The 54,694-nt window shown below is 68.7% G+C and carries 55 protein-coding genes and 2 pseudogenes (1 of these 57 cut by a window edge); 23 read left to right on the top strand and 34 right to left on the bottom strand.

Annotated features, from left to right (window positions below):
• The 3 genes from phnE to phnC form a co-directional block, all read right to left on the bottom strand.
• A protein-coding gene (phnE, locus tag B7D75_RS08085) for a phosphonate ABC transporter, permease protein PhnE (RefSeq protein WP_003153337.1) crosses the window boundary here: on the bottom strand, positions 1–356 show its 5' portion. The gene continues 439 nt to the left of window position 1, outside the view; only the first 356 of its 795 coding nucleotides appear in the window; its start codon is at positions 354–356; the stop codon falls past the left edge of the window.
• 67 nt (positions 357–423) lie between these two features.
• Positions 424–1,428 carry a phosphonate ABC transporter substrate-binding protein gene (gene phnD, locus B7D75_RS08080; protein WP_034081842.1) on the bottom strand — a complete coding sequence of 335 codons (1,005 nt, stop codon included), beginning with the start codon at positions 1,426–1,428 and terminating at the stop codon, positions 424–426.
• A 52-nt stretch (positions 1,429–1,480) separates the two neighbouring features.
• Positions 1,481–2,317, bottom strand: a complete 837-nt coding sequence (phnC, locus tag B7D75_RS08075) for a phosphonate ABC transporter ATP-binding protein (RefSeq protein WP_003153332.1) — start codon at positions 2,315–2,317, stop codon at positions 1,481–1,483.
• Positions 2,318–2,680: 363 nt separating this feature from the next.
• On the opposite strand from phnC, the gene amrZ reads away from it, so the two are divergent.
• The 3 genes and pseudogenes from amrZ to tsaA all read left to right on the top strand — a co-directional run bounded on the left by amrZ (position 2,681) and on the right by tsaA (position 4,285).
• Entirely contained in the window at positions 2,681–3,007 is a 327-nt protein-coding gene (gene amrZ / locus B7D75_RS08070) for a transcriptional regulator AmrZ (protein ID WP_003091802.1), read from the top strand.
• A gap of 180 nt (positions 3,008–3,187) precedes the next feature.
• Positions 3,188–3,556, top strand: a complete 369-nt coding sequence (locus B7D75_RS08065; protein WP_012074866.1) for a DUF2784 domain-containing protein — start codon at positions 3,188–3,190, stop codon at positions 3,554–3,556.
• 34 nt (positions 3,557–3,590) lie between these two features.
• Positions 3,591–4,285, top strand: a pseudogene (gene tsaA, locus B7D75_RS08060) (tRNA (N6-threonylcarbamoyladenosine(37)-N6)-methyltransferase TrmO).
• A 6-nt stretch (positions 4,286–4,291) separates the two neighbouring features.
• Here the strand turns inward: tsaA and B7D75_RS08055 are convergent.
• Entirely contained in the window at positions 4,292–4,594 is a 303-nt protein-coding gene (locus B7D75_RS08055) for a putative quinol monooxygenase (protein ID WP_003091811.1), read from the bottom strand.
• 60 nt (positions 4,595–4,654) lie between these two features.
• Between B7D75_RS08055 and B7D75_RS08050 the strand changes: the two genes are divergently transcribed.
• From B7D75_RS08050 to B7D75_RS08020, 7 genes are all read left to right on the top strand, one after another.
• Positions 4,655–5,068 (top strand): VOC family protein, encoded by a 414-nt coding sequence (locus B7D75_RS08050; RefSeq protein ID WP_003098688.1) that lies wholly within the window; start codon positions 4,655–4,657, stop codon positions 5,066–5,068.
• Between the two features lie 219 nt (positions 5,069–5,287).
• Positions 5,288–7,435: a transcriptional regulator NosR gene (gene nosR / locus B7D75_RS08045; RefSeq protein WP_107113906.1), complete on the top strand. Its 2,148-nt coding sequence runs from the start codon at positions 5,288–5,290 to the stop codon at positions 7,433–7,435.
• 44 nt (positions 7,436–7,479) lie between these two features.
• Positions 7,480–9,390, top strand: a complete 1,911-nt coding sequence (gene nosZ / locus B7D75_RS08040) for a TAT-dependent nitrous-oxide reductase (protein WP_107113905.1) — start codon at positions 7,480–7,482, stop codon at positions 9,388–9,390.
• The gene (locus tag B7D75_RS08035) at positions 9,387–10,673 is read left to right on the top strand and encodes a nitrous oxide reductase family maturation protein NosD (protein WP_107113904.1); all 1,287 of its coding nucleotides are present in this window, start codon (positions 9,387–9,389) and stop codon (positions 10,671–10,673) included. The genes nosZ and B7D75_RS08035 overlap by 4 nt, the downstream gene beginning before the upstream one ends.
• Positions 10,670–11,584, top strand: coding sequence for an ABC transporter ATP-binding protein (locus B7D75_RS08030; protein ID WP_043103881.1), 915 nt, complete (start codon positions 10,670–10,672; stop codon positions 11,582–11,584). The genes B7D75_RS08035 and B7D75_RS08030 overlap by 4 nt, the downstream gene beginning before the upstream one ends.
• Positions 11,575–12,402, top strand: a complete 828-nt coding sequence (locus B7D75_RS08025) for an ABC transporter permease (RefSeq protein WP_034081848.1) — start codon at positions 11,575–11,577, stop codon at positions 12,400–12,402. The genes B7D75_RS08030 and B7D75_RS08025 overlap by 10 nt, the downstream gene beginning before the upstream one ends.
• A gap of 16 nt (positions 12,403–12,418) precedes the next feature.
• Positions 12,419–12,955: a nitrous oxide reductase accessory protein NosL gene (locus B7D75_RS08020; RefSeq protein ID WP_003091829.1), complete on the top strand. Its 537-nt coding sequence runs from the start codon at positions 12,419–12,421 to the stop codon at positions 12,953–12,955.
• An 82-nt stretch (positions 12,956–13,037) separates the two neighbouring features.
• Here B7D75_RS08020 and fpr read toward each other — a convergent pair whose 3' ends face one another.
• The gene (fpr, locus tag B7D75_RS08015) at positions 13,038–13,814 is read right to left on the bottom strand and encodes a ferredoxin-NADP reductase (protein ID WP_003157318.1); all 777 of its coding nucleotides are present in this window, start codon (positions 13,812–13,814) and stop codon (positions 13,038–13,040) included.
• Between the two features lie 273 nt (positions 13,815–14,087).
• On the opposite strand from fpr, the gene B7D75_RS08010 reads away from it, so the two are divergent.
• Positions 14,088–15,014, top strand: coding sequence for a LysR family transcriptional regulator (locus tag B7D75_RS08010; RefSeq protein WP_033996607.1), 927 nt, complete (start codon positions 14,088–14,090; stop codon positions 15,012–15,014).
• A gap of 1 nt (position 15,015) precedes the next feature.
• Here B7D75_RS08010 and B7D75_RS08005 read toward each other — a convergent pair whose 3' ends face one another.
• The 5 genes from B7D75_RS08005 to B7D75_RS07985 all read right to left on the bottom strand — a co-directional run bounded on the left by B7D75_RS08005 (position 15,016) and on the right by B7D75_RS07985 (position 19,302).
• A complete protein-coding gene (locus B7D75_RS08005) occupies positions 15,016–15,357 on the bottom strand; it encodes a YceK/YidQ family lipoprotein (protein ID WP_058175098.1) in 342 nt (113 codons plus the stop codon).
• 53 nt (positions 15,358–15,410) lie between these two features.
• Complete coding sequence (locus B7D75_RS08000) at positions 15,411–16,544, bottom strand: ABC transporter permease (RefSeq protein WP_034081851.1); 1,134 nt, start codon at positions 16,542–16,544, stop codon at positions 15,411–15,413.
• On the bottom strand, positions 16,541–17,713 hold the full coding sequence (locus B7D75_RS07995; RefSeq protein ID WP_043103872.1) for an ABC transporter permease: 1,173 nt from the start codon (positions 17,711–17,713) through the stop codon (positions 16,541–16,543). The genes B7D75_RS08000 and B7D75_RS07995 overlap by 4 nt, the downstream gene beginning before the upstream one ends.
• A gap of 3 nt (positions 17,714–17,716) precedes the next feature.
• Complete coding sequence (locus B7D75_RS07990) at positions 17,717–18,688, bottom strand: HlyD family secretion protein (protein WP_003157321.1); 972 nt, start codon at positions 18,686–18,688, stop codon at positions 17,717–17,719.
• 128 nt (positions 18,689–18,816) lie between these two features.
• On the bottom strand, positions 18,817–19,302 hold the full coding sequence (locus B7D75_RS07985; protein WP_003157323.1) for a phosphate-starvation-inducible protein PsiE: 486 nt from the start codon (positions 19,300–19,302) through the stop codon (positions 18,817–18,819).
• 174 nt (positions 19,303–19,476) lie between these two features.
• Between B7D75_RS07985 and B7D75_RS07980 the strand changes: the two genes are divergently transcribed.
• Positions 19,477–19,764 (top strand): DUF3509 domain-containing protein, encoded by a 288-nt coding sequence (locus B7D75_RS07980; RefSeq protein WP_003157324.1) that lies wholly within the window; start codon positions 19,477–19,479, stop codon positions 19,762–19,764.
• Here the strand turns inward: B7D75_RS07980 and B7D75_RS07975 are convergent.
• The 9 genes and pseudogenes from B7D75_RS07975 to B7D75_RS07935 form a co-directional block, all read right to left on the bottom strand.
• Positions 19,757–21,112 (bottom strand): TolC family outer membrane protein, encoded by a 1,356-nt coding sequence (locus tag B7D75_RS07975; RefSeq protein ID WP_034081854.1) that lies wholly within the window; start codon positions 21,110–21,112, stop codon positions 19,757–19,759. The two genes, B7D75_RS07980 and B7D75_RS07975, sit on opposite strands and share 8 nt — an antisense overlap.
• A gap of 1 nt (position 21,113) precedes the next feature.
• Positions 21,114–22,439: pseudogene (locus tag B7D75_RS07970) on the bottom strand (HlyD family type I secretion periplasmic adaptor subunit); the annotation flags it as partial.
• The gene (locus tag B7D75_RS07965; protein ID WP_107113903.1) at positions 22,436–24,223 is read right to left on the bottom strand and encodes a type I secretion system permease/ATPase; all 1,788 of its coding nucleotides are present in this window, start codon (positions 24,221–24,223) and stop codon (positions 22,436–22,438) included. The pseudogene B7D75_RS07970 and the gene B7D75_RS07965, both read right to left, overlap by 4 nt.
• Positions 24,224–24,439: 216 nt before the next feature.
• Positions 24,440–25,057 carry a heme acquisition protein HasA gene (hasA, locus tag B7D75_RS07960; protein WP_107113902.1) on the bottom strand — a complete coding sequence of 206 codons (618 nt, stop codon included), beginning with the start codon at positions 25,055–25,057 and terminating at the stop codon, positions 24,440–24,442.
• Positions 25,058–25,141: 84 nt separating this feature from the next.
• On the bottom strand, positions 25,142–27,823 hold the full coding sequence (hasR, locus tag B7D75_RS07955; protein ID WP_107113901.1) for a heme uptake receptor HasR: 2,682 nt from the start codon (positions 27,821–27,823) through the stop codon (positions 25,142–25,144).
• 209 nt (positions 27,824–28,032) lie between these two features.
• The gene (locus B7D75_RS07950) at positions 28,033–29,022 is read right to left on the bottom strand and encodes a FecR family protein (protein WP_034081860.1); all 990 of its coding nucleotides are present in this window, start codon (positions 29,020–29,022) and stop codon (positions 28,033–28,035) included.
• 64 nt (positions 29,023–29,086) lie between these two features.
• Positions 29,087–29,602, bottom strand: coding sequence for an RNA polymerase sigma factor (locus tag B7D75_RS07945; RefSeq protein WP_079383577.1), 516 nt, complete (start codon positions 29,600–29,602; stop codon positions 29,087–29,089).
• Between the two features lie 75 nt (positions 29,603–29,677).
• Positions 29,678–29,896 (bottom strand): hypothetical protein, encoded by a 219-nt coding sequence (locus B7D75_RS07940; protein ID WP_003158094.1) that lies wholly within the window; start codon positions 29,894–29,896, stop codon positions 29,678–29,680.
• Between the two features lie 119 nt (positions 29,897–30,015).
• Positions 30,016–30,285: a DUF2790 domain-containing protein gene (locus B7D75_RS07935; RefSeq protein ID WP_003158093.1), complete on the bottom strand. Its 270-nt coding sequence runs from the start codon at positions 30,283–30,285 to the stop codon at positions 30,016–30,018.
• Between the two features lie 209 nt (positions 30,286–30,494).
• Here B7D75_RS07935 and B7D75_RS07930 point away from each other — a divergent pair, with 209 nt between their 5' ends.
• The 3 genes from B7D75_RS07930 to B7D75_RS07920 all read left to right on the top strand — a co-directional run bounded on the left by B7D75_RS07930 (position 30,495) and on the right by B7D75_RS07920 (position 31,953).
• Positions 30,495–30,761: a YebG family protein gene (locus B7D75_RS07930; protein WP_003091854.1), complete on the top strand. Its 267-nt coding sequence runs from the start codon at positions 30,495–30,497 to the stop codon at positions 30,759–30,761.
• Between the two features lie 35 nt (positions 30,762–30,796).
• On the top strand, positions 30,797–31,381 hold the full coding sequence (locus tag B7D75_RS07925; protein ID WP_107113900.1) for a hypothetical protein: 585 nt from the start codon (positions 30,797–30,799) through the stop codon (positions 31,379–31,381).
• A 173-nt stretch (positions 31,382–31,554) separates the two neighbouring features.
• The gene (locus B7D75_RS07920; protein ID WP_058136364.1) at positions 31,555–31,953 is read left to right on the top strand and encodes a ribosomal maturation YjgA family protein; all 399 of its coding nucleotides are present in this window, start codon (positions 31,555–31,557) and stop codon (positions 31,951–31,953) included.
• On the opposite strand, the gene B7D75_RS07915 is transcribed toward B7D75_RS07920, so the two are convergent.
• The 4 genes from B7D75_RS07915 to B7D75_RS07900 form a co-directional block, all read right to left on the bottom strand.
• A complete protein-coding gene (locus B7D75_RS07915; RefSeq protein ID WP_107113899.1) occupies positions 31,954–33,066 on the bottom strand; it encodes a dihydrolipoamide acetyltransferase family protein in 1,113 nt (370 codons plus the stop codon).
• A gap of 17 nt (positions 33,067–33,083) precedes the next feature.
• Entirely contained in the window at positions 33,084–34,085 is a 1,002-nt protein-coding gene (locus B7D75_RS07910; RefSeq protein WP_043101416.1) for an alpha-ketoacid dehydrogenase subunit beta, read from the bottom strand.
• The gene (gene pdhA / locus B7D75_RS07905) at positions 34,078–35,175 is read right to left on the bottom strand and encodes a pyruvate dehydrogenase (acetyl-transferring) E1 component subunit alpha (protein WP_107113898.1); all 1,098 of its coding nucleotides are present in this window, start codon (positions 35,173–35,175) and stop codon (positions 34,078–34,080) included. Before pdhA ends, B7D75_RS07910 begins: the two co-directional genes overlap by 8 nt.
• Positions 35,176–35,316: 141 nt before the next feature.
• Positions 35,317–36,342: a Leu/Phe/Val dehydrogenase gene (locus B7D75_RS07900; protein WP_012074843.1), complete on the bottom strand. Its 1,026-nt coding sequence runs from the start codon at positions 36,340–36,342 to the stop codon at positions 35,317–35,319.
• Positions 36,343–36,563: 221 nt separating this feature from the next.
• Between B7D75_RS07900 and B7D75_RS07895 the strand changes: the two genes are divergently transcribed.
• Entirely contained in the window at positions 36,564–37,376 is an 813-nt protein-coding gene (locus tag B7D75_RS07895; protein ID WP_012074842.1) for a SirB1 family protein, read from the top strand.
• Between the two features lie 6 nt (positions 37,377–37,382).
• Here the strand turns inward: B7D75_RS07895 and B7D75_RS07890 are convergent, their stop codons facing one another.
• From B7D75_RS07890 to B7D75_RS07880, 3 genes are all read right to left on the bottom strand, one after another.
• Entirely contained in the window at positions 37,383–39,866 is a 2,484-nt protein-coding gene (locus B7D75_RS07890) for a LuxR C-terminal-related transcriptional regulator (protein WP_107113897.1), read from the bottom strand.
• A 149-nt stretch (positions 39,867–40,015) separates the two neighbouring features.
• The gene (locus B7D75_RS07885) at positions 40,016–41,386 is read right to left on the bottom strand and encodes a DUF1329 domain-containing protein (RefSeq protein ID WP_012074840.1); all 1,371 of its coding nucleotides are present in this window, start codon (positions 41,384–41,386) and stop codon (positions 40,016–40,018) included.
• A 56-nt stretch (positions 41,387–41,442) separates the two neighbouring features.
• Positions 41,443–43,200, bottom strand: a complete 1,758-nt coding sequence (locus tag B7D75_RS07880; RefSeq protein WP_012074839.1) for a DUF1302 domain-containing protein — start codon at positions 43,198–43,200, stop codon at positions 41,443–41,445.
• 284 nt (positions 43,201–43,484) lie between these two features.
• On the opposite strand from B7D75_RS07880, the gene B7D75_RS07875 reads away from it, so the two are divergent.
• The 3 genes from B7D75_RS07875 (at position 43,485) to B7D75_RS07865 (ending at position 46,101) form a co-directional block, all read left to right on the top strand.
• The gene (locus B7D75_RS07875) at positions 43,485–44,228 is read left to right on the top strand and encodes an AraC family transcriptional regulator (protein WP_074197349.1); all 744 of its coding nucleotides are present in this window, start codon (positions 43,485–43,487) and stop codon (positions 44,226–44,228) included.
• Positions 44,229–44,317: 89 nt separating this feature from the next.
• Positions 44,318–45,724, top strand: a complete 1,407-nt coding sequence (locus B7D75_RS07870) for an NAD(P)/FAD-dependent oxidoreductase (protein ID WP_058146114.1) — start codon at positions 44,318–44,320, stop codon at positions 45,722–45,724.
• A gap of 32 nt (positions 45,725–45,756) precedes the next feature.
• On the top strand, positions 45,757–46,101 hold the full coding sequence (locus B7D75_RS07865; protein ID WP_003150308.1) for a cupin domain-containing protein: 345 nt from the start codon (positions 45,757–45,759) through the stop codon (positions 46,099–46,101).
• 19 nt (positions 46,102–46,120) lie between these two features.
• Here B7D75_RS07865 and B7D75_RS07860 read toward each other — a convergent pair whose 3' ends face one another.
• The 7 genes from B7D75_RS07860 to B7D75_RS07830 form a co-directional block, all read right to left on the bottom strand.
• Positions 46,121–46,891 (bottom strand): crotonase/enoyl-CoA hydratase family protein, encoded by a 771-nt coding sequence (locus B7D75_RS07860; RefSeq protein WP_003091874.1) that lies wholly within the window; start codon positions 46,889–46,891, stop codon positions 46,121–46,123.
• A gap of 116 nt (positions 46,892–47,007) precedes the next feature.
• Positions 47,008–47,919 carry an SDR family oxidoreductase gene (locus tag B7D75_RS07855; RefSeq protein ID WP_034081880.1) on the bottom strand — a complete coding sequence of 304 codons (912 nt, stop codon included), beginning with the start codon at positions 47,917–47,919 and terminating at the stop codon, positions 47,008–47,010.
• Positions 47,920–48,034: 115 nt separating this feature from the next.
• Positions 48,035–48,328 carry a hypothetical protein gene (locus tag B7D75_RS07850; RefSeq protein WP_033996625.1) on the bottom strand — a complete coding sequence of 98 codons (294 nt, stop codon included), beginning with the start codon at positions 48,326–48,328 and terminating at the stop codon, positions 48,035–48,037.
• Between the two features lie 99 nt (positions 48,329–48,427).
• On the bottom strand, positions 48,428–49,324 hold the full coding sequence (locus B7D75_RS07845; protein ID WP_043101429.1) for an alpha/beta fold hydrolase: 897 nt from the start codon (positions 49,322–49,324) through the stop codon (positions 48,428–48,430).
• A complete protein-coding gene (locus B7D75_RS07840; RefSeq protein WP_034081882.1) occupies positions 49,321–50,100 on the bottom strand; it encodes a class II aldolase/adducin family protein in 780 nt (259 codons plus the stop codon). The genes B7D75_RS07845 and B7D75_RS07840 overlap by 4 nt, the downstream gene beginning before the upstream one ends.
• 128 nt (positions 50,101–50,228) lie before the next feature.
• The gene (locus tag B7D75_RS07835) at positions 50,229–50,915 is read right to left on the bottom strand and encodes an LrgB family protein (RefSeq protein ID WP_003150315.1); all 687 of its coding nucleotides are present in this window, start codon (positions 50,913–50,915) and stop codon (positions 50,229–50,231) included.
• The gene (locus tag B7D75_RS07830) at positions 50,902–51,291 is read right to left on the bottom strand and encodes a CidA/LrgA family protein (protein ID WP_003150317.1); all 390 of its coding nucleotides are present in this window, start codon (positions 51,289–51,291) and stop codon (positions 50,902–50,904) included. The genes B7D75_RS07835 and B7D75_RS07830 overlap by 14 nt, the downstream gene beginning before the upstream one ends.
• A gap of 95 nt (positions 51,292–51,386) precedes the next feature.
• Between B7D75_RS07830 and B7D75_RS07825 the strand changes: the two genes are divergently transcribed.
• The gene (locus B7D75_RS07825) at positions 51,387–52,289 is read left to right on the top strand and encodes a LysR family transcriptional regulator (protein ID WP_003150319.1); all 903 of its coding nucleotides are present in this window, start codon (positions 51,387–51,389) and stop codon (positions 52,287–52,289) included.
• Between the two features lie 52 nt (positions 52,290–52,341).
• Here B7D75_RS07825 and B7D75_RS07820 read toward each other — a convergent pair whose 3' ends face one another.
• Positions 52,342–52,794 carry a flavodoxin gene (locus B7D75_RS07820; RefSeq protein WP_012074830.1) on the bottom strand — a complete coding sequence of 151 codons (453 nt, stop codon included), beginning with the start codon at positions 52,792–52,794 and terminating at the stop codon, positions 52,342–52,344.
• Between the two features lie 196 nt (positions 52,795–52,990).
• Here B7D75_RS07820 and folM point away from each other — a divergent pair, with 196 nt between their 5' ends.
• Genes folM through folX form a run of 3 tightly spaced genes read left to right on the top strand, consistent with a single transcriptional unit; the run spans position 52,991 to position 54,646 of the window.
• Positions 52,991–53,695 (top strand): dihydromonapterin reductase, encoded by a 705-nt coding sequence (gene folM, locus B7D75_RS07815; protein ID WP_107113896.1) that lies wholly within the window; start codon positions 52,991–52,993, stop codon positions 53,693–53,695.
• A gap of 17 nt (positions 53,696–53,712) precedes the next feature.
• A complete protein-coding gene (gene folE / locus B7D75_RS07810; RefSeq protein ID WP_034081885.1) occupies positions 53,713–54,273 on the top strand; it encodes a GTP cyclohydrolase I FolE in 561 nt (186 codons plus the stop codon).
• 1 nt (position 54,274) lies between these two features.
• Entirely contained in the window at positions 54,275–54,646 is a 372-nt protein-coding gene (folX, locus tag B7D75_RS07805; RefSeq protein WP_003150326.1) for a dihydroneopterin triphosphate 2'-epimerase, read from the top strand.
• Positions 54,647–54,694 lie beyond the last annotated feature (48 nt).

The raw sequence follows: 54,694 nt of genomic DNA, 5'->3' as shown, positions 1-54,694 counted from the left end.
CAGGCATCCATCACCCGCCGCACCGGCTGGTAGACCCACCAGGGCACGATGTTCTCGGATGCCAGGATCGACAGCGGGATGGCGCAGACGATGGCCAGCACCGTGCCCCACAAGGCGATCTGCACGGTGACCAGCATCTCGCTGAGGTAGAGCTTCCAGTTGCCGAAGTCCGGCGGGAAGAAGTCGGCGGCGAAGGTCGCCATGTTGCCGGCGTCGCGGAACAGCACGGCCGGGTTCATTTCAGCGCCCTTCCAGGACCAGGCGAGGATGGCGAGGAACAGGCCCCAGCCGAACAGGCGCCCCCAGGATGGCTTGCCGGTGGCGGCCGCAGCGGCGGCGGTGCTCAGAGTGCTCATATCGGGAATCTCGACAGCGGTATTGGCGAATCGGGTGGGGCGCGGCGCCGGCCGCGCCCGGGGTGGCTCAGCCGGCGTTGGCGGCGGTCTTCTGCTCGCGCTCGGCCATGCGTTTCTCCAGCTTGGCCAGCTCCTCGTCGAGGGCCTTCAGCTTGGCGGCCTTCTCCTCGGCGCCGAGGTTGGCGTTGTTCGCCACGTCGGTGCGCTGCTTGAACAGCTCGAGCTGACGAATCGGCAGCAGCTGGTCGTCGTCGGAGGCCTGGAACTTCGACCACTGCAGGTCGGCGAGGACCTTCTTCTGCTCGGCGTTGGCGCCGTACTTGAAGAAGAAGTCGCGCAGCTTGTTCTTCTGCTCGTCGGAGAGGTTGTTGCGCCATACCAGCGGGTCGCCCGGGATCAGCGGCGACTTCCAGATCACCTTGAGCTGCTTCGCCTTCTCCGGCTGGGTCAGCTCCAGGCGCTCCATGCCCTCGGTGTTGAAGGTGGCGACGTCGATCTGCTTGTTGGCCACCGCCAGGGCGTTGACCTCATGACTGGAATTGAGGGTGCGCTTGAAGGCCTTGACCGGATCGACGTTGTTCTTGGCGAACACGTAGTAGCCGGGCACCAGGTAGCCGGACGTGGAGTTCGGATCGCCGTTGCCGAAGGTCAGGCTCTTGGCGTTCGCCAGCATGTCCTCGACGTTGTCGATCTTGCTGTCCTTGTTGACGATCAGCAGGCTCCAGTAGCCCGGCGCGCCGCTGGCGGCGACGGTCTGGGCGAAGATCTCGCCGTGGGCGCGATCCACCGCTTCCATGGCGGCCTTGTTGCCGTACCAGGCGATGTCGACCTTGTCGAAACGCATGCCCTGGATGATCCCGGCGTAGTCGGGGGCGAAGAAGGCCTTCACCTGGTAGCCGGTCTGCTGGCTCATGTCCTTGAGGAAGGGTTCCCAGATGCTCTTGAGGTTCTGCGAGGACTCGGTGGAGATGATCCCGAAATTGATCACCGGCTGGTCGGCGTGCGCCATCCCGGCGAGGGAGCCGGCGAGCAGGGCGGAAGCCGCGAGCACACGACTGAAGCGTTTCAACATGGAGAGAACTCCTGGGCAGGGTTTGGCGGGTTTCTATGCGTTCCGAATGACGTCAGGCGTGCGCGAGGCTCAGCTCCGCCTGGCTCGCCGCGCCGCGCCGGGCGCGGTCGGAAAACAGCAGCGGGGTGTCGCCTTCGGCGCCGTAGAGTTCGTTTAGGAAGCTTTCCGAGAGCTGCTCGCTGCTGCCGTCGAAGAGCATCCGTCCGCCCTTCAGGGCCACCGCGCGCGGGCAATAGCGCAGCGCGTAGTCGACCTGGTGCAGGGTCACCACCACGGTCTTGCCATCGTGGCGGTTGATGTCGGCGAGGATGTCCATCACCTTGCGCGCCGACTCCGGATCGAGCGAGGCGATCGGTTCGTCGGCGAGGATCACCTCGGCCTTCTGGGTCAGGGCGCGAGCGATGGCCACGCGCTGCTGCTGGCCACCGGAGAGGGTCGAGGCGCGCTGCCCGGCGAAATCGGCCAGCCCGACCCGCGCCAGCGCTTCCAGGGCCTGGCGCTTCTGCTCGGCGCTGAACAGGCCCAGCGAACCGCGCCAGCGCGGCATGCGGCCGAGAAAGCCGAGCAGGACGTTGTCCAGCACGCTGAGGCGGTTGACCAGGTTGAACTGCTGGAAGATATAGCCGATGTCGGCGCGCAGGCGGCGGACCTCGCCGCTCAGGCGGCCGGACTCCTGCAGACGGCGACCGAGCACCTCGATGCTGCCGCCGTTGTCGCGGTCGCAGCGGGCCAGACCGGCGACGTGGCGCAGCAGGGTGGACTTGCCGGAGCCGGACGCACCGATCAACGCGACCATCTCGCCCTTGCGGATGTCCAGCTTCAGGTTGAACAGCGCCTGCTTGCGGGCGAAGGTCTTGTTCAGGTTATCGACACGGATCACCGCGCTCATCGCTCTCCCCTCTCGATAGGTTGCACGAAGGCGCCAGCGACGCCATCTGGTGTAGACCAAGATAGGAGGAGTCTGTGTCAGGCCAGTGAAGCGACGATGACAGTCGGGTGACAATCCGTTGAACGGGCGGTGATCGGAAGGCCCATGCCGGTAACCCAGTAAAAGGCTGGGTTTTTGCTGAATTGCTCGCATTTCGGATAGCTGGTACTGGCAAAACGCCGTCATGCAACGCACAATTGACGTCAACTAATTGTTGTTTCCGAAATGACAGACTGAACGGCTAGCGGAAATCGTGGTCATAGGGCCCGAGAACAATGAACGCTTCCTCGGCACCGCTTTTCCCTGACTCTACAGGTTCAATGTATGCGCCCACTGAAACAGGCAACTCCTACCTACTCCAGCCGTACCGCTGACAAATTCGTCGTTCGTCTGCCTGAAGGCATGCGTGAGCAGATCGCAGAAGTCGCTCGCAGCCATCACCGCAGCATGAACTCCGAGATCATCGCCCGACTCGAGCAGAGCCTGCTCCAGGAAGGGGCGCTGCAAGACAATCTCGGTGTTCGCCTGGACAGCCCGGAACTCAGCCTGCACGAGCGCGAGCTGCTGCAGCGTTTCCGCCAGCTGACCCACCGTCAGCAGAACGCGCTGGTCGCCCTGATCGCACACGATGCGGAGCTGGCCCAGGCCTGAGCGCCGAAGCCCACGCGTCTCGCTCGAAATGGCCGGCATTCGCCGGCTTTTTCTTTATATGTGGCCAGACCATGATCTAGGCCAACAATCGCAGAACGGTTATCCGCCGACCCTGTAGCCGCGGCGGATACCGCTTCTACGCCACGTGGGAGCGCGCGGGGTCCGCCCCCTGGAGAGCCGATGAGCTATCGCCTGGCCGCCGACGCCCTGGTCTGGCTGCACCTGGGCTTCATCCTCTTCGTCCTGTTCGGCGGCCTGCTGCTGTTGCGCTGGCCACGCCTGGCCTGGCTGCACCTGCCGGCGGTGGCCTGGGGCTGCGCGGTGGAGTTCCTCGGCCTGCTGTGCCCGCTGACCCCCTGGGAAAACCGCCTGCGCCACGCCGCCGGGGACGCCGGCTACGACGGCGGCTTCGTCGAGCATTACCTGCTGCCGCTGATCTACCCCGCCGGCCTGACCCCGGCACTGCAGTGGATGCTCGGCGGCATCGTGCTGCTGCTCAACCTGGTCGTCTACCTGTACCTGCTGCGGCGTCGGCGGCGCGCCGGGTAATATGGCGGTCCCCTACCGTTCTGCGCCCATCGCCATGACCCACAGCGTCTCCCCCATCGGCCACATCCGTTCCTGCTTCATGGAGAAGTTCGCCATCCCGCGCCAGCCCCTGCTCGCGCCGGCGGCGCGGGGACGCTGGAACTGCTGCCGCCGTTCGACCAGGCGGAAGCGCTGGAGGGCCTGGAGCAGGTCAGCCACGTCTGGCTGCTGTTCCTCTTCCACCAGGCCCTGGAAGACAAGCCGCGGCTGAAGGTGCGCCCGCCGCGCCTGGGCGGCAACCGCTCGCTGGGGGTCTTCGCCACCCGCGCCACCCACCGGCCGAACGGCATCGGTCAGTCGGTGGTACGCCTGGAACGCTTCGAGCCGGGGCGCCTGTGGCTGTCCGGGATCGACCTGCTCGACGGCACCCCGGTGCTCGACATCAAGCCCTACGTCCCCTACGCCGACGCCGTGGCCGATGCCCGCAACGGCATCGCCGCCGCGCCGCCGCCGGGCATCGCCGTGGAATGGAGCGACCAGGCGCGGCGCCAGGCCCACGAGCACGGCCAGCGCCTGGAGCAGCCGGTGGCCGAGCTGATCGAGCAATGCCTGGCCCAGGACCCGCGTCCGGCCTACCAGAAGCCGGAGCCCGGGCGCCGCTACGGGGTGCGCCTGTGGGACCTCGACGTGCATTGGCACTACCCGCGTCCGGACCTGATCCGCGTGCTCGACGTCGCCCGCGGCAGCTGAGCCTTTTCAGCGCAGCGGATTGAGCGCCAGCGCGTCGCTTTCGAAGACTTCCTGCTCGAGGATCAGCGGCTCGACCAACGGCCGGCTGTCGCGGAAATGCGCGGTGCGGGTGTGCGCCTCGTAGGCCGCGTCATCGCGATAGATCTCGTACAGATAGACCAGGTCAGGGTCCTGTCGGTCGCGGGAAACGTCGAACACCAGGCAGCCGGGCTCGGTGGACACGGAAGCGGCGGCGTTGACCTGGATGGCATCGATGAAGGCCTCGGCACAGCCGGGCCGGAGGCGGGTCTTGATAAAGATGCAGTACACGGAAACTTCCTTTTGTTTTAGATTTATAGAATTATTGTATACAAAAAAGGAAGCAAGCCCATGTCCGACCGCCCTGCCCGCCCCTCCCGCCTCAACGGCCTGCGTCACCTCGCCCTGCTGGTGCCCAACCTGGAAGAATGCGAGCGCTTCTATGTCGACGTGCTGGGCATGGAAGTGCTGAACCGCGCCAACGAAGACCTGGTGTATCTCACCTGCGGCAACGACAACCTGTCCCTCGGCCGCGCCCACGCCGCCAGCAACGGCCTGCAGACCATGGACCACTACGGCTTCGTCGTCGACAGCGTGGAGGAACTGGAGGCCTGGTACCGTTACCTGAAGGCGCTGGGCGTGACCCTGCTCGACCAACCCTTCGACCATGGCGACGGCGCGCGCAGCTTCCACCTGCTCGACCCGGCGGGCAACAAGGTGCAACCGCTGTACCATCCGGCGGTATCCGGGCAGCGCCTGGCCTGAGCCCCGGGCAGCCCTTTTCCCCTCTCCCTGAAGGGAGAGGGGAGACGCACTGCCAGCGACCTCGCTTGCTCCTCATCCGCACTTCTTGACTTTCATCAAGCGCGTTCCGCACCCGCCCCTCCTAGCATCCCGCAACGGAAGCGATTCCACCGCCAGGCGCAGGCCCCACCGCAGCGCGGCGTCCCTTTTTCCGCCGGTAGCCAGTAGTAGATGGAACCTATGCGCGCCCTTCGTTTTTCCGCCGGATCGTGGCGGTGTGTCTTCGCCTGGATGCTCCTGCTGGTCGGCCTCGCCGCCCAGGCTGCCGAACTCGGCGAGCTGGAGCGTCTGCGCATCGCCCAGGTATTCCCCGCGGTCGAGCGGATCGGCGACCCCGAAGGCGACTACGGCGTACGCCGCCTGAGCAAGGGCGAGGAAACCCTCGGCTACGCCTTCCAGACTCTCCGCGTCACCGACATCCCGGCCTATTCCGGCAAGCCGATCAACCTGCAGGTGATCCTCGATCCTCAGGCGGTGATCCGCGACGCCTACGTCCTCGAACACCACGAACCGATCCTGCTGATCGGCATCCCGGAAGAGAAGCTGCACGCCTTCAGCGCCAGGTACGCCGGCGTGCACGCCGACCAGCGGGTGGTGGTCGGCCGCTCCAGCGACCCGCAGGCGGTGACCGTCGACGCGGTGAGCGGCGCCACGGTGACGGTGATGGTGGTCAACGAGATCGTCATGCGCGCCGCGCATACGGTGGCGGTTTCCCTCGGCCTGCTCGAGGACCGCGGCAATGTGCGACCCAAGCCGGCGCAGGTGCGCCAGCAACCGGCAGCGACGGCGAGCTGGAGCGAATTGCTCGGCAACGGCGCGATCCGCCGCCTTCAGTTGAGTCGCGGGCAGATCGACGACGCCTTCAAGGGCAGCGAGGCCGAAGGCATCGGCGAAGCCGACGCGGCGCACCGCGACGAGCCGTTCATCGATCTCTACAGCGCCCTGCTCAACCCTCCCGCGGTGGGCCGCAGCCTGCTCGGCGACAACCAGTACCGCGAACTGATGGCGTCGCTGAAGCCAGGCGAATACGCCTTCGTCGTGCTCGGCGATGGCGAGTATTCCTTCAAGGGTTCCGGCTACGTGCGCGGCGGCATCTTCGATCGGGTCCAACTGCGCCAGTTCGGCGACATCATCAGCTTCCGCGACCTCGACTACCAGCGCCTGTCGGACGTCTACGCCGAAGGCATGCCGGAGTTCCGCGAGATGGCGATCTTCGTCGCCCGCGCCAGCCAGCGTTTCGATCCGGGCTCGCCCTGGACCTTGGAGTTGCTCGTGCGGCGCCAGACCGGCCCGGTGGCGGGGGTATTCACCAGCTTCGAGCTGGCCTGCCAGACGCCCGAGCAATACCTGGAACGGCCGCAGCCAACGGCGGAGGAGCTGGCCGCCCTGGAAGAGGCCGCCCGGCCGCTGTGGCTGCGGGTCTGGTACCAGAAGAGTTTCCAGATCAGGGTCCTCTGCACTGCCCTCCTCCTGCTCCTGGCGATCCTCTTCCTCCAGGACCGCCTGGTGCGACGGCCGCGCCTGATGCAGCGACTGCGCACCGGCTACCTGGCGTTCACCCTGGTCTACCTGGGCTGGTACAGCCTCGGCCAGCTGTCGGTGGTCAACGTGCTGACCTTCGTCCACGCGCTGTTCGAAGGCTTCCGCTGGGAGCTGTTCCTCAGCGACCCGCTGCTGTTCATCCTCTGGACCTTCACCGCGGCCAGCCTGCTGCTCTGGGGCCGCGGCGTGTTCTGCGGCTGGCTGTGCCCGTTCGGCGCGCTGCAGGAACTGCTCAACGAACTCGCGCGCAAGCTCCGCGTGCCGCAGTTCCAGGTGCCGTTCGCCGTGCACGAGCGGCTCTGGGCGATCAAGTACATCATCCTGCTGGTGCTCTTCGGCCTGTCCCTGGAATCCCTGGCGCTGGCCGAGCAGGCCGCGGAGGTGGAGCCGTTCAAGACCGCCATCACCCTCGGCTTCGACCGCCAGTGGTGGTTCGTCGCCTACGCCGTCGCGCTGCTGGCGGTCAACCTGTTCACCCGCAAGGTCTATTGCCGCTACCTCTGCCCGCTGGGCGCGGCCCTGGCGATACCGGCCAAGGCGCGCCTGTTCGACTGGCTCAAGCGCCGCGCGGAATGCGGCAAGCCCTGCCAGCTCTGTGCCCGCGAATGCGAGATCCAGGCGATCCATCCCGACGGCCGCATCGAGGCCAACGAATGCCACTACTGCCTCGACTGCCAGATGACCTACCACGACCAGGACAAGTGCCCGCCGCTGGTGAACAAGCGCAGGAAGCGCGCGAAGAGCGCGCCGGCGGACAGCGCGCGGATACCCGCGGAGAACCTCTGACCTGGCTCCCCTTCCCCCCCGACTGCCCTTGAGGACGAGACGAGATGAGCGACGACACGAAAAGCCCCCACGAAGAAACCCACGGCCTGAACCGCCGCGGCTTCCTCGGCGCCTCGGCGCTGACCGGAGCCGCCGCCCTGGTCGGCGCCGGCGCCCTGGGCAGCGCGGTGGTCGGCCGCGAGGCCCGGGCCGCCGGCAAGGGCGAGCGCAGCAAGGCCGAGGTGGCCCCCGGCGAACTCGATGAGTACTACGGGTTCTGGAGCGGCGGGCATTCCGGCGAAGTACGCGTGCTCGGCGTGCCGTCGATGCGCGAGCTGATGCGCATCCCGGTGTTCCACGTCGACTCGGCCACCGGCTGGGGCCTGACCAACGAGAGCAGGCGGGTGCTCGGCGACGGCGCGCGCTTCCTCAACGGCGACTGCCACCATCCGCACATCTCGATGACCGATGGCAAGTACGACGGCAAGTACCTGTTCATCAACGACAAGGCCAACAGCCGGGTCGCGCGCATCCGCCTGGACGTCATGAAGTGCGACCGCATCGTCACCATCCCCAACGTCCAGGCGATCCACGGCCTGCGCCTGCAGAAGGTGCCGCACACCCGCTACGTGTTCTGCAACGCCGAGTTCATCATTCCCCATCCCAACGACGGCTCGACCTTCGACCTGTCCGGCGACAACGCCTTCACTCTGTACAACGCCATCGACGCCGAGACCATGGAGGTGGCCTGGCAGGTGATCGTCGACGGCAACCTCGACAACACCGACATGGACTACAGCGGCAGGTTCGCCGCCTCCACCTGCTACAACTCGGAGAAGGCCGTCGACCTCGGCGGCATGATGCGCAACGAGCGCGACTGGGTGGTGGTGTTCGACATCCCGCGCATCGAGGCCGAGATCAAGGCCGGGCGCTTCGTCACCCTCGGCGACTCGAAGGTGCCGGTGGTCGACGGCCGGCGCAAGGACGGCAAGGACAGCCCGGTGACCCGCTACATCCCGGTACCGAAGAACCCCCACGGGCTGAACACCTCGCCGGACGGCAAGTACTTCATCGCCAACGGCAAGCTCTCGCCGACCTGCACCATGATCGCCATCGAGCGCCTCGGCGACCTGTTCGCCGGCAAGCTGGCCGACCCGCGCGACGTGGTGGTGGGCGAGCCGGAGCTGGGCCTCGGCCCGCTGCACACCACCTTCGATGGCCGAGGCAACGCCTATACCACGCTGTTCATCGACAGCCAGCTGGTGAAGTGGAACCTCGCCGACGCGGTGCGCGCCTACAAGGGCGAGAAGATCGACTACATCCGCCAGAAGCTCGACGTGCAGTACCAGCCGGGGCACAACCACGCCACCCTGTGCGAGACCAGCGAAGCCGACGGCAAGTGGATCGTGGTGCTCAGCAAGTTCTCCAAGGACCGCTTCCTGCCCACCGGTCCGCTGCACCCGGAGAACGACCAGTTGATCGACATTTCCGGCGAGGAGATGAAACTGGTCCACGACGGCCCGACCTTCGCCGAACCGCACGATTGCATCCTCGCCCGCCGCGACCAGATCAAGACCCGCAAGATCTGGGACCGCAAGGACCCGTTCTTCGCCGAGACGGTCAAGCGCGCGGAACAGGACGGCATCGACCTGATGAAGGACAACAAGGTCATCCGCGACGGCAACAAGGTCCGCGTCTACATGGTCTCGATGGCGCCCTCCTTCGGCCTCACCGAGTTCAAGGTGAAGCAGGGCGACGAAGTCACCGTGACCATCACCAACCTCGACGAGATCGAGGACGTGACCCACGGCTTCGTCATGGTCAACCACGGCGTCTGCATGGAGATCAGCCCGCAACAGACCTCGTCGATCACCTTCGTCACCGACAAGCCCGGGGTGCACTGGTACTACTGCAGCTGGTTCTGCCACGCCCTGCACATGGAGATGTGCGGGCGGATGCTGGTGGAAAAGGCTTGAGTCACGCCGCGCGGTCGATGACCGGGCGCCGGGCGGGGCCGCTCCTCGCCCTGCTCCTGCTCGGCGTCGCCACGGCCCGCGCGGAGCCGGTCGACGGCCTGCCGCTGCGGGCCGACGGCGATGGCCGCTGGAGCCTGGCGGCGGGCCGCTACACCGGCAACTTCGTCATCGACCGGCCGCTGCACCTGCGCTGCGAGGCCGGCGCCGAACTGGACGGCGGCGGCCATGGCAGCCTGCTGAGCCTGGCCAGCCCCGGGATCACCGTCGAGGGTTGCCGGCTGCGCAACTGGGGACGCAACCTGACCGAACTCGACGCCGCGATCTTCGTCGGCAAGGCCGCCAGCGGCGCCGTGATCCGCGGCAACGACCTGCGCGGCGCGGGCTTCGGCATCTGGCTAGACGCGACGGCGGGCGCGCAGGTGCTCGACAACCGCATCGAGGGCGACCAAAGCGTGCGCTCCCAGGATCGCGGCAACGGTATCCACCTCTATGCGGTGAAGGACGCCCTGGTCCGCGGCAACCGGGTCAGCCATACCCGCGACGGGGTCTACATCGACACCTCCAACGACAGCAGCATCGAAGCCAACCGCTTCGAGGACCTGCGCTACGGCGTGCACTACATGTTCACCCACAACAGCCGGGTGAGCGACAACCTGACCCGGCGCACCCGTACCGGCTACGCGCTGATGCAGAGCCGCAAGCTGACCGTGACCGGCAACCGCTCCATCGACGACGAGAACTACGGCATCCTGATGAACTACATCACCTACTCGACCCTGGCCGGCAACCGCGTCGAAGGCGTGCGCAGCGGCAGCACCGGCGACGCGATGATCTCCGGCGCCGAGGGCAAGGCGCTGTTCATCTACAACTCGCTGTTCAACCGCATCGAAGGCAACAGCTTCGCCGACAGCGCCCTGGGCATCCACCTCACCGCCGGCTCGGAGGACAATCGCATCGCCGGCAACGCCTTCCTCGGCAATCGCCAGCAGGTCAAGTACGTCGCCAGCCGCGAGCAGGAGTGGTCCGCCGACGGCCGCGGCAACTACTGGAGCGACTACCTGGGCTGGGACCGCGACGACGACGGCCTCGGCGACGTCGCCTACGAGCCCAACGACAACGTCGACCGGCTGGTCTGGCTGTACCCGCAGGTACGCCTGCTGTTGAACAGCCCGGGCATCGAGCTGCTGCGCTGGGTCCAGCGCGCCTTCCCGGTGGTGCGCTCGCCCGGCGTGCGCGACAGCCATCCGCTGATGCGGATGCCCGCCGCGGAGCCGAGGCCATGAGCCTGGTCGAGATCGACGGCGCGACCCTGCGCTACGGCGCCCTCACCGCCCTGAGCGGGCTCGACCTGCGCCTGGAGCCGGGCGAGGTGCTCGGCCTGCTCGGCCACAACGGCGCCGGCAAGACCACCACCATCAAGCTGGTCCTCGGCCTGTTGGCCCCCAGCGAAGGCCGCGTGCGGGTCCTCGGCCAGGATGCCAGGAGCCTGGAGGCGCGCCGCCAGCTCGGCTACCTGCCGGAGAACGTGACCTTCTACCCGCAGCTCAGCGGCGCGGAAACCCTGCGCCACTTCGCCCGCCTCAAGGGCGTGGCGCCGGCCGAAGCCGCGCGCCTGCTGGAACAGGTCGGCCTCGGCCATGCCGCCAGGCGGCGCCTGAAGACCTACTCGAAGGGCATGCGCCAGCGCCTCGGCTTGGCCCAGGCGCTGCTCGGGGAACCGCGTCTGCTGCTGCTCGACGAACCGACGGTGGGCCTCGACCCGCTGGCCACCGTCGAGCTTTACCAATTGCTCGACCGCCTGCGCGGCCAGGGCACCGGGATCGTCCTCTGCTCCCATGTGCTGCCCGGCGTCGAGACGCACATCGACCGCGCCGCGATTCTCGCCGGCGGCCGCCTGCAGGTGGCCGGCAGCCTCGCCGAACTGCGCCGCAAGGCGGCCCTGCCGACCCGCGTGCGCCTGGCCAGCCCACGCAACCCGCAGTGGCTCGAACGCTGGCGCCGGGCCGGCCTGGCGGCGCGGAGACTGGACGGCCAGCGCATCGAGGTACTGCTGGACGATGCCGAACGCGACGGCGTGCTCGAAGCGCTGCTGGCCGCGCGCGAGTTCGACCTGGAGATCCTCCCGCCGTCGCTGGAAGACCTCTATCGCCACCACATGTCCGCCGCCCCCGCCGGAGCCACGCCATGCCCGTAGTCTGGACCATCGCCCGCAAGGAACTGGCCGACGGCCTGCGCAATCGCTGGCTGCTGGCGATCAGCCTGCTGTTCGCCCTGCTTTCGGTGGGCATCGCCTGGTTCGGCGCCGCCGCGGCCGGCCAGGTCGGCTTCACCTCGGTGCCGGCGACCGTCGCCAGCCTGACCAGCCTGGCCACCTTCCTGATGCCGCTGATCGCCCTGCTGCTGGCCTACGACGCCATCGTCGGAGAGGAAGAAGGCGGCACCCTGCTGCTGCTCCTGACCTACCCGCTGGAACGCGGCCAACTGCTGCTCGGCAAATTCCTCGGCCACGGCCTGATCCTCGCCCTGGCCACGCTGATCGGCTTCGGCAGCGCGGCGCTGGCGATCCTCGCGCTGGTGCCGGAAGTCGAGGCGGCCACCCTGCTGGGCGCCTTCGGCCGCTTCATGGGTTCCTCGCTGCTGCTCGGCTGCGTGTTCCTCGCCCTGGCCTACGCCCTGAGCAGCCGCGCCAGCGAGAAATCCAGCGCGGCCGGGCAGGCCCTCGGCCTGTGGTTCTTCTTCGTCCTGCTGTTCGACCTGGCCCTGCTGGCGATCCTGGTCCTCAGCCAGGGCCACCTGAGCCCGCGGCTGCTGCCCTGGCTGTTGCTGCTCAACCCGACCGACGTCTACCGGCTGATCAACCTGTCCGGCTTCGACGCGGCCGCCGCCGGCGGGGTGGTTCCCCTGGCCAGCGACCTGCCGGTGTCCGCCAGCGCCCTCTGGCTGGCCCTGGCCCTCTGGGCCTGCGCTGCCCTGGCGCTGGCCCACGGCCTGTTCCGCCGACGCCCCATCTGACTCACGAGGTTCCGCCATGCAACGTCATACCCTCCCCCTGCGCCCTCTGCTCGGCACGCTCCTGCTCGGCCTGCTGCTGGCCGGCTGCGACGCATCGCGGGACGACGCCACGGCACTCGGCCCGGTGCCGATCGCCAGCGGCGACGAATGCCACGTCTGCGGCATGCTCATCGAGGAAATGCCCGGTCCCAAGGGCGAGGCGGTGCTTCCCGGCGCGGTGCGCAAGTTCTGCTCCACCGCCGAACTGTTCGGCTGGTGGCTGCAACCGGAAAACCGCCAGGGCCAGGCGCGCCTGTATGTCCACGACATGAGCCAGGCCGACTGGCGGCACCCCGACGACGCCCGCCTGATCGACGCCACCCGCGCCTACTACGTGGTCGGCATCCAGCGGCCGGGCGGCATGGGCGCCACCCTCGCCTCGTTCGCCGACGAAGAGGCCGCGACGCGCCTGGCGGCCGAGGAAGGCGGCCGGGTACTGCGCTTCGACGAGATCGACCAGGCGGTGCTGCAAGGCGTGGGCGGCGACCACCCGCACCGGCACCCGGCGCACTGAGCGGGGGCCGGAAAGCAGAAAGCCCCTGCCGCGGATACGGCAGGGGCTTTCTTCGCCTGGCGCGACGAGGCGCGGCGGAGGCCTACTTCTCGACGAAGGCGCGCTCGATCAGGTAGTCGCCCGGCTCGCCCATGCGCGGGGAGATCTTCAGGCCGAAGCTATCGAGCACGGCGCTGGTCTCTTCCAGCATGCTCGGGCTGCCGCAGATCATCGCACGGTCGTCCTGCGGGTTCATCGGCGGCAGGCCGATGTCCTCGAACAGCTTGCCGCTGCGCATCAGGTCGGTCTGGCGGCCCTGGTTGCGGAACGGCTCGCGGGTCACCAGCGGGTAGTAGATCAGCTTCTCTTTCACCTGGTCGCCGAAGTACTCGTGTTCCGGCAGGACCTTGGTGATGAAGTCGGCGTAGGCCAGTTCGCTGACCCAGCGCACGCCGTGGACCAGGATCACCTTCTCGTAGCGCTCGTAGGTTTCCGGGTCCTGGATCACGCTGAGGAACGGCGCCATGCCGGTGCCGGTGCTGAGCAGGTAGAGGTGCTTGCCGGGCAGCAGGTCGTCATGCACCAGGGTGCCGGTCGGCTTGCGGCTGACCATCAGCTCGTCGCCTTCCTTCAGGTGCTGCAGGCGCGAGGTCAGCGGGCCGTCCGGGACCTTGATGCTGAAGAACTCCAGGTGCTCTTCGTAGTTCGGGCTGGCAATGCTGTAGGCGCGCATCAGCGGGCGACCCTCGACTTCCAGGCCGATCATCACGAACTGGCCGGTCTTGAAGCGCAGACCCGGGTTGCGGGTGGTCTTGAAGCTGAACAGGGTGTCGTTCCAGTGGTGCACGCTGAGAACGCGCTCGGTGTACAGATTGCTCATCAAAGACTCCTAGGAAAACGCGGGCGCACACCAACAGCAGCAGACGTGACGCAGTTGCGCGGCATTTTATCGGTTGCCAAAATATCCGCAAAATGAATTGTCTGGATAATGCTTATCCAGAATATGGATATGGGATAACGCGATATCGGTCGGCCACCGGCCGCCGAGGGCTCCCATCGCTCCCGCGGACGGGGCGCAAGGATAACCGAGCCAACCCCGCCGGCGGAACGGCAAAATGTCGCGGGGCCTTTCGTTCTAGACGAGGAAGCCTGGATGAAATTCACCCTGCGCCAGCTCGAGGTGTTCGTCGCCGTGGCCCAGCAGGAGAGCGTCTCCCGCGCCGCCGAGGGGCTGTCGCTGTCGCAGTCGGCGACCAGCACCTCGCTCGGCGAGCTGGAGCGGCAGTTCGACTGCAAGTTGTTCGACCGCGCCGGCAAGCGCCTGACCCTCAATGCCCTCGGCCGCCAGTTGCTGCCGCAGGCGGTGGCGCTGCTCGATCGCGGCGAGGAAATCGAGAACCTGCTCAACGGCAAGACCGCCTTCGGCTCCCTCGACCTCGGCGCCACCCTGACCATCGGCAACTACCTGGCCACGCTGCTGATCGGCGCCTTCATGCAGCGCCAGCCGGACTGCCGGGTACGCCTGCACGTGCACAACACCGCCCAGGTGGTGCAGCAGGTCGCCCACTACGAGCTGGACCTGGGCCTGATCGAGGGCGACTGCCGGCACCCGGACATCGAGGTGCAACCCTGGATGGAGGACGAACTGGTGGTGTTCTGCGCCCCGCAGCATCCGCTGGCGCGCCGCGACGGCGCCGATCTGGAGCGGCTGGCGCGCGAAGCCTGGATCCTCCGCGAGCAGGGCTCCGGCACCCGCCTGACCTTCGACCAGGCCATGCGCCATCAGCCGCGGCCGCTGAACATCCGCCTGGAGCTGGAACACACCGAGGCGATCAAGCGTGCCGTGGAATCCGGCCTGGGCATCGGCTGCATTTCCCGGCTGGCCCTGCGCGACGCCTTCCGCCGCGGCAGCCTGGTGCCGGTGGAGACGCCCGGCCTGGACCTGCGCCGGCAGTTCTACTTCATCTGGCACAAGCAGAAGTACCAGACCGCGACCATGCGCGAGTTCCTCGACCTGTGCCGCAGCGAGACCGCCGGGGTCAGCCGCAGCGACGAGATCGTGCTGCCGCTGATTCCCTGACTCAGTCGGCCAGGGACAGGTTGCCGTCGCGGTACTGGCGGTACGAGGTATAGGGCAGCACGAGGGTGTCGATCACCCCGGACAGCGCGAAGTCGAGGGCCAGCACCTCGAGGATGCCGTCGGACTGCGCCGGCGCCACCGGGGAACCGGTCTTCACGTTGAGCCGGCAGAAGGTGTAGCTGACCCCGCTGTATACCCGCGGCAGGCTGCTGCAGGCAGTGTTCTGCAGGCGCAGGTCATGCGCGGCGCTGGCGTCGCCGCGCGCCAGCGTGTTGACCGAACCGCAGCCGCCGAGCGCGGCGCCCCCCAGAAGCACCAGCAAAGAAAGCCCCGAACGAAACATTCCTTCATCTCCCTCTGCGAACGCCGGCCGAGTATGGCCGGCCTTGCGCCGCTTCACCAACCCTTGACGTTGTCCCAGCGCCAGTTGCGGTACTGGTACAGCAGCGTGCCGAGCAGCGCGTAGGTGGCGGCCATGCCCAGCAGCACCAGGACATGGTCGCTGACCTCGCGCAGCGGCAGGTCCATCTGGTTCATCTCGGCGATGGCGCGGATCGCCCAGGTCGAGGGGATCGCGTCGGCCAGCCAGCGCACCCAGTCCGGCATGGCCTGCTCCGGCCAGCTGTAGCCGGCCATGTAGAACAGCGGCAGGGTGATGAAGGTCATGGTCAGGTACACCGACTCCTCGGTGGGCAACAGCTCGGCGATGAACTCGCTGAGGGCGATCACCGCGACCAGGAACGGCAGGACTATCCCCAGCAGCATGAAGAACGAGGCCGACTGGCGGTAGCCCAGCAGGTGCGGCCAGATCACGTAGAAGAGCATCGCCAGCACGGTCCAGATCAGCAGTTGCGCGCTGTAGCGACCGAAGCGGGTCGACAGCGGCTGGCGCATGTAGCGCGGGGTGCCGCCGCGCAGCATGATGTTGCCGCGGGTGCAGCCGAGCAGCAGGCTGTGCTGCAGCATCAGCGACAGCAGCCCGGGCAGGACGATGGCGGCGAAGCTGGTGCCGGGGTTGAACAGGTCGGTCAGTTGCCCCACCAGCGGGCTCAGCAGCACTTGCGCCTGGGTCGCGGTGAAGCCTTCGCGCTCCAGCAGCGCGGCGTTGTAGCGGTTGGTCAGCGTGCTGTAGACCGCCGAGATGTCCTGCTGGATCTGCCCATTGGCCATGCGGTTGGTGGCGTCACCGAAGTACGGGATCACCAGCGCCTCGCCACGCAGCAGGCGCTTCTCGAAATCCACCGGAATCACGATGATCGCGTACAGTTCGCGCCAGGCCAGGTCGCGGCGGGCCTGCGGCAAGCTGTCGTAGCCGACCACCGCGACCTTCGGCGCCGCATCGAGCAGGCGGGTCAGTTCGCGCGACACGCTGCTGTGGTCCTCGTCGACCACCGCCACCGGCAGGTCGAGGGCGGTGTGGTTCAGGTACGGCAGCGAGGTGATGCACACCGAGGCCACCACCATCAGCCACATCGGCTTGGCCAGCATGGCCTTGAGGGTTTCCCGGAGGATCTGCAGGTAGTTCTTCATGTCGGGCTCAGGTCCAGGCGGCTGCGCAGGCGCATCTTGGCGATCATGTAGGCGATCAGCGGGTACAGCGCCAGCTTGGCGCAGGTGTAGAGCGCCGAGTTGGGCGGCGCCTGGCGCAGGAACTGGTCGAACAGGCCGTGCAGGGTATGGGTCAGCGGCTCGGCCTCGGCGATCACCCGCGCCAGGGTCGGCATCGCCAGTTCCGGGATCAGCACCCCGGAGTAGGTCTGGGCGATGCCGATCAGCATGCCCACCAGGGAATAGGCGGTGAAGCGGTTGGCGGTGAAGACGAACAGGATCAGTCCGACGCTCTGCGCGGCGATCACGTAGAACAGCGTGATCATCAGCATCGCCAGCGGGCTGCCGTTGATCCGCGCGCCGGAGAACGCCACCAGCAGGAAGATCTCCAGCATCAGCAGTGCGGTGAACAGCAGCGTGTACGGCGCCAGCTTGCCCAGCAGGCGCACGCCGAGGGCCTTGGCCCGCAGGATATGCGGCGAGGAGGCGCGCAGCTCCGGCGCCTCGCGGGCCAGCACGTGGACCATGGCGACGATCACGAACAACTGCAGCAGGTGCACGATGGCGGCGAACTGCTGGTAGTAGATGTAGTTGCCGCTGGCGTTGAACAGGCTGTCGTAGGACACGCTGATGCTCGCCAGGTGCGGCAGCGCCGCCGGCATCCCGGCCGCCAGGCGCGGGCGCAGCTCGCCGTTGAGACTGGCGACCAGCGCCGAGAAATCCTGGGTGGCGGCGTAGCCAGCCGAATACAGCAGCGCGTTGTAGTACAGCTCGGCCTTCGGCGCGCGCCCGCCGAGCACGTCGGCCTCGAAGTCCGGCGGGATATAGAGCAGGGCATAGGCGTCGGCCCGGCGGATCGCGTCGAGTCCCTCCGGGACGCCGTCGGGAACCAGCAGCACCTGGGCGTGGGAGGTCGCGTCGAGCTCGCGGACCAGCTTGCGCGACAGCTCGCTATGGTCCTTGTCGACCACCGCCACCGGCATGTCCAGCAGGGTGCCGGCCTGGTAGACGCCGCTGATCACGCCGAACAGCAGCAGCGGCCAGCACCAGCCGAGCCAGTGGATGGTCCAGCTGCGGCAGGCGATCCGCGTCTCGGTGTTGAACGCCTGGACGAAACGCCCGGCGTTGCGCTTCAGCGCGGCCCAACCCATCGCTCAATGGGTCCAGCGCCACAGCGCGCTCATGCCCGGGCGCAGGCCGGGGGTGGGCCGCAGCGGATAGAAGCGGGTCTCGAAGGTCTTCAGGTCGAAGTCGCCGGTGGCGCGGGTCGCGCGCCTGGTCGAGAAATCGCCCAGCGGAGCGATGTAGCGCAGTTCGGTCTCGACCTCTGCGCCACCCAGGCCGGGCACCTGCATGACGATGTGGTCGCCCTTGCGGACCTTGGCCAGGATGTCCTCGCGCAGGTTGAAGACGAAGTAGCTGTCGTCCAGCCGCACCAGGGTCAGCAGTGGACTGTAGGCGTTGATCAGCTCGCCCTGCTCGGCGGGGATCGGCCCGACCTCGCCGTCCACCGGCGCGCGCACCTGCAGGTCATCGGTCTGCGCCTGCAGCTCGGCGATCTGCGCGTCGGCCCGGCGCACCGCGGCCTGCAACGCCTGGCGGCGCTCCTCGCGATCGCCCTTGAGGCCTTCGTCGAGGTTGGCCCGGGCCTCGGCGACGCGATCGCGGGCGACGTCGCGCTCGCGGCGCGCCAGGTCGAACTGGGTGCGCGAGAGAAAGCCGCGCTCGACCATCTGCTGGTTGCGCTGGAAGTCCGCCTCGGCGTTGCGCAGCTCGGCCTCGGCCTGGGCCAGGCTGGCCCTGAGCGCGCGGATGCTCTCTTCGCGGGTGCCGTGGAGCGACTCGTCGAGCTGCGCCTGGGCCTGGTTGCGCGCCGCGTGCAGAGCATCGAGCTGGGCTTCCAGCTCGGGGCTGTCGAGACTGACCAGCAGGTCGCCGCGCTTCACGTCGTCGCCGCGCCGCACATGCAGGACCTGCACACGGCCCTTGGCCTTGGAGGACACGATGACGTTGGTGGCGTCCGCCTCGCCCTGCAGCAGCAGGGGCGGGTTGTGCAGCCGCAGGTAAAGGGTGATGGCGACGATCGCGAGGATCAGCAGCGGGGTAAAGAGTTTCCATCCCTTCATGGGGCAGGCTTCCTGAATACGACCGGGCGATGGTAGTACATTGCCGGGCCGTTGCGCTGGCCGGTGCGGCGGAGGAAACCCGGCGCCTGCCGGGTCCCGCCGGGCGCGGGGACCGGCGGTATGGAAAATCAGGATTCGCCTTCAGGATCCTCGCTCGCCACCCGCCGCGGCGCGGCCCCTTCGGCCTTCGCCGAGGGGAAGCGCGCCGAGGCGTAGCGCACCACCAGGATCGCCAGGGCGAGCAGGAGCAGCGCCACCGAGACCAGGATGATACCGTCGTCCGGCGTGTGGTTGTGCTGGATGTCGGCGATCATCAGACGGGTCAGCGCGGTCATCGCCACGTAGATCAGGAAGCGCACCGGCATGTGGTTGGTCTTGAAGTAGATGCCGACCATCGCGCCCAGCTCGAGGTAGATGAACAGCAGGAGGATGTCGTCGATCGACGCATGCCCCTTGTCCAGCATCCCCAGGAACGCCGCGCCCGCCGCCCAGAACACCGTGGCGCCGATGGCGAACAGCGCCAGGTAGTGGAAGGCCTCCACCAACAGGTTGCCCAGGCTCTCCGCCTGGTGGTGCATGCGTGCGCGCAGGCGCTCGGCCCAATTCTGTTTCATAGCGACTCCCGACGAAGACGACGGCCACCTGGCCCGAAGCGTGCAAGGCCCAGGCCAAGGCACGTGCGCAGATAGACGTCCGCACGTCGGCGCAGGGTACAGCCCGGCGGTGACAAAGAACTTTCCGGGCGGCACCCAGTCCCAACCAGCACGACAGCATTCAGGTGGCCCGCCATGACCGACAGCAGCCCTTTCCAGCTCCTCACCGCGGCCTTCCAGGCCGAGTACCGGGTCAACCTCAGCCTGGAGCGGCCGGACGGCAGCATCGTCCTCACCCTCTCCAACGAGCGCGGGGTCGCCGCCAAGCGCCTGATCCGCCCGGCGCAACTGCACGACATGGAGCAATTGCAGCGGATGATCGAGAGCATCCGCTTCGGCATCGCCATCGAAAACGGCACCAGCGCGCCGCAACTGTTGCAGTCGATGACCCAAGGCAAGGCACGCTGGCCGATAGCTATCTGATGGCAGCGGCGACCCGCGCGCGTTCGTCGCCGGCGCCGAAGTAGGCGGCCAGCACCGCCAGGTCGCGGTCTTCCAGCACTCCCGCCAGCTGGCGCAGGCGCAGCCAGGCGTTGAGGTAGGCGTAGCGCGCTTCCGCCAGGTCGCGGCGGGCGCCGTAGAACTGCTGTTCGGCGTCCAGTACATCGCGATTGACCCGCTCCCCGCCGGCGACGCTACGCCGCGTCGCCGTCACCTGCTCGCGCGCCGCCGCCACCGCCATCTCGTAGGCACGCACCTTGGCCAGGCTGCTGGCGGTCAGGTCGAACTGGCTGTGCAGGTCATTGATCACACTGGCCACCTGGGCATCCAGCTCGGCCTGGGCCTGGGCGTACTTGTCGCCGGCCTGGCGGGTCGCCGCCGATACCCGACCGCCCTCGAACAGCGGCAGGCTCAGGCGCAGGCCGATGCTGTCGGTGTCATATTTCTGATCGTAGGTGCTTTCCGAGGCCGAGTGCGTCTTGCTGCTGCTGGCGTAGAGGCTGAGCCTGGGCAGGTGGCCGGCGCGGTTGCGCTCCACCTCGTGGGCCGCCGCCTCCAGCGCATGGCGCTGGGCGCCCAGTTCGGCGTTGCGCTGCAGGGCGACCTCGCGCCAGGCCTCGAAGGTCGCCGGTTGCAGGCGCAGCGCCGGAAAGCGCTCGCGCGGCGCGGCCAGTTCGTCGTTTTCCAGCGCCTGGCCGAGCATCGCTTCCAGCGTGCGCCGGGCGGCGGCGGCGCGGTCGCCGGCGGCGATCTCCTCGGCGCGGGTCAGGCTCAACCGGGCGCGGGTCTCCAGCAGGTCGGTGCGGGTGCCCTCGCCTTCCTCGAAGGCCCGCTGGTTGAACGCCAGCTGGTTTTCCAGGGCGCGCCGTTGGGCCTCGGCCAGGGCCACCTGCTCGCGGGCGAACAGGGTTTCGCTATAGGCGGCGAACAGGCGCACCGCCAGTTCCTGGCTGCGCCCGCGGAACTGTTCGTCGGCGAACAGCGCCTGGGCCTCGCCCTGGCGGTAGCGCGCGTAGGCCTCGTAGTCGAACAGCGGCTGTTCCAGGCTGAGGGTCGAGGCGTAGCTGCGATAGTCGCGCTCGACGCGGGCGTCGCCCTGGCTGACGGTGGAATCGTTGCGCGCCTTGTTGTAGTCGTAGCGCAGGCTCGGCAACAGGCCGGCGCGACCGATGGCGCGGTTCTCGCCGCCGGCGCGGCGCTCGTGGAGCGCCGCCTGGAAGGTCGGGTCGTGGCGCACCGCCAGTTGATAGGCGTCCAGCAGGCCCAACGCCTGGGCCGAGGAGGCCGAAAGCAGGGCGGACAGCAGCAGGCAGGCTCGCAGACGAGTCATTCTTCCCCAGCGCCAGGTGGGTGCGGTCGGTCAGCGGCTTGAACAGGTAGTTCAACAGCGAGCGCTCGCCGCTGCGGACGAAGGCCTCCACCGGCATGCCCGGACGGATCTCCAGACCGGCCAGGCGGCGCACGCCTTCTTCACCGACGCGGATGCGCATCCGGTAGTACGGCGCCTCGGTTCGCTCGTCCACCAGCCGGTCGGCCGAAACCAGGGTCACTTCGCCCGCCACCCGCGGTGTAATGCTCTGGTTGAAGGCGCTGAACATCAGTTCCACCGGCAGGCCGACGCGGACCTTGTCGACCATTTCCACCGGCAGCCGGGCGTCCACCAGCAGCGGCTGGCGTTCCGGAAGGATTTCCATCAGTTGCTGGCCGGGCGCGATCACGCCGCCCTCGGTGAACACTTCCTGGCCGACCACCAGGCCGGCGACCGGCGCCCTTACCTCGCTGTTGGCCAGGTCGAAGCGCGCGCTGGCCAGGCGGTTGCGCAACTCCTCGGCGCGCACCTGGGTGTCGGCCAGGCTGGCGCGCACCTCTTCCTGGAACTTCTCCCGCCGCTGGGCCATGCGCAGGCGCAGTTCGAGGATCTGCCGGCGGGTACTGCCGAGGCTGCCGAGGTCGCCGGCGATTTCGCCGTTGACCTGGGCCAGCAGGCGTTCGCTGTCGAGCAGGCGGTTGCGCGGCACGTAGCCTTCGCTGGCCAGCTGGCGCAGGCCGCGCAATTGCTCCTCGAGAGCGGCGCGCTGCTGTTCCTTGCTGCGCAGCGCGGCTTGCAGGCCGTCCAGTTGCGCCTGGCTGCCGGCGACCGTCTCGGCGAGGCCATCGAGTTCCAGGCGCAACGCTCGTCGACGGCTGTCGCGCAACTGCCGCTGCTGTTCCAGCAGGGTCGGCAGGCGCGGGTCGTCCACCGCCAGCAGCTCGGCGGGAAACTCGATCCGCGCCTTTTCATCACGCTCGGCGCTCAACCGCGCCAGGCTCGCCAGCGCCGCCAGGTACTGGGCGAACAGGCCATCGGCCTGGGCCCGGGCCTGGGTAGCGTCCATTTCCAGCAGTACCTGCCCCGCCTCCACCCGTTCGCCTTCGTGCACGCGGATATGCCTGACCAGGCCACCAGTGGGATGCTGCACGGCCTTGCGGCTACCGGCCACCATGACCTTGCCGGAGACCCCGACGCCCTTGTCCAGCGGCGCCAACCCGGCCCACAGGAGGAAGCCGACGAAGCCGAGCAGCACCAGCCCCCAGCCGAGCCGGGAAAAACGCTTTTCGTCCAGCTCCGGCGCCAGGCCGCCTGTGCCGACTTCGCGCAACCGCGCCCGCCCGTTCATCGCGTCGCTCCTCCCGGCACACCGCCGACCGGCATGCCCGGTCCCGGCCGGTAGCCGAAACCGAACGCCGGCGTCGGCCGTGCCGGTGCCGCAGCGGCCGACGCCGGCGAGGCGCTGGCGAGCACCTCGGCCGTCGCGCCGAAGCGCTGCAGACGCCCGGCGTGCAGCAGCAACAGCTTGTCGGTCAGCGCCAGCACCGCCGGCTTGTGGGTCACCAGCACCAGGCTGCTGCCCTGTCGGCGCATCGCCACGATGGCCTCGGCCAGGGCCGCCTCCCCCGCCTCGTCGAGGCTGGCGTTGGGTTCGTCGAGCACGATCAGCGCCGGCCGCCCGTACAGCGCACGGGCCAGGCCGATGCGCTGGCGCTGGCCGCCGGAGAGACCGGCGCCACCGTCGCCCAGGCGCGTGTCGTAGCCCTGCGGCAGGCGCAGCACCAGATCGTGCACGCCGGCCAGGCGCGCCGCCGCCACCACCTTCTCGGCGTCCACCTCGGCGAAGCGCGCGATGTTCTCGGCGATGCTGCCGGCGAACAGCTGCACGTCCTGGGCCAGGTAGCCGATGTGCGGCCCCAGTGCCGCCGCGCTCCACTGCCGCAGGTCGGCACCATCCAGGCGCACCGCGCCGGACAACGGCTGCCAGGCGCCCACCAGCAGGCGCGCCAGGGTCGACTTGCCGGAACCGGACGGACCGATCACGCCAAGCGCTTCGCCGGGTTCCAGGGTGAAATCGAGGTCCTGCAGCAATGCCTGCTCGCGTCCCGGCGCGGCCGCGCAGAGCCGTTCGACGCGCAACGCGCCGCGCGGCGCCGGCAGCGGCATGCCCGCGGCGGCCGGCGGATTCTCTTCGAGCAGCCGCGCCAGACGCTCGTAGGCCTGGCGCGCGCCGCTCCATTGGCGCCAGACGGCGATCAGCTGGTCGATGGGGCTGAGCACGCGACCCATCAGGATCGAGCCGGCGATCATCATCCCCGGGGTGATCAGGCCTTCCACCGCCAGCCAGGCGCCGAGACCGAGCACCAGCGACTGCAAGGCCAGGCGCACGCCCTTGGAGGTCGCGCCGATCGCCGCGCTGCGCTCGCTGCCGAGGTTCTGCCGGGCAAGGAAGGCCTGGTGCTGGGCGAACCAGCGCGCGCGCATGGCCGGCAACATGCCCAGTGCCGCCAGGGTTTCCGCCTGGCGCAGGTTGGCCGCGGCCTGCTGGGTGGCGAGGATCGACAGTTGCCCGGCCTCGGCCAGCGGCTCGCGCGAGCGGCTTTCGTTGATCCAGGCGAGCAGCACCAGCGACAGCGCCCCGGCCAGGGCGAGCAGGCCGAGCCAGGGGCTGAAGAGGAAGATCACCAGCAGGTAGAGCGGGAACCAGGGCGCGTCGAAGAAGGCGAACAGGGCATTGCCGGTGAGGAACTGGCGCAGGTTGGTCAGGTCGTTCAGCGCCTGCCCGGCGGCCTGTTCGCCGCGCTCCAGGCTGGCGCGGAAGGAAGCGTCGTAGATACGCTGGTTGAGTTGCATGTCGAGCTGGCCACCGAGGCGGATCACCACCAGGCTGCGCACCCACTCCAGGGCGCCGAGCAGCAGATAGAGGCCGAGCACCATGAGGGTCAGCATCAGCAGGGTCATCTCGTTGCCGGAGCCAAGCACCCGGTCGTAGACCTGCAGCATGTACAGCGAGGGCGCCAGCATCAGCAGGTTGATCACCGCGGTGAACAGCGCGACGCTGCGCAGCGCCGGGCGGAAGCGGCCGAGGGTGGCGAGGATTTCATTGCGCGGCGAGGCCGGCCGGAGCTTCATCGGGTTCGGGTCCTGTGGCTGTCCGGATCGCGAGCGCGCCCGGAGGACGTTGCGGCAGTCTCCGCTTGCCGTCGGCGGCCGGCGGAGGAACAATCCTGGTCCGCCGTCGCCACGGGTTCGAAGCGAGGCGACGGCGGCATCCTGCGCCGGAGAGGAGCGCCAACTCCTCTCCGGCCTTTCTCGGAACCTGTCCACGAGCGAGTCGCGGACGCTTCCTCAGGCCGCCAGGGCCAGGTCCTGCGGCAGCTCCTGCACACCGACCAGGCCGACGTCCGCCGCGGCAGTCGCCGGGGTGGCATGGGCGACACCGGCGGCGGCCAACTGGTCGAAGGTGGAGTTGATCGACAGGCTCGGGTCGACCGCCTTCAGCAGCGCGTCGATCTGCCCCTGCAGGGCGCTGCTGTCGCCGCTCATCAGGCCGTAGACCACCTTGTGCACGGTGCCGTCGCGGCCCTGGGCGATCGGTGAATCCAGGCCCAGGTTGCCGAAGCTCACCTCCTGGCTGTCCAGGGTGTAGCCACCGCTGGAAGCGCCGCCGGTCAGGGTGTCGCCGAGGGCGATGCTGTCCAGCTTGCCCCACAGGGTGTGGCTGGGGTTGCTGAACAGGGTGTAGTGGAGGTCGCCGCCGGCGATGAAGGCCGCGTCGCTGGCGGTGCTCTTCAGCGCGTACTGGCTGCCGTCGAACGGACCGGGGTTGAAGCCGCCGGTATTGGCGCCGTCCACCACCTGGCCGGGACGATGGTTGACGTCGCCGAAGTAGGCCGACCAGTCCGCCAGGTAGTCCGCCACGGTCCAGCCGCTGTAGGTGGTGCTGTAGGAAATCGAAATGCTCATGCCAAAACTCCAATTCAACGAGTGATGAATGCCGGAGCGCACGGATGTCCGCTCCGGTTTTGCCCTTCACTGGGCAAAACGGGGTCAGAACTGGTATTCGAGGGTGCCTTGCAGGGTCCGCCCGCGGCCGAGGGTGAAGGCCAGCACGTCGCCCAGCGGCACCAGGTAGGCACGGTCGGTGACGTTCTCCATGGCCAGGCGCAGGGTCAGCTCGTCGCTCACCCGGTAGCTGCCGTACAGGTCGTAGACGGTGTATTCCTTCCAGTCGGCCGGGTACACGCCGGTCTGCGAGACCGTCGGCGCGCCACCGCCGGAAACCGAATAGCCCTCGCTGTAGCGGGCCCGTGCGCCGACATCCAGCCTGCGGTCGAAGAAGCGCATGCCCAGGGTCAGCGAGCCGCGGTCCATCGGCATGTGTTCGGCGGAACCGAGCACCGCGCTGCAATGGGTGGCGGCGTTGGCCTGCTCGTCCGGACGCATGTCGATCACCGGCGCGCGGCGACCGCTGCCCTTCACCGTCTGGGTGACACCGCCGAGCCAGGCGGTCTTCGAGCAGAAGTCGTTGCTGCCGATCATGTGCGTGTAGGAGAACTGCCCGTAGGCCAGCCCGGCGTCGTAGTCGAGCTGGTACTCGACGCCACGGAAGCGCGTGGTGTCGAGGTTGTTGACGTAGGCGCTGTTGCCGATCCCGGCCATGCCGTAGCCCGGCGGCTGCATGCCCATGCCCATGAAGATGAAGTCGTCGACCCGGGTGTCGAAGTAGGCGACCTTCAGGCCCAGGCGGTCGTCGCTGAACCAGAGGTTCTCCTTCAGCACGTTGAAGCCGACTTCCCAGGCCTTCGAGCGCTCCGGACCGAGGAACGGGTTGGGATACATGTTTTCCGCGCCGCCGCCATGGGGGCGGCCGGTGATCAGGCTCTCGGTCACCGCCGGCGGGCGCCAGCCCTTGCCGTAGGTGGCGAACAGCTGCAACCAGTCGACGCCGGGCTTGACCGACAGGCCGAAGGTCGGCGAGAAGCGCCCCTCCTCGCGGTCGACGGCGTATTGCAGCGGCATGTTGGTCTGCCGGGTGGTGCCGAGGATGAAGGTGCGCGCGTTGAAGCCGGTGTCGCCGCGCAGGCGGTAGCGGTCGTAACGCAGCCCGGCGTTGAGGTTGAGCCAGTCGTCGTAGTCGTAGTCGAGACGGGCGAACAGGCTGCCGAGGGCGCGGTCGCCCTTTGGGGTCATGCCTTCGGCCGCGGGAAAGCCGACCGCCGAGCTGCTCGCCCGCGGCTGGCTGGAGTCCGGCCGCACCTTGTCGTAGAAGAATTCCAGGCCGTAGTTGGCGCGCAGCGTGGAGAGATCGCCGAGGGCGAAGCTCGAGGTGTTCTGCGCCTGCACGCCGTAGGTGTCGGTCTGGTAGGTGATCGAGTAGCCGGGGGTGATACCGCGTTGCAGGGTCTGCTGCCGGTTGCGGTTGTCGACGTAGTAGAGCTTGGCCCTGAAGTCCACCAGCGGGTTGTCCGGCGCGTAGCTGTAGTCGATGGCGAAATTCTGCGCGCGCACATCGCTGCTGCCGAGCTTTTCCCAGAGCGCCTGGTTCCCGGTGTCGAGCATGTTGGCGTCGTCATAGGACACCTGGGTGGTCAGGTAGCTGAATTGCAGACGCTGGTCCTGCGGCAGGGCGACGCCGAGCTTGGCCAGTCGCGAGCGCATCACGTAGCCGGAGTAGGCCACCGGCGAATGCTTGACCCGCTGCCCGGCCTCGGGATTGAACCAGGCGCCGGTGCGCAGTTCGCCGATGCTGCCCTTGGTTCCCGGGTCGTAGTCGCCCAGGTGGCGCTCGCTGGCGGCGACCAGCATGTCCCAGGCGTCGGTACCGATGGCGAAGGCCGCGCTGCCGATGAAGTGGGTGCCGTTGGCATCGCCGCCCAGGCCGCTGGTGACACGTATCCGCCCACCGACCTGCTTGCCCGGCTTGACCAGGTCGCGGGCTTCCAGGGTGCGGAAATTGGCGATCCCGCCGATCACCCCGGCGCCGCCCATGGCCGAGCTGGCGCCCTTGTCGATGACCACCTCGCTGAGCAGTTCGGGATCGACGTAGAGCGTCCCGTTGCGCTGCTGGTGGCCGCTCTGCTGGTAGTTCTGGCGCATGCCGTCGACCGACATGTTGACCCGCCCGTAGTCCTGGATGCCACGGATGTTCACCGACAGGCCGGGGTCCTGCTGGCTCACCGAGGAGTACACCCCGGGGGTTTCCTCGAGCATGTCGGCGGCATGCCGCGGCGGGTTGCGCTCGATCTGCTCGCGGCCGATCACGCTCACCGAGTGCGGCGTCTGGTAGACCCAGTCATCCGGACGCGCGGCGGAGATCACCGAGGGCGACATCCGCACCAGGTCGTCCTGGCTGACGCGGATCAGGCTCAGTTGGTCCTTGCCGGAAAAGCGGTATTCCACCGGGCTGCCCTGGAGCATCTGGCTCAGGCCGTCGGCCAGCACGTATTCGCCGTGCACCGCCGCGCTGCCGAGACCGGCGAAACGCTGGCTGTCGAAGAACACCTGGACCCCGGCCTGCTCGGCGAATTGCAGCAGGGCGCGGTTCAGCGCTTGTGCCGGAATGTCCAGCCGGACCCGGCGCAGCGCGGTCTGCTGTTGGCTAGCCGCATCCGCCCCGTCTTGCGCATGCAGGGGTAGCGCGGCGGATCCCAGCAGGGCCAGACCCAGTCCCAGGGCCAGTTGCGCCCCCTTGCGACCGCCTCGCACGGCACTCCATCCACGATGCTTCATGACAGCGCCTACACTCCATCGTTTATGTAATAAGAATCAGTCTCGTTAAGAGAACGATGGAGGCAGGGAAAGTCAGTAACGGAAATCGAGAAAATTTTTCGGCCGCGGGATCGGCGGCTCGAGGATTGCGCTTTCCAGCACCTGAAGGAACCAGCGCAGGGGACGAATGCCCGGTCCGTGGTCGACGCTCTCGGAAGCGATCGCGCCGCTCAATACAGCAGCGTCACTCCCGCCAGGCTCAGGCTGTGCACTCCCAGCTCGTCGCTGATCGACTGCAACGACGCCTCCAGATCGGCGACCCGGAAGACCCCGCTGACCCGCCGCTGCGCCAACGCACCGGGAGCCACCAGCAAATGCCCCGGCCGGTAGCGGTTGAGTCGCGCCACCACTTCGCCCAGCGGCTGGTCGTCGAAGACCAGCAGGCCGCGCCGCCAACTGGTCAGATCGTCGAGGCGACCGTCCAACGGTGCCTCGACGCCGCCCTCCGCGCTGTAGCGCAGGCTCTCGCCCTCGCCCAGTTCGCGGCGCCCGACGGTCCCCGTGCGCGGATGCTCCAGGGCCACCGCGACGCGGTGTTCGAGCACGCCGACCTGGACGCTGCCGTCGGCGTTGCGGCTGACCAGGAAGCGCGTACCCAGCGCGCGGATGTTGCCGCCGGCGCTCTCCACCACGAACGGCCGCGGTTCCCAAGCGTCGCGCGGCGCGGCGCGGAAGATCGCGCCGCCCTCGATCAGGCGCACCCGCCGCTCGCGGCTGTCGTAGGCGACGTCGATGGCGCTCTGTGCGTCCAGTTCGACCACGCTGCCGTCGGCCAGGCGCAGGGTGCGCACCTCGCCCTTGCCGGTGGCGTGGTCGGCCAGCCAGACCACCCCGCCGTCGCGCTCGTTCCAGGCGCCACCCAGGGCCAGCAGCAGCACCGCCGCCACCGCCCCGCGCCGCCAGCCCTTGCGCCGTCCCCAGCGACGCCGCGGCGCTTTGGCAACCGACAGCGCCGGAGCGGTCGCCACCGGTTCGGCCAGCAACCCCAGCTGTCTCCAGGTCTGTTGCGCCAGCGCCAGCGCGGGCGGATGCCGGGGATCGGCCGCCAGCCAGCCGTCCAGCGCTTCGCGCCGGGCCCGGTCGAGGTCGCCGCCGTCCAGGCGGACCGCCCATTCGGCGGCCTGCTGGCGGATCTGCTGTTGTTCCTGGGGGCTGTTCACGTGCGGCTCTCGTTGGTCGTTATAGAGGTTCAGACGCGCGAACCGGCAAGACTCGGTAATCCATTCAGCGGGAATCCTCGAGTGCCTGCATCACATGGGCCAGGGCGCGGGCCAGGTGCTTCTGCACCGAGCTATCGGAGATTTCCAGGCGCCTCGCCACCTCGGCATGGGTCAGCCCTTCCAGGCGGTTGAGTCGAAAGATCTCACGGGTGCGCGGCGGCAGTTCGGCGACTGTCTCGCGCAGGCGGGCAAGCGCATCGGCATCCACCGCGGACTCCTCGGGGCCGGGCTGGTCGGCGACGAACCCGGCGAAGTCGTCGCCCGGCCGGGTCTCGGTGCAGCGCCGCCGTTCCTGCCGGTAATGGTCGATGGCGAGGTTGTGCGCGGTGCGGTAGAGGTAGGCATCGACATGCTCGATCGGCTCCTTGTGCCGCTGCTCGGCCAGGCGCAGGAAGCTCTCCTGCGCGAGGTCCGCGGCCAGGTGCGGATCGCGGGTCTTGCGCAACAGATACGCCTGCAACTTCCGGGCATGCCTGAGAAACAGTGCCTTGAGATCCTGCTCCGCCAACGGCGCATCCACCCACGTCCTTCCAGAAGGCCAGCAGCATATTTTTTATGATAATGATTTTCAATCGTATTGTTGGATGTCCGGGGTTCAGCCGAACACCGACCCGCCGCTGAGGTAGGCCAGCCCCGCGCCGAAGACCGCCAGTGCCAGCGGCGCGCGCATCGGTGCGTCGTTGATGGCGAAGGCCAGTTGCGCCAGCGGAAACAGCAGCAGGCAGAGCAAGGCGCAGGGGATCGAGCGCCGCCCGCCGCTGGCCACGGACCAGACATAGGCGATGAGCAGGAGGGCGAAACCGAGTTCGTGCATGCCGGGCATCCGTGCGGGCGGGAAGGACGTGCCGCAGGCGCGGCGGCCAGGCGCGCAACCTTAGCAGAACCCGGGTAGATGGGGAAAACCCGGTGCGGCGCCGACCGCACCGGGCTCGCTCAGTTGCCGCTGCAACCGTTGCCCCAGGCCTTGTACTCGACGGTATGCCGCTCGCCCTGCGAATCCTCGTAGACCAATCGTGCCGGGACGATGCCGCAGGCATTCCACAGGTCGGTCTTGTAGATCACCCGGGCGATGTCCAGGCGGCCGTCCACGTAGTGCTGGCGGAGGGACTTCGAATCCGGGTTGGGTCCATAGGGCTGTTGCTGCGCCTGGGCCAGCGGCGCCAGGCCGAGCAGCGCGACAAGTGCCAACGGGATCACTCTCATGAGGATGTCTCCTTGGTAGAACGTTCAGCCCGAAACTACGCTGCGGAGACTGTCAGGCCCATGAGCCCGGCATGACATTTCTGTCAGACGAAGACCATCGTGGCAATGCGCCGGCAATCCTGGTGCTATCCAGATGCGGCAGGACGCCATATACTGTATGGATAACCAGTCAAAGCAACCTTGCGACTCAGAAGGCACAGAGGTGATGAATGGCCGTCGAAGTGGTGTACCGCAGCAGCCGGGATCAGGAGCGTTTGTTCATGGACAAGGCTGAAGCCGATCGTTACGACAAGATGCTGGAACTGGCGGAAACGCTGGCCGAAGTGCTGCAGAAGGCGGTGCCGTCGCTGAAGGAGGAGCAGGTGGAAGAGCTGGGCATCTTCATGGCGAAGAACCGCGATGCCTTCGCCCGCGCCTTCAAGAACCAGCCCGACGCCCTCAACGAACTGTTCGAGGAAAACGCCGCGGACGAATGAGCCACCGCTGCAAGCAAAGCGCAAGGAGCCGAAACATGCCGCGACAACTTGCCGGTCTGCTGTGCGCCCTCCTCGGCCTCGCCGGCGCCCCTGCACTCGCCTGCCCGTTCCAGGCCACGGACGCCGAGACACCGACAGCCTCTGCCGGCGCCGCGCAGGTCCTGGCCCTGGGCGGCCCCGGCAGGCTGCAACTCGACCTGCAACGGGCCCCCGCCACCCTGCTGCACAGCGGCGACCTGCTGATCGCCCGCTACGCCGATGGCCACTACCTCGCCCATCGCCTGCTCCGCCAGCAGGAACTGGGCGCCGCCGACGGCGAGCGGCTCGACCTGCCGCGTCAGGTCCGCCTGCTGTTCGGCGCCCTGCCCCTGGACGGCCTGCCCGGCGCCCAGCGCGAACGTCTCCAGGCGCAGCGCCAGGCCCTCGGCCTGTGCGATCGGCGCGCCAGTGCCAGCCGTTACCGCGTGGCCGGTACCGAGGTCTATCGCCTGCGCGGCAGCCAGGCCGGCAAGCCCTACCATGCGCTGTACCTGCTCGACGGGCCCCAGGTGCACTACCTCGACAGCTCCGGCAGCGACGCCTTCGTCGAGCAATTGCTCGCCAGCCTGCGACGCCACTGAGTCCGCGCGGCGAACGACACGGCTCTTGTCGGGCGGCTAACGCCACGGGCGTTAGCCGCCGCTCTCCACGAACCGGCCGCTAGCCGCAAGGCGCTTGTCCGGCCCACGCCCGCCTTGCCGGAAACCGTTGGTTGCCGTACAACGCCCGGCAGCCTCATCGACCACGAAGTCCCATGCCCGCTCTCCCCACCTCCCCCACCCGCACGCGACGCTGGCGTCTGGACCGGCGCAGCCTGGCGCTGGCGCTGCTGCTGTTCGGCCTGCTGGTGGCGCTCGCCACCCTGGGCCGGCACTGGGGCTGGGTACGCGGCTTCGGCGGCGACCTGCTGGCAGTGGCCTGGCTCTACTACCTGCTGAACGGCGCGCTCAGGGCGCCCGCCGGCCGGCTGGCGACGGCCGCCTTCGCCGTCGGCGCGCTGCTGGAGCTGGGCCAGTACCTGGCGATGCAACTGCACTGGCAGTTCTCCAGCCCCGTGCTGCGTATCGTTTTCGGCAGCACCGCCGACTGGCTCGACATCCTCGCCTATGCCCTCGGCGCGCTGCTGGTGTGGTGGCTGGAGCGCCGGCGCTGATCAGCCGTCGGGCTGCTCCAGGGCATTCACCAGTACCTTGAGGAAACGCGCCGCCTCGCCACCGGTGGCGGCGCGGTGGTCGAAGGTCAGCGACAGCGGCAGGATCGGGTGGATGGCCATCTCGCCGCGCCAGGCCACGACTTCGTCGCGGATGCCGCCGGCACCGAGGATCGCCACCTGCGGCGGCACCACCACGGGGTTGGCGTAGCGGCCGAACAGGGTGCCGAAGTTGGATAGGGTCAAGGTCGCGCCGAGCATTTCCGCCGGCGGGATCGAGCGCGCCTGGACATCCTCGCGCAGGCGCCGCATACCGGCGCGCAGGTCCTCCGCCGAACGCGCGCCGACATCGCGCAGCACCGGCACGAACAGGCCCTCCGGGGTGTCCACGGCGATCCCCAGGTCGAGCCGCTCATGCAGCTTCAGCGACAACGAGGCGCCATCGAACCAGGCGTTGAGGGTCGGCTCGGCGCGACAGGCCTCGGCCAGCGCCTGGGCCAGGCGGATCAGCGGGTCGCGGGCGGACTTCCAGCGGTGCAGGTCGGCGTCGCCATAGATCGTCACCGGCACCACCTCGGCATGCGAGCGCGCCATGTTCAGCGCCATGCTCCGCCGTACGCCGCGCAAGCGCTCGCCGCCGAAGCGTTCGCGGGCGCCCTGGGCGGCGGCCTCGACGTCGGCGCGAGTGATCAGGCCATCCGGGCCGGAGCCGCTCAGGCCAGCCAGCTCGACGCCCTGCTGGCGGGCGAACTGGCGCACCGCCGGGGTCGCGCGCGGCGCCAGGTGCTCGCGGGTGGACGGCGCGGCGCCGATGAAGAAACGGTCCTCCGGGGCGCTACCGCCGCCCTCCAGGCGCCCCACCACGGTACCGGCGTCCGCCTCCTCGCCCTCGAAGCCCACCAGCGGTTCGCCGACGTGGAGGATGTCGCCCTCGGCGCCGAACAGCTTGCCCACCACTCCGTCGTAGGGCGCGGGGATTTCCACCAGCGCCTTGGCGGTTTCCACCGACACCAGGCGCTGGTCGGCGCGCACACTGTCGCCGGACTTGACGTGCCATTCGACGATTTCCGCTTCCTGCAGGCCCTCGCCCAGATCGGGCAGCTTGAAGTGCTTCATGGTCGTCTCCCCTTGGCTCAGGCGTAGCCGAGCACGGTGTCGCAGGCCGCCAGGATGTCCTCCACGGCGGGCATGTACAGCGATTCCAGGCGGTACAGCGGCGGTGGGATGTCAGCCGCCGCGACCCGCTGGATCGGCGCCCGCAGGTCGAACAGGACGCGCTCGTAGAGGCTCGCGGCGATTTCCCCGCCGAGGCCGCCGCTCTTCGGCGCCTCGTGGACGATCACGCAGCGACCGGTCTTGCGCACCGAGGCTTCCAGGGTGTCGAGGTCGAGCGGCTTGAGGCAGGCGACGTCGATCACTTCGGCCTCGATGCCGCGCTGCGCCAGGCGCTCGGCAGCCTGCAGGGTCTCGTGGACGCTGGCACCCCAGCTGACCAGGGTCAGGTCGCCGCCTTCGCGGAGGGTGAAGCAACTGTCCAGCGGCAGGCGCCGGGCGTCGTCCGCCAGCGGCTGCGGGTTCATCCGGTAGAGCCGGGTCGGTTCGAGGAAGATCACCGGGTCGGGATCGTCGATCGCCGCCAGGAGCAGGCCGTAGGCCCGCGCCGGCGACGACGGCACCAGCACGCGGACGCCGGGGATGTGCGCGAACATCGCCTCGGTCGCCTCGCTGTGGTGCTCCGGCGCGCGGATTCCCGCCCCCATCGGCGTGCGCAGCACCAGCGGGCAGGCCAGGCGGCCGCGGGTGCGATTGCGCAGGCGGCTGGCATGGGACACCAGTTGCTCCATGGCGGCGTAGATGAAGCCCATGAACTGGATCTCCATCACCGGTTTCAGGCCCTGGGCGGCCATGCCGATGGACAGCCCGGCGATCATGTTCTCCGCCAGCGGCGTATCCAGCACCCGCTTGAAGCCGAAGCGCTCGCGCAGGCCAAGAGTGGCGCGGAACACCCCGCCGTTGACCCCGACGTCCTCGCCCAGCACCACCACCGTCTCGTCCTCGGCCATCGCCCGGTGCAGCGCCAGGTTGACCGCCTCCAGCAGGGCCAGGCGTTTCGCTTCGCCGTTGCGCTCATTCATGCTCGGCCCCTCCCTGCCGCCGCGCGGCGCGCTCCAGCACCTGCTCGCGCTGCTCCTCCAGGACCGCCGGCCAGCGCGCGTAGACATGCTCGAACAGCGCCTGCGGCGCCTGCGCGGCGAACGTCTCGAAACGCTCCACCGCCTCCTGCACCCGCGCCTGGCACTCGCCCAGCAGCGCCTGCTCGCGCTCCTCGTCCCACTGGCCGCGGCCGGCGAGGAAGGCGCGCAGGCGCCTGATCGGCTCCTCGCGCCAGGCCTGGTTGACCTCCTCGGCGGAGCGGTAGCGGCTGGCGTCGTCGGCGGTGGTGTGGTCGCAGAGGCGGTAGCTGATGCACTCCAGCAGGCTCGGGCCCTTGCCCTGGCCCGCCCGCTCGAGCGCCGCGCGGACCCGCTCGGCGACCGCCAGCACGTCGTTGCCGTCCACCTGTTCGCCGGGGCAGCCGGCACCCACCGCCTTCTCCGCCAGGGTCGGCGCGCCGCACTGGATGCGCCGCGGCACCGAGATCGCCCACTGGTTGTTGTTGACCACGAAGAGCACCGGCAACTGCCAGGCGCCCGCCACGTTCAGCGCCTCGAGGAAATCGCCCTTGCTGGTGGCGCCATCGCCGCAGGTGGTCACCGCCACCCGGTGCTCGCCGCGGATGCGGAACGCCGAGGCGACCCCGCAGGCATGCAGCGCCTGGGTCGCGATCGGCACGCAGATGGGAAAGTCCTGCGCCGCCAGTGGTTCGGCGTAGTCGCTGCCGCGCTCGTCGCCGCCCCAGTAGAGGAGGATGTCCTCCATGCGCACGCCGCGCATGAGTTGCACGGCGGTATCGCGGTAATAGGGCACCAGCACGTCCTCGGCGCGCATCTGGCTGCCGATCGCCACGCCGATGGCTTCCTGGCCGAGGGTCGGCGCATAGGTGCCGATCCGCCCGGTACGCTGGAGGGCCACCGCCTTCTGGTCGAACAGGCGGGTCAGGAGCATCTGCCGGTAGAGACGGACCAGCACGTCGCCATCGGCGGCCCAGGCGGGCAGCTCGCCGAGGGGCTGGCCGTGGCTGTCGAGATAGCGGGTGAAAGGCGGGTCGACCCGGTTGTGAACCATCGCAAGCCTCCTCCGCACGCCGGATAGGCGTGCCGCTCGGGGTCGCGCCGCGGGTGGCGGCGTGCACGAGCGGCGCGGCGGGGGTGGCCCGCACTGCCGCTGGCGAGGCGCGCTGGCGGCCTCGCCGGAAACGCCGGCCCGTCAGTGCGGGCCGTAGAGAATCCGCTCCGCCAGGCGATCGGCGATCCGCGCCGGCGACTGGTGGTCGGCCTGGGCGTGGGCGTAGATCTCGGTGAGTCGCGCGGGGATCCGCGCCAGGTGCGCGGTGATGCTCTGCGCATCGGCGCCGCGATGCTTGAGGGCTACGTAGATCAGGCCGCCGGAGTTGATCACGTAGTCCGGGGCATAGAGGATCCCGCGCGCCTCCAGCTCGTCGGCGACCTCCGGCCGCTCCAACTGGTTGTTCGCCGCCCCGGCCACCGCCGCGCAGCGCAACTGGCTGACGCTGTGGCTGGTGAGCACGCCGCCCAGCCCGCACGGCGCGAAGATGTCGCAGGGCGTGGAGAGCAGCGCCTGGGGCGCCAGCGGGTGGGCGCCGAGCTGCTCGACCGCCAGTTGCACCCGCCCGGGGTCGAGATCGCAGACCAGCAGCTCGGCGCCGACCGCCGCCAACTGCTCGGCCAGCGCGTAGCCCACGTGGCCGAGCCCCTGTACCGCGACCCGCAGGCCCTCCAGGTCGTCGCTGCCGAGGCGCGCCTGGGCGCTGGCGCGGATCCCGGCGAAGATCCCGAGGGCGGTGTGCGGCGACGGGTCGCCGGCCAGGGTGGTGCTGGTGACGTGGCGGGAGTGCTGGGCGATGCAATCCATGTCGGCGCTCGAGGTACCGCTGTCCACCGCGGTGATGTAGCGCCCGCCGAGGCTTTCGATGAAGCGGCCGAACGCCTCGAACAGCGCGCCGCGATTGTCCAGGTGCGGCGGACGGATGATCACCGCCTTGCCGCCGCCCTGCTCGAGTCCGGCCAGCGCCGCCTTGTAGCTCATGCCCTGGGCCAGGCGGATGGCGTCGCCGATGGCGGCTTCGTCGCTGGGATAGGGCAGATAGCGACAGCCACCCAGCGCCGGGCCGAGTCGCGTGCTGTGGATGGCGATAATGGCCTTGAGTCCCGTGGCCGGGTCTTGGGCGAGGTGAAGACCCTCGAGCCGGGCCGCGTCCATCATGTCGAACATGCTGGGGCTCCCCTGCTTGATGCTTGTTATCCGGGCCGCGCCGTTGCCGGCCGGCCTCCTCAGTATAGGCAGGCCCCGGCGAAACGCCCGGCGCGGCAACGGTGGGCACTGGACGAAGCCCCGGCGGGCGGTTACAACCATGGGGGTCCGCCGATCGAAACCGGCCCTGCCCGTCCCGCAGGGCCGAATCTCACGCGATCCCGGCGCGCCAGGAGAAAGCCATGGAGCCGCGTCAAGCCTGCCTCGATTGCCTCGCCCAGGAGCCGCCCGCACTGTTCGAGGCGGCCCTGTGGATCGCCGCCGAGCACCTTCCCGCGTATCCGCCCGGCCAGTCGCAGCGCACGCTCGACGAGCTAGCCCGGCAGATCGGCGCCAGTCTCGACGACCGCGCCTCGGCCAGCGAACGGGCGCAGGGGCTGCTGCGGCGCATGAGCGAACAGGGTTTCTGCGAGGACGACGACTTCCCCCTGCAGCCACGTTCGGCCCTGCTCCCGCTGGTGCTGCAACGCCGCCAGGGGCAGCCGCTGTCGCTGGCGCTGGTGGCCATGGAACTGGCGCGCCGGCTGGAGATTCCGCTGGTCGGGGTGAACTTCCCGGGCCGCTTCCTGCTCCGCGTGCCCCAGGCCGATCACCTGCTCGACCCGGCGACCGGGCGCCGCCTGTACACTCCCGACTGCCGCGAACTGTTGCTGCGCCTGCACGGACCGAAGAGCGAACTGCAAGCCGCCTACCTGAAGCAGGCCAGCGCCGGGGAAGTCCTCCAGCGCCTGTCGCGCAACCTCCGCCAGCTGCACGCCGCCGCCGGCGAACCGCTGGCGGCGCTGAAGGACGCCCAGCGGGTGATCGAGCTGGGGCCGGTGGGTGCCGCCGACCACGAGGCGCGCGCCGCGCTGTACCGGCAACTGGACTGTCCGCAGGCGGAACGCTATGACCTGGAGCGCGCCCTGCTGCTCAGCGAAGACCCCACCGAGCAACTGCGCCTGGGCCAGCGGCTCGGCGAACTCGCCCCGCCGCCCGGCCGCGCCCTGCACTGAACGATTTCAGGCGAGCAGGCCGAGGGCCTTGGCCCGCGCCACCGCCTGGGTCCGCCGGGCCACGCCGAGCTTGCCGTTGATGCGCCGGGCGTGGGTTTTCACCGTGTGCAGGGAAATGAACAGCTGCTCGCCGATCTCCTGGTTGGAGCAGCCCTGGGCGATCAGTCCGAGAACCGCCAGCTCCCGGCAACTGAGCGGGCTGAGCCCTTCCTCGTCCTCGCCCGGCAGGGCGGCGAACAGCTGCGGCTGGCGTTGCCGCAGGCGCCGTTGCGGCAACTGCAGGCCAAGCCGCCCGGCCAGTTCCAGGCCGCTGCGCAGCGATTGCTGGGCCTGGGTCAGCTGGCCGGCGAGGAACTGGCACTCGGCGATGGCCATGCGCACCTCGCAGAGCAACGTCTGCCGGCCCTGTGCCTCGAGTACCGCGAGCAATCCACGCAGGCGCGCCTCGGCGGCGGCGCTGTCGCCGCCATAGAGTTCGGCCAGCGCCAGCTGGTGTTCCACCCGCGCCTCCAGCTCCGGCTCCGAAGGCGGCGACAGGCGCGCGCGCCCCGGCTGGAAGTAGGCACGCACCCGCAGAAGGATCTCCCGCGCCTGGTGCGGACGGCCCTGCTGCAAGGTCAGCGCGGCGCTGACCAGCAGCAGGGCGCCGCGGTACAGCGAGTCGGGCACGTGACGCTGCTGCATCAACCGTTCGACCTCCAGCAGGCGGTTGAACGCCGCGTCCAGGTCGCCCTGGCCCGCCTCCAGCAAGGCCAGCCCGAGATAGCCGTAGAGCACCCAGGGATCGCGGTTGGCCCGTGCCTGCTCCAGCCCCTGCCGGTACCACTGCCCTGCTTCGCCGTCGCGCCCCTGTTGCAGGCACAGGCGCGCGCGACGCAGGGTGATCCGGCCGAGCATCGGGCTGCCCTGCTGGCCGAGGTCCTCGAGGTAGCGCTGGGCGCGGTCGAGAACGCTCTCCGCGCGCACCAGTTCGCCACGCGATTCCAGCCACTGCGCGCGATCCAGCTCGATCAGCGCCTCGAAGATCAGGCTATCGTGCTCGCGCGCCAGGCGCAGGGCGTCGCGACCGACCAGCCGCGCCTGGTCCATCCGTCCCTCGATCATCGCCAGCTGCATCAGCGCCGAATGGCAGATCAGCCCCTGCGACCAGGCGTCTTCCGGCAGGTGTTCCAGGGCCTCGCGCAACTGCCCGGCGGCGCCACGCTCGCCCCGGCAGTGCAGGAGGATCCCGTACAGCCCCTGCCATTGCGCCAGCAGCGACCTCTGGCGGGCGGCCGAAGGCATCGGCTGGAAGCGCGCCAGTTGCCCGATGCAAGCCTCGGCCTCGGCCAGGCGCCCGGCATATAGCAGCGCCCAGGCATTCAGGATCACCAGGCGCGGCGTGCTGGCCAGCAGCGCCGCCGGAAGCTCGTCGCGCAGGGCCAGGACCAGGCCGATGTTGTGGCCGTGCAGCAGTTGCTCCTCGGTAAGCTTCTGCAACAGCGCGGCGGCGGTCTCCGGCTCGTCGGCGGCCAGAGCCTGGTCGACCGCCTCGCGGGTTTCGCCATGCTCGGCGAACCAGTGGCAGGCGCAGCGGTGGAACGCCGCCTGCGGCCGGTGCGGCGATGTGCGCCAGACTTCGCGGATCGCCGCCGGCAGGCGATAGCGCTGGAGGCCGTCGGCCTGCAACGGGAAGCCACGCGCGAGCAGCTCGTCCAGCCCCTGCGGCAGGGACTCGAACAGGCGGCGGAACAGCCCGCTGCCGACATGCGGCAGCCAGGCCAGGGCCCGTGCCGCGTCGGCCAGCGGCAGCGACAGGTCGTCGAGAAGTTCATGTTGCAGGTATTCCTGCAACAACGGGCCAGCCTGTTCCTCGCCGACCAGCAGCCCCAGGCGCAGCGCGGCGCACCAGCCGCCGCTGCGCTCGAGCAGCGCAACGGCAGCGTCGGCGTCGGCGCGACGTCCATGCAGGCGCAGCAGGTCGGCGACTTCCGTGAGGTCGAAGGCCAGCTGGCCGGCGTCGACCTCGCGCAGCTCGCCTTCCAGCAGCAGGCGGGTCAGGTTGCATTGCGGTCGTCGCCGGCTCGCCAGCCACCAGCTGACCCGAGGGGAAGCCGCGCTCAGCAGGCGATCGAGACAGGCGTCCAGCGCCGGATCGGGACAGCGTGGGTAATCGTCGAGCAGCAGCCACAGCGCGGATGCGTTGCGCAGCCGTCGGCACAGTTGCGCCTCGTCGCCGTCCTCGGGCAGACCGAGGGCGCCGGCCAGGCGGCGGCGGAAGGTCGCGGGGTTCAGCGCTTCCCCGCCCAGCGCCAGCCAGGCCACCTGCACGCCGGGCGGCGCCTGCCGCGCGCACTCCCCCAGGAGCACGGTCTTGCCGCTGCCGGCGGGCGCGCAGAGCAGGCGCAGGCGGCATTCGCCGCGCAGCAGCGGCTGGTGCAAACGGGGCCGCGGCAGGTGCTGCGGCGGCAGCCGCGGCAAGGCGGCGGGCAGCTCGGTCGGCTCGGTCATGGCAGTGCTCTTGTTCTGTCGAAGCGCCTTGCCGGGAGCCTAGACCGAGCCCGCCACGCGGCTGAACGATGATTGCGCCGGGTGATGGGCCGTCATAACGAACGAGCGCGTCGGCACAAGCCGACGCGCTCGTCGCGACTGGCCGGGACTCAGCGTACCCCTGCGTTGCGCAGGGCGGCCGGGGTGTAGTCGGCGGACGAGGCCTTGAAGCCGAACACGTAGCCGCGCTTCTCCTCGTTGTTCATGCCCAGCGCCAGGTAGCGACCGGCGATCACGTCGTAGAGCGCCTCCAGGGTGTAGCCGGCGACCTTCTGGTCGTAGTGGTACTGCGCGTGGCCCTCGCCGACCCGCCAGAGCTGGCCGCGACCGTCGTAGTGGTCGACCAGGGCGATCTGCCAGCTGTCCTCGTCGATGTACATGTGGCGCTTGGCGTAGATGTGCCGCTCGCCCGGCTTCACCGTACCGACCACTTCCCACACCCGGTGCAGCTCGTAGCGGGTCAGGTCCTGGTTGATGTGCCCGGCCTTGATGATGTCGGCGTACTTCAGGGTCGGGTCGTTGAGCTTGTAGGCGTTGTAGGGGATGTACATCTCGCGCTTGCCGACCAGCTTCCAGTCGTAGCGGTCCGGGGCGCCGGAGAACATGTCGAAGTTATCCGAGGTGCGCAGGCCGTCGGCGGCGGTGCCCGGGCCATCGTAGGCCACCTGCGGGGCGCGCCGCACGCGGCGCTGGCCGGCGTTGTAGACCCAGGCCAGGCGCGGCTCCTTGACCTGGTCGAGGGTCTCGTGGACCAGCAGCACGTTGCCCGCCAGGCGCGCCGGCGCGGTCACCTGCTGCTTGAAGAAGGTGAGGATGTTGGCCGCCTTGCCCTGGTCGAGGTCAGGCATGTTCTGCGGGAATGCCACCGACTCCTCGAAGCGGATCGGCGTGAAGCTGCCGTTGGTCTGCGGAGTGGCCTGGACGATGGTGCGCTTGAGGTTGCCGCCGCGGTAGCGGGTGATGTGGTTCCAGAGCACTTCCACGCCGTTCTTCGGGATCGGGAAGGCGTAGTAGCGGCTCTTCTCGAAATTCGACAGGCCGTTGCCGTCGTTGATCGGCTGCACGTTCAGTGCGCTCTGCTTGGCCGCCTCGTCGATCTCGGCAGGCAGGGCCACCGTGCGATGGGTCTTGTACACCGGGATCCGGTAGGTCTCGGGGTAGCGCTTGAACATCGCCAACTGGCCGTCGGAGAGCTTGTCCTTGTATTGCTCGACGTTCTGCGCGGTGATGGTGAACAGCGGCTTCTCGTCGGCAAAGGGATCGGAAAGGAAGCCCTTGCCGTCGACCTTGCCGGCGCTGGCCGCGAGGCCGCCGGTCCAGGCCGGGATGCTGCCGTCGGCATTGCCTTCCTTCTGCGCGCCGATGGGGGTCAGGCTGCTGCCGAGTTTGGCGGCCTCGTCGGGCGAAACCGCCGCCGTCACCGAACCGGCCAGCAGGCTGAGGGCCAGCGCCCCGGAGGACAGGAGTCGTGCTGTTTTCATGCGTCGTTATCCTTGTTCGTATCCGCGAAAGCGGCCGCCCCGAAGGGCGGCGGACCTCAGAAGTTCACCCCGAAGCTCACCGCGAGGAAGTCGCGGTCGTTGATCGGGTTGTAGTCGCCGCCGAAGAAGTCGGTGTAGCTGATGCTGGCGGTATAGGTGTTCTGGTAGTCGGCATCGAGGCCGACGCTGACGGCCTTGGCGCCCTCGCTGAAGTTCGGCCCGTAGCCTTCGACGTCGTGCGACCAGGCCAGGTTCGGCTTCAGGTTGACCCCGGCGAACACGTTGGGATATTCGAGGATCCCGCGCAGGCGGTAGCCCCACGAATTGCGCGTGTAGAAGCCGTGGCTGTTGCACTCCTGCGGGTTGGCCACGTTGAGCGCACCGGTGCACAAGGCGTTGTTCGGCAGTTCGCCGATGCCGTAGATGGCGTCGCGGCCGTAGCGCAGGTCGTCGCCGTCGACCCCGCTGAGGTGGTTGTAGCCGACCTCGCCGACCACGGTCAGGCGGTCGGCCGCCAGCACCCGGTCGAAGAACTGGGTGACGGTGACCTGTGCCTGGGTCACCGGCTTGCGCACGTAGCCGTTGATCACCTCGCCGGCGCGCGGGGTGGCGAAACCGCTGTCGTAGATCGGGTTGCCGAACATGGTGGACGGGTAGATCGCGGCGATCGACATGTCGGTGCTGTTGATCTGCAGCGGCATGTTCGGCCGGTAGCTCAGCTCGCCGGCCACCGAGGTGCTGCCGATGTTGGTCTGGAAGCTCAGGCCGTAGAGGCGGATGTCCTCGGGATAGTCGATGAAGTAATAGCCGGTGGAGCGGCCGGTGACCGGGTCGGAGGTGGCCAGGCCGTTGCCGGCGATCACGCTGTAGTACGGGTTGCGACTGTGGTAGTTCATCGCGTACAGGCCGAACTCGGTGTCGTTCAGCTCCGCCGCGTACCAACGCAGGGCCAGGCCCCACTGGCCGCTGTCGCGGGCATCGCGATCGCCGGCGCGCGGCAGGTAGCGGTAGCCGTTGGCCGGATTCGGGTCGAAGTCGCTGCCGGCGTAGACCATCCGCTCGCAGCCATCGGCGACCACGTCGGTGGTGGAGAAGAAGGTGCCGCAGTTGTCGATCACCGTCTGGTCCCATTCCAGCTGGTAGAAGCCTTCGACGGTCACGGCATCGCTGATGCCCTGGGACAGGTAGAGCATGTTCACCGGGATCAGGCCTTCCTTGATCTCCGCGCCGGGCCGGCGGAACGCGGCGACGTCCATCGGGTTGATGCTGTTGATCGAGTTCTGGATGAAGGTGCTCTCGCCCCAGCTCACCACCTGCTTGCCGACCCGCACGCTGCCGGGCAGGTCGCCGATGGTGTAGTTGTGGTAGAGGAAGGCATCGAGCAGCTGCGCCCCGGAGGACTTGGCGCCCTCCTTGCGGTTGTGGTCGTCGATGTCGTAGAGCAGGCGGTGTTCGTCCTTCAGCTCGAAGTCGTACCAGTACTTGCCACGGAAGAACGCGCCGGTGTCGCCGTACTTGAGTTCGAGATCGTGGATGCCCTTGAAGATCTTCGAGAAGGTCTCGCCCTTCTTGAAGTTCAGCCGGCCGTCGTCGGAGGTCTGCGACGAGGCGTGACCGCCGTTGCGGGTACCGATGTAGTCCTTGTCGGCGGAACGCATGGACCAGCTGGCCCCCACCGAGAGCGACGAGTCGAATTGCCCTTCGATCTCGCCGATGTTGAATGACACGGCCGAGGCCTGGGTGGCGCAACCCAGGGCTGTGGCCGCAGCGAGTGCGTGCAGGGGGAAGATTCCGCGCCTTTTTGTTGTTGTCATGCGGCTCTCCTGACAGGGTCGAGGTGGCTACACCCTACCCAGCGCCCGGCACGCCGGTAAGCGCACCAAGGAGGTATTCCGAGCGTCGCCCGAAAGAGTGAACGGGTGCCCTGGAACGCGCCTCTGCCGGTGCCATATGCAGGATGGATACGCCATCATCCAGTACGTGGATGAAGTCGCGGCACTGTTCCGCCGACGACGGCGATGGCATCCTTCATCCCATGCAGCCCGAACAAGCCATTGCCGACGACCGCGACCTCGCCGACGCCACCCGCGAGACCGTGATGCGTTACCACCTCAGCTGGAAGCACCGCGACATCGACGCGGTGATGGCGCTCTATCATCCCGAGGTCGAATACAACGACTTCTTCCAGAACCGCCGGATGCGCCTGGCCGATCTCCGCGAGTACGTCGAGGCGACCATGCCCAAGGGCCCCGACGAGTCGCTGGAGCACACCGACCGTATCCGCTTCGACGGCGATACCGCGTTCATCCAGTACCGCCTGCGCGTGACCCTCAGCGGCCGCCTGGCTTCGTTCCGCGCCAGCGAGGCGATCAGCGTGCGCGACGGCCTGATCTGGCGCATCAACGAATACGCCTCGCTGGTCCACGAAAGCGGCGGCGGAGCCCAGGCCGGCGGCGACGGCCGGCCGCCGGCCAGCCGCCTGGGGCTTTCGGCCAAGCAGCTGAGCCTGCTGGCGCGCGACCTGGAGCACTACTTCCAGCAGGCCCAGCCCTATCTCGACCCGGACCTGGACCTGACCCAGGTGGCCAACGCCACCGGCTACACCCGCAACCAGATTTCCTACCTGCTCAACCAGGTGCTCGGCCTGAGCTTCTACCAGTACGTCAACCAGACCCGCCTGCAGCACCTGCTTGGCCAGCTCTCCGGCGAGCTGCCCGGACGGGTCGACGAACTGGCCTTCGCCGCCGGCTTCAATTCGCTGTCGGCCTTCTACCGCTGTTTCCGCCAGCACACCGGCCAGTCACCGCGCGAATACCTGAAGCGCCTGTCGCCGCGCCGCTGAGATTTCCCAGCGGACCCGCGCGCACGACAAGCGCGCGGCCGCTTCCTACTCTCGCCGCATCCTCCTTCCCTCTTGCTACGGAGCCTTCTATGTCGGCCTGGCGCCATCTGAGCCTGTGGATGAATCAACTGGACGAACCGCTTGCCGCGCGCCCGTCCCTGGAAGAATCCCTCGAGGTCGACGTGGCCATCGTCGGCGCCGGCTATACCGGCCTGTGGACCGCCTATTACCTGAAGACCCAGGCGCCGCAGTTGCGCGTCGCCATCGTCGAGGCCGAGACCGCCGGCTTCGGCGCCTCGGGGCGCAACGGCGGCTGGCTGATGGGCAACCTGCTCGGCGAGGACCGCCTGCTCTCCGCGCTACCCGCCGAGCGCCGCCGGACCGGCTACGACCTGCTGCACGGGATTCCCGACGAAGTCGCGCGGGTGCTGCAGGAGGAAGGCATCGACTGCGACTACCGCAAGGGCGGCGTGCTCTATTGCGCGGCACGCTACCCGGAACAGGAACGCCGCCTGCGCGCCTATCTGCACGATCTGTATGCCGAAGGCCTGGACGAAAGCGACTACCGCTGGCTGACGCCGCAGGAGCTCGATCAGCAGTTGCGCATTCCCGGCAGCTACGGGGCGATCCATTCACCGCACTGCGCCACCATCCAGCCGGCCAGGCTCGCGCGCGGCCTGGCCCGCGCGGTAGAGCGCCTGGGCGTGCGGCTGTTCGAGAAGAGCCGGGTGCGCCACTGGCAACGCGGCCTGCTGCGCACCGAGCGCGGCGAACTGCGCGCCGAATGGATCGTGCCGGCGGTGGAAGGCTATGCCGCCAGCCTGCCGCCGCTGGGCAACCACCAGCTGCCGGTGCAGAGCCTGCTGGTCGCCACCGAGCCGCTGCCGTCGTCGGTCTGGGCGGAGATCGGCCTGGAACGCGGCCAGGCCTTCAGCGAATTCAGCCGCCAGGTCACCTACGGCCAGCGCACCGCCGACGATCGCCTGGCCTTCGGCGCGCGGGGCGGCTACCGCTTCGGCGGCAGGCTGCGCAGCGACTTCAGCCTCGACGACGAGGAAGTCGGCCTGCGCCGCCAGCTGTTCGGCGAACTCTTCCCACTGCTGCGGGATGTGAAGATCACTCATACCTGGGGCGGCAACCTGGGCATGGCGCGGCGTTTCCACCCGCACATGCTGGTCGACCGCGCCAGTGGCATCGCCCTTTCCGGCGGCTATGGCGGCGAAGGAGTCGGCGCCAGCAACCTCGGCGGCCGCACCCTGGCCGCGCTGATCCTCAGCGAGGACAACGAACTGGTGCGCCAACCCTGGGTACTGCGCGAACGTGCGCTGGGCAGCCTGGCCCGCTGGGAACCGGAGCCCTGCCGCTGGCTCGGCTACAACGCGATCATCCGCAGCTTCGTCCATGAGGACCGGGTCCTTGCCGACCCGCACAGCGCGCCCTGGCGACGCAGCCTGGCGCAAAGCCTCGCGGCCGGCATGGAAAGCCTGATGCGCTGAGAATCCCCTCCACCTCCCACAGAGAAACCCACATGGCCCTCACCCTTCTGAAAAATACCGCCGGCGCCGATCTTGGCGCCGCCAGCCCGGTCGCGGTGCCCCTCGGCGAGCCGGTCGCGCAGACCCGCGCCTATGCCGTGGAGCGCGCCGACCAGGTGGAAACCGGCATCTGGGAATGCACGCCCGGGCGCTGGCGGCGACAGATCGTCGAGCAGGAGTTCTGTCACTTCCTGCAAGGCCGCTGCAGCTTCACCCCGGACGGCGGCGAGACCATCCGCATCGAGGCCGGCGACGCCCTGCTGCTGCCGGAGAACAGTCTCGGCGTGTGGGACGTGGAGGAAACCGTGCGCAAGAGCTACGTGATCATCCACCGCTAGCCCGCGCGGCGCGACGGCGTCACTCGAAGCGCCCGTGGCGCCCCTCGCCGTCCTTGAAGCGCTGCGCGCCCTCCAGGGTCTCGCCGCTCTCGATGACCGCCAGCCCGCCCTGGAATTCGTTGGCCAGGGCCACGTCGAAGGACAGTTCCCACTGCGCGTATACGCTGGCGCGGTCGGCGAGCATGCAGGTCTGCGGGAAGGCGGCGAGTTCCGCCGCCAGTTCCTCGGCCTCGGCTCGCGCCGAACCGCTCGGCACCACCCGGTTGGCCAGGCCGATCTGCAACGCTTCGTCGGCCTTCACCGGCCGCCCGGTGAGGATCAGGTCGAGCGCCCGGCCCTGCCCGACGATCCGCGGCAGGCGCACGCTGCCGCCATCGATCAGCGGCACGCCGAAGCGCCGGCAGAACACTCCGCAGATGGCGTCCTCGGCCATCACCCGCAGGTCGGCGAGCAGCGCCAGCTCCAACCCGCCGGCCACCGCATAGCCTTCGATGGCGGCGATCAGCGGCTTGCCGAGCTGCATGCGACTCGGTCCCATCGGCCCGTCGCCCTCCGCCTCCAGGCGATTGCGCCGCTCGCCATCCTCGGCCACCGCCGCCAGGTCGGCGCCAGCGCAGAAATTGCCGCCGCTGCCGGTGAGTACCGCGACCCGCGCCGTATCGTCCGCTTCGAATTCGCGCAGGGCGTCGGCCAGGGCCTGGGCGGTCGGCCGGTCCACCGCATTGCGCCGCTCCGGGCGAGCGATGACCAGGGTGGTGACCGGGCCGTTGCGTTCGACGATGACACTCATGGCAGACTCCCTGCGGGAAACGCGAAAAAAGACACCGGGCGGATGGACGAAGACCGGCGTCAGCCGGTCTTCACCTTAGTCCTTTTCGCGCCGCCGCGCCGCCTCCGCCGGGCGCCTCAGAGCGCGTGTCTCTGCAGGTTGGCCATCATTTCGCGGAGCGCCTCGACGTTGTCCGCCGGGTGCGCGGCGTTCTCGAAGTCGCAGATCTGCTGCCAGTGCGCGGCCACGTCCCCCGCGTCGAAGCCGGCCTTCGGATCGAAGCCGAAGCCCAGGCTGCGCTCCCAGCGCACCTTGCCGATCCAGCCACCGCCGACCTCGTAGAGGCCCGAGGTATCCTCGCAGGCCGAGCTGCCGAGATAGACCACCAGCGGGCTGACCAGCTCCGGCTTGAGCTGCTCGAAGACCTGCGGCGGGATCAGCCCCTCGGTCATCCGCGTGCCGCCGGTGGGGGCGATGGCATTGACCAGGATATTGTTCTTGCGTCCCTCCAGGGCCAGGGTGCGGGTCAGGCCGTAGAGGCCGAGCTTGGCCATGCCGTAGTTGCTCTGGCCGAAGTTGCCGTAGATGCCCGAGGTCGAGGAGGTGAACACCACCCGCCCGTAGGCCTGCTCGCGCAGGTGTGGCCAGGCGGCGCGAGTGACCTTGTAGGCGCCTTCGACATGCACCTGGTAGACCAGGTCCCAGTCGGCGTCCTCCATCTTGTGGAAGGTCTTGTCACGGAGGATGCCGGCATTGTTGACCACCACGTCGACGCGACCGAAGGCATCCAGCGCGTTCTCCACTATCCTGCCGCCGTCCGTGACCGAGTCGTGGTTGGCCACCGCGGTACCGCCGGCGGCGCGGATTTCCGCCACTACCCTGTCCGCCGCCGAGGCACTGGCGCCTTCGCCATGGGTGCTGCCGCCGAGGTCGTTGACCACCACCCTGGCGCCGTGCTTGGCGAACAGCAGGGCGTGGGCGCGGCCGAGGCCGCCGCCGGCTCCGGTGACGATCACGACTTGGTCGTCGAAACGCAGGGCATCGCTCATGTTCGGGACTCCAGGGCAGTAGGAAGGATCGCCCGAGTGTCGGCCAGCCCGCCGGCGGGGACAAGGCTTCGCGCCGCCATGAATGGCGTCCGATAAGGGATGGGGATGTTCGCCCTCAGTCGAACGGGATGTACAGCCGGCCGCGCGGACCGAGCTTGAACAGCCACCAGTCGTAGTTGCGCCGGGCCACCACCAGCAACGCGCTGCCGAGCAGCGCCAGGACCGCTCCCGCGGCGTACCAGCGGTTGCCCTGGTGCCAGCACAGGTAGGCGAGCCCCAGCGCCAGCAGCAGGCCGAGTTCGGCGAGGATCAGCCCGGATTGGCGGATGAACGGCTGGGCCAGCACCAGTTGGCGGAACAGCCAGGAACCCTCGTCGAATACACGCAGGGGAGAAACGGGATCGTGCATGGAACCTCCACGGGCTGATGGAACGGCCTCGTCCTGCGAGGCGCCAGCACCCTAGCCCCGATCCCGTCGCGAAGACACTTGCTGCAATCTCAAACTCGGTTAAGAAAACTCTGAATCATCCACTCGGGCGCGAAACGCCATGTAATGTTCGAGCACCGCCCCCGGCGCCTCGATCTGCGGATAGTGGCCGATGCCATCGAGCAGCACGCAATCGGCATCGCGCACCAGTTGCCGATAGCGCTCGACCATGTGCGCCCCGGAAATCGGGTCGACGGCGCCGTCGATCACCCGCAGCGGCACCCCGCCGTGCTGCAACGCCGCCACCCAGCGCTCGCGCTGCTCGCGGCGGTCGACGATGTAGTGGATCAGGCGATGCATCACCCGCTGCCCCTGGTTGCTTTCGATCAGGCTCCAGAAGGCGTCCAGCTCCGCCTCGCCGGGCTGGCTGCGTGGGCCGAAGACCCTGGCGAAGTTGCGCGCCAGGGCGCGGCGGTCGAACAGCCGGGCGAACAGCCCGCCCAGCGGGCTCAGCAATAGCTTCTGGCTGAGCACCGGCCGATGCGTTTCCGGGAACAGCCCGCCGTTGAGGAACACGCAGGAGGCGAGTCGCAACCGACCTTCGTGATGGCGGGCGAGCAGTTCCTGGGCGACGCTGTCGCCGTAGTCGTGGGCCAGCACGTGCAGCGGCTGGTCGATTCCCAGGCGGCCGAGCAGCGCCTGTTGCAGGTCGGCCTGTTCCAGCAGGCTGTAGCGATGCCCGCGCGGCTTGGCCGAGTCGCCGAAGCCGAGCATGTCGCAGGCCAGTACGCGGTAGCGCCGCGCCAGCGGTTCCCAGAGGTAGTGCCAGTCCCAGGCGGCGCTGGGGAAGCCGTGGATCAGCAGCAGCGGCTTGCCCTGCCCGGCCTCCCAGTAGCGGATCGGGAAGCCCTTGAAGTCCAGGCTGCGGCCCTGCGCGCGCCAGGCCTCCAGGGGGATGCCCGGCAGCGCCGCGCTCACTGGCGATAGCCCGGATTCTGCTGGTCGAGCTTGCGCAGCAGCGCCGGCCAGGCCAGTTGGCCGCCCATGCCGGTCTTGCTGCGCATCACCCCGGCGATCATGTCGCGCGCGCCGGCGAGGATCTGCCCGGGAATGTGGATCAGCTCCACGCCGCCGCCCTGCGCCATCACCTGCACCTCGCAGGCGCGCTGCAGGGTGAACATCATCAGGAAGGTGTCGGCGATCGAGCCGCCACAGGTGAGCAGGCCGTGGTTGGGCAGGATCAGGAAGTTACTGGCCCCCAGGTCGGCCTGCAGCCGGGCCTTTTCCTCATGGTTCAGGGCGACGCCCTCGTAGGCGTGGTAGGACAGGCTGGAAAGCACGAACAGCGACTGCTGCGACAGCGGCAAGAGGCCCTGCTTCTGGCAGGACACGGCGATCCCCGCCGCGGTATGGGTGTGCAGCACGCACTCGACGTCGTGGCGAACCTCGTGCACCGCACTGTGGATGGTGTAGCCGGCCGGATTGATCTCGTAGGGGCTGTCCATCAGCTTCTTGCCGCTGGCGTCCACCTTCACCAGGCTGGAAGCGGTGATCTCGTGGAACATCAGGCCGAACGGGTTGATCAGGAAATCCTCGGTGCCGGGCACCTTGGCGGAAATGTGGGTGAAGATCAGGTCGTCCCAACCGTGCAGGGCGACCAGCCGGTAGCAGGCGGCGAGATCGACGCGGGCCTGCCATTCGGCGGCGGACACCTGGGCTTGCACATCGGTGGGCAGGGAGTGAACGGCAGTCACGGCGGCATCCTCTTTTGTCGTTGTCGGATGCCCGGAGTCTAGCCCCGCCCTCCTCCGCCGACTGTCGCCGGGCTTACACTCGCGCACCCGCTGAATGACGGGGGATTCAGCCAGCCTATGCGCGACGCCTACAGGCAGTGGGCGACCAGCGGCGCAACCAGCAGGTTGAACAGCCCGGTCATGACCATCAGCAGGCCCGCCGCCGAGCCCTCCTCGCCGCCGAACTCGTAGGCCCGGCTGGTGCCGGCGCCGTGCGCGCCAACGCCGAACAGCGCGCCCCGCGCCAGCGGCGTGCGCAGGCGCAGCACGCGCAACAGGGTGCCGCCGATCACCGCGCCGAACACCCCGGTGATCATCACGAAGGCCGCGGTCAGCTCCGGTACGCCGCCGAGGTTGTGCGACATCTCCATGGCGAACGGCGTGGTGATCGAGCGCGGCAGCAGCGACAGGGTGACCTGGCCGTCCAGCGCCAGTGCCTGGGCCAGGGCCCAGGAACTGCCGATGGCCACCGTGGTGCCGGCGAGCATGCCGGCCAGCAGCGCCGGCCAGTGGCGCACCAGCAGGGCGCGCTGCTGCCAGATCGGGATGGCGAAAGCCACGGTCGCCGGGCCGAGCAGCGCCACCAGCCAGTCGGTGTCACGGGCGTAGTCGGCGTAGCGGGTATGGGTGGGGATGGCCAGGGCGTAGAGCAGCAGCGGGACGAACACGATCGGCGACAGCCAGTACCATTTCACCCGGCGGTACAGCTGGCGGCTGAGCAGATAGCCGCCGACGGTCGCCAGCAGCCAGAACAGGGCCTGCTTATCGAGACTCATGGCGCGTCCTCCAGCGACACATCCATTCCACCGACACCGCGGTGACCAGCATCACCAGTAGGGTGCTGAGCATGATCACCAGCAGGATCCGCCAGCCCTCGCTGCGCAGCAGCGCGCCATAGTCGAGCAGGCTCATCAGCGCGGGGATGAAGAACAGCAGCATCTCCGCCAGCAACAGGCCGGCGCCGGCCTGCAGCCAGGCCGGACGCAGCAGGCCGCTGGCGAACAGCAGCAACAGCGCCGCCAGGCCGACCACACCGCCCGGCAGCGGCAGGCCGATGGCCTTCGCCAGCCAGCCGCCGGCCCACCAGAAGGCGATGAGCACCGCCAGTTCGGCGGCAAGGCGGGAAAGACGGCGGACGAGCGGGGGCAACATGGGAAAGGCCTTGGCTGGGAAATCGGGGATGGAGAAAGGATAAGGCCCGGCCTATCATCCCCAAAGCGAATTGTCCGCATGAGAGCCATTCCAGAATGGAATTCCGTCAACTCCGCAGCTTCGTCGAAGTGGTCCGCCAGGGCAGCTTCACCCAGGCTGCGCAGGTCCGCCACGCCAGCCAGTCGACCATCAGCAAGCAGGTCGCCCAGCTGGAGCAGAGCCTCGGCGTGCAGGTACTGGAGCGCAACGGCCCGCACGTGCGCCTGACCGACGCCGGCGCCGTGGTGTTCCGCCGCGCCGAGGAAATGCTGCGGCTGCGCCGCGACCTGCTCAGCGAACTGGACGACCTCAGCCAGCTCAACCGCGGCGAACTGCGCCTGGGCCTGCCGTTGCTCGGCGCCGACGCGCTGTTCGCCCAGCGCTTCGCCGAATACCGGCGGCGCTATCCGAACATCGCCGTGCACCTGGTGGAAGGCGGCAGCAAGACCATGGAGCAGGCGGTGCTGGCCGGCGAGCTGGAACTGGCCGGCAGCCTCACCCCGGCGGACGACGGCTTCGACTACCAGCCGTTCTGCAACGAACCGCTGGACGTGCTGCTGCCGGCCGGGCATCCCAAGGCCTCGGCCGCCAGCGTAGCCCTCGGCGAACTGGCGGACAGCCCGTTCCTGCTCTACCAGCAGAGCTTCACCCTCAACGACCGCCTGCTGCGCGCCTGCCTGGAGGCAGGGTTCAGCCCGCGCGAGGGCGGCCGCAGCGGCCAGGCCGACTTCCTCGGCGCGCTGGTGGCGGCCAACCAGGGGGTGGTCCTGCTGCCACGGGTGATCGCGCGCGAGATCGAACGCCCGGGAGTGGTGCGGGTCCTGCTCAGGGAGCCGGACCTGCGCTGGGACATCGCCTTCATCTGGCGCCGTGGTGGCTACCTGTCGCGGGCAGCGCAGGCCTGGCTGGAGCTGCTGCGCGAGCGGCCGCTGGAACAAAGCCCGGCGCAGGACGAATAACCGCTACGCTATCCGCCACCTCGGCAGGCGTTTCGGCGGGGCAAGCCCGGGATCAACCCTCGAGGGCGGCGACGAACTCGGCCAGCCAGGGTTCGGCGTCGGTCTCGGGGGTAACGGTTTCGCTGGCATCCAGGCGCAGCATCGGCAGCACTTCGCGCACGCCCAGCTCGCCGAACAGCTCGCGAACCTGCTCGCCACCGCCGCAGAAGGTGTCGCCGTAGCTCGAGTCGCCCAGGCCGATCACCCCGCCAGGCAGGCCATGCCAGGCCGGTAGCTGGTCGCGGATCGCGTAGTACAGCGGTTGCAGGTTGTCCGGCAGCTCGCCCATGCCGGTGGTCGAGGTCACCACCAGGAACGCCTCGGGAGCGAAGGCCTTGAGTTCGTCGAGGCTGGCGCGCGGCAGATGAGTGGCGTCGAGGCCGGCCGCGGCCAGCAACTTCTGGGCGTGCCGGGCGACTTCTTCGGCGGTGCCGTAGACCGAGCCGGAGAGGATGGCGACTTTCATGAACACTCCGTAAGCCAACAGGGATAAGCCGGGCATTATGCCGCATGCGCTCGCCGAGCGGGATGCAGCGAATCGCGCGTCCAACGCGGACAGCCTCCCGCCGCCCGCAGGGCGCCCGCCGCGCAAGGCTTTGCCCGACTGACGTAGTCGGGTACCCTGCATCCATCCGATTCCTTTCGCCCGCTGTGAGAGTCCCATGGCGACAGCCCCCATCCTGATCACCGGCGCCAGCCAGCGTGTCGGCCTGCATTGCGCGCGACGCCTGCTGGCCGACGGCGAGTCGGTGATCGTCAGCTACCGCCGCGAACGCCCGGCGCTGGACGAGCTGCGCCAGGCCGGCGCGCTGGTCCTGCACGCCGACTTCGCCAACGAGGCCGGCATCCTCGCCTTCATCGAGACGCTCCGGCAGCGCACCGACAGCCTGCGGGCGATCGTCCACAACGCCTCGGACTGGATCGCCGAGACGCCCGGCCATGAGGCCGAGGCGTTCCAGCAATTGTTCAGCGTGCACATGCTCGCGCCCTACCTGATCAACCTGCACTGCGCCGAGCTGCTGGAACGCTCGCAGCCCGCCGACATCGTCCACCTCACCGACGACGTGGCGCGCAAGGGCAGCGCCCGGCGCATCGCCTATTGCGCGAGCAAGGCCGGGCTGGACAACCTGACCCTGTCGTTCGCCGCGCGCCTGGCGCCGAAGATCAAGGTCAACGCCATTTCACCGGCGCTGGTGATGTTCAACGACGGGGACGACGCCGAATACCGCGCGCGCACCCTGGCGAAATCCGCCCTCGGCATCGAGCCGGGGCCGGAAGTCATCTACCAGAGCCTTCGCTACCTGTTGGACAATCCCTACGTCACCGGGACCACCCTGACCGTGAACGGCGGCCGCCACGTCAAGTGAGGCGCCAAGGACCCCTTATGAACCCAGCACTTTCCCAGCACTACCGGGAGATCCTCGTCGGTCTCGGCGAAGACCCGCAGCGCGAAGGCCTGCTCGATACCCCCAAGCGCGCGGCCAAGGCCATGCAGTACCTCTGCCACGGCTACGGCCAGACCCTGGAGGAAATCGTCAACGGCGCGCTGTTCGCCTCGGACAACGACGAGATGGTCATCGTCCGCGACATCGAGCTGTACTCCCTGTGCGAACACCACCTCCTGCCCTTCATCGGCAAGGCCCACGTGGCGTACATTCCCACCGGCAAGGTGCTCGGCCTGTCGAAGGTGGCGCGGATCGTCGACATGTTCGCCCGCCGCCTGCAGATCCAGGAGAACCTCACCCGGCAGATCGCCGAGGCGCTGCAGCAGGTGACCAGCGCCGCCGGCGTCGCGGTGGTGATCGAGGCCCAGCACATGTGCATGATGATGCGCGGCGTGGAAAAGCAGAACTCGCAGATGTTCACCTCGGTGATGCTCGGCGCGTTCCGCGAGTCGAACACCACCCGCCAGGAGTTTCTGCAACTGATCGGAAGGAGCAAGTGACATGCCGCGACTGGAACCGGGAATGGCGCGTATCCGCGTCAAGGACCTGCGCCTGCGCACCTTCATCGGGATCAAGGAGGAGGAGATCCTCAACAAGCAGGACGTGCTGATCAACCTGACCATCCTCTACCCGGCCACCGACGCCGTGGAGGTCAACGACATCGAGCACGCCCTGAACTACCGCACCATCACCAAGGCGATCATCCGCCACGTCGAGGAGAACCGCTTCGCCCTGCTCGAACGGATGACCCAGGAAATCCTCGACCTGGTGATGGAGAACCCGGCGGTGCGCTATGCCGAAGTCGAAGTGGACAAGCCGCACGCGCTGCGCTTCGCCGAATCGGTGTCGATCACCCTCGCCGGCCATCGCTGAGGCGGGCGACGGGCGAACCGCGTGACCACGCGCACAAGCGTTGCCCCG

Source organism: Pseudomonas paraeruginosa, assembly GCF_003025345.2.
Lineage (GTDB): Bacteria > Pseudomonadota > Gammaproteobacteria > Pseudomonadales > Pseudomonadaceae > Pseudomonas > Pseudomonas paraeruginosa.
The sequence above is the reverse complement of the archived record's forward strand: the minus strand, read 5'-3'. Positions and strand labels throughout refer to the sequence as shown.

Bases quoted from the DNA above. Each gene is read 5' to 3' on its own strand.
- B7D75_RS07870 (WP_058146114.1), top strand. From the start codon at position 44,318: ATGTCGGCCTGGCGCCATCTGAGCCTGTGGATGAATCAACTGGACGAA.
- B7D75_RS07920 (WP_058136364.1), top strand. From the start codon at position 31,555: ATGCCCGCTCTCCCCACCTCCCCCACCCGCACGCGACGCTGGCGTCTG.
- B7D75_RS08010 (WP_033996607.1), top strand. From the start codon at position 14,088: ATGAAATTCACCCTGCGCCAGCTCGAGGTGTTCGTCGCCGTGGCCCAG.
- B7D75_RS07930 (WP_003091854.1), top strand. From the start codon at position 30,495: ATGGCCGTCGAAGTGGTGTACCGCAGCAGCCGGGATCAGGAGCGTTTG.
- B7D75_RS07835 (WP_003150315.1), bottom strand. From the start codon at position 50,915: ATGAGTCTCGATAAGCAGGCCCTGTTCTGGCTGCTGGCGACCGTCGGC.
- nosZ (WP_107113905.1), top strand. From the start codon at position 7,480: ATGAGCGACGACACGAAAAGCCCCCACGAAGAAACCCACGGCCTGAAC.
- B7D75_RS07910 (WP_043101416.1), bottom strand. From the start codon at position 34,085: ATGAATGAGCGCAACGGCGAAGCGAAACGCCTGGCCCTGCTGGAGGCG.
- B7D75_RS08000 (WP_034081851.1), bottom strand. From the start codon at position 16,544: ATGAAGAACTACCTGCAGATCCTCCGGGAAACCCTCAAGGCCATGCTG.
- B7D75_RS08030 (WP_043103881.1), top strand. From the start codon at position 10,670: ATGAGCCTGGTCGAGATCGACGGCGCGACCCTGCGCTACGGCGCCCTC.
- B7D75_RS07900 (WP_012074843.1), bottom strand. From the start codon at position 36,342: ATGTTCGACATGATGGACGCGGCCCGGCTCGAGGGTCTTCACCTCGCC.
- pdhA (WP_107113898.1), bottom strand. From the start codon at position 35,175: ATGGTTCACAACCGGGTCGACCCGCCTTTCACCCGCTATCTCGACAGC.
- B7D75_RS07980 (WP_003157324.1), top strand. From the start codon at position 19,477: ATGACCGACAGCAGCCCTTTCCAGCTCCTCACCGCGGCCTTCCAGGCC.
- folX (WP_003150326.1), top strand. From the start codon at position 54,275: ATGCCGCGACTGGAACCGGGAATGGCGCGTATCCGCGTCAAGGACCTG.
- B7D75_RS07940 (WP_003158094.1), bottom strand. From the start codon at position 29,896: ATGCACGAACTCGGTTTCGCCCTCCTGCTCATCGCCTATGTCTGGTCC.
- B7D75_RS08050 (WP_003098688.1), top strand. From the start codon at position 4,655: ATGTCCGACCGCCCTGCCCGCCCCTCCCGCCTCAACGGCCTGCGTCAC.
- B7D75_RS07865 (WP_003150308.1), top strand. From the start codon at position 45,757: ATGGCCCTCACCCTTCTGAAAAATACCGCCGGCGCCGATCTTGGCGCC.
- B7D75_RS07880 (WP_012074839.1), bottom strand. From the start codon at position 43,200: ATGACAACAACAAAAAGGCGCGGAATCTTCCCCCTGCACGCACTCGCT.
- B7D75_RS07925 (WP_107113900.1), top strand. From the start codon at position 30,797: ATGCCGCGACAACTTGCCGGTCTGCTGTGCGCCCTCCTCGGCCTCGCC.
- nosR (WP_107113906.1), top strand. From the start codon at position 5,288: ATGCGCGCCCTTCGTTTTTCCGCCGGATCGTGGCGGTGTGTCTTCGCC.
- fpr (WP_003157318.1), bottom strand. From the start codon at position 13,814: ATGAGCAATCTGTACACCGAGCGCGTTCTCAGCGTGCACCACTGGAAC.
- B7D75_RS07860 (WP_003091874.1), bottom strand. From the start codon at position 46,891: ATGAGTGTCATCGTCGAACGCAACGGCCCGGTCACCACCCTGGTCATC.
- B7D75_RS08020 (WP_003091829.1), top strand. From the start codon at position 12,419: ATGCAACGTCATACCCTCCCCCTGCGCCCTCTGCTCGGCACGCTCCTG.
- B7D75_RS07820 (WP_012074830.1), bottom strand. From the start codon at position 52,794: ATGAAAGTCGCCATCCTCTCCGGCTCGGTCTACGGCACCGCCGAAGAA.
- B7D75_RS07990 (WP_003157321.1), bottom strand. From the start codon at position 18,688: ATGAAGGGATGGAAACTCTTTACCCCGCTGCTGATCCTCGCGATCGTC.
- B7D75_RS07985 (WP_003157323.1), bottom strand. From the start codon at position 19,302: ATGAAACAGAATTGGGCCGAGCGCCTGCGCGCACGCATGCACCACCAG.
- B7D75_RS07885 (WP_012074840.1), bottom strand. From the start codon at position 41,386: ATGAAAACAGCACGACTCCTGTCCTCCGGGGCGCTGGCCCTCAGCCTG.
- B7D75_RS07895 (WP_012074842.1), top strand. From the start codon at position 36,564: ATGGAGCCGCGTCAAGCCTGCCTCGATTGCCTCGCCCAGGAGCCGCCC.
- B7D75_RS07875 (WP_074197349.1), top strand. From the start codon at position 43,485: ATGCGTTACCACCTCAGCTGGAAGCACCGCGACATCGACGCGGTGATG.
- hasA (WP_107113902.1), bottom strand. From the start codon at position 25,057: ATGAGCATTTCGATTTCCTACAGCACCACCTACAGCGGCTGGACCGTG.
- phnD (WP_034081842.1), bottom strand. From the start codon at position 1,428: ATGTTGAAACGCTTCAGTCGTGTGCTCGCGGCTTCCGCCCTGCTCGCC.
- phnC (WP_003153332.1), bottom strand. From the start codon at position 2,317: ATGAGCGCGGTGATCCGTGTCGATAACCTGAACAAGACCTTCGCCCGC.
- folM (WP_107113896.1), top strand. From the start codon at position 52,991: ATGGCGACAGCCCCCATCCTGATCACCGGCGCCAGCCAGCGTGTCGGC.
- B7D75_RS07915 (WP_107113899.1), bottom strand. From the start codon at position 33,066: ATGAAGCACTTCAAGCTGCCCGATCTGGGCGAGGGCCTGCAGGAAGCG.
- B7D75_RS07825 (WP_003150319.1), top strand. From the start codon at position 51,387: ATGGAATTCCGTCAACTCCGCAGCTTCGTCGAAGTGGTCCGCCAGGGC.
- amrZ (WP_003091802.1), top strand. From the start codon at position 2,681: ATGCGCCCACTGAAACAGGCAACTCCTACCTACTCCAGCCGTACCGCT.
- B7D75_RS08005 (WP_058175098.1), bottom strand. From the start codon at position 15,357: ATGTTTCGTTCGGGGCTTTCTTTGCTGGTGCTTCTGGGGGGCGCCGCG.
- folE (WP_034081885.1), top strand. From the start codon at position 53,713: ATGAACCCAGCACTTTCCCAGCACTACCGGGAGATCCTCGTCGGTCTC.
- B7D75_RS07830 (WP_003150317.1), bottom strand. From the start codon at position 51,291: ATGTTGCCCCCGCTCGTCCGCCGTCTTTCCCGCCTTGCCGCCGAACTG.
- hasR (WP_107113901.1), bottom strand. From the start codon at position 27,823: ATGAAGCATCGTGGATGGAGTGCCGTGCGAGGCGGTCGCAAGGGGGCG.
- B7D75_RS07975 (WP_034081854.1), bottom strand. From the start codon at position 21,112: ATGACTCGTCTGCGAGCCTGCCTGCTGCTGTCCGCCCTGCTTTCGGCC.
- B7D75_RS07890 (WP_107113897.1), bottom strand. From the start codon at position 39,866: ATGACCGAGCCGACCGAGCTGCCCGCCGCCTTGCCGCGGCTGCCGCCG.
- B7D75_RS07935 (WP_003158093.1), bottom strand. From the start codon at position 30,285: ATGAGAGTGATCCCGTTGGCACTTGTCGCGCTGCTCGGCCTGGCGCCG.
- B7D75_RS08025 (WP_034081848.1), top strand. From the start codon at position 11,575: ATGCCCGTAGTCTGGACCATCGCCCGCAAGGAACTGGCCGACGGCCTG.
- B7D75_RS07850 (WP_033996625.1), bottom strand. From the start codon at position 48,328: ATGCACGATCCCGTTTCTCCCCTGCGTGTATTCGACGAGGGTTCCTGG.
- B7D75_RS07995 (WP_043103872.1), bottom strand. From the start codon at position 17,713: ATGGGTTGGGCCGCGCTGAAGCGCAACGCCGGGCGTTTCGTCCAGGCG.
- B7D75_RS08065 (WP_012074866.1), top strand. From the start codon at position 3,188: ATGAGCTATCGCCTGGCCGCCGACGCCCTGGTCTGGCTGCACCTGGGC.
- B7D75_RS07965 (WP_107113903.1), bottom strand. From the start codon at position 24,223: ATGAAGCTCCGGCCGGCCTCGCCGCGCAATGAAATCCTCGCCACCCTC.
- B7D75_RS07855 (WP_034081880.1), bottom strand. From the start codon at position 47,919: ATGAGCGATGCCCTGCGTTTCGACGACCAAGTCGTGATCGTCACCGGA.